General features: G+C 39.8%; 51 protein-coding genes, 3 tRNA genes, 1 other RNA gene, 1 pseudogene and 1 riboswitch (2 of these 57 cut by a window edge). Of the genes and pseudogenes, 11 read left to right on the forward strand and 45 right to left on the reverse strand.

Annotated features, from left to right (window positions below):
• Together CXF95_RS00515 and CXF95_RS00520 are read right to left on the reverse strand one after the other, a co-directional pair.
• Window positions 1–286 carry the 5' portion of a TonB-dependent receptor gene (locus CXF95_RS00515; protein WP_101196889.1) on the reverse strand. It extends 1,826 nt beyond the left edge of the window, so the window shows 286 of its 2,112 coding nt (coding positions 1–286); its start codon is at window positions 284–286; its stop codon lies beyond the left edge, outside the window.
• Window positions 287–343: 57 nt separating this feature from the next.
• A riboswitch (TPP riboswitch) is annotated at window positions 344–447 on the reverse strand.
• Between the two features lie 100 nt (window positions 448–547).
• Window positions 548–1,396, reverse strand: coding sequence for a hypothetical protein (locus CXF95_RS00520; protein WP_101197125.1), 849 nt, complete (start codon window positions 1,394–1,396; stop codon window positions 548–550).
• A gap of 197 nt (window positions 1,397–1,593) precedes the next feature.
• Here CXF95_RS00520 and CXF95_RS00525 point away from each other — a divergent pair, with 197 nt between their 5' ends.
• Window positions 1,594–3,705, forward strand: a complete 2,112-nt coding sequence (locus tag CXF95_RS00525; protein ID WP_101196890.1) for a tRNA(Met) cytidine acetyltransferase TmcA — start codon at window positions 1,594–1,596, stop codon at window positions 3,703–3,705.
• Between the two features lie 6 nt (window positions 3,706–3,711).
• Here CXF95_RS00525 and CXF95_RS00530 read toward each other — a convergent pair whose 3' ends face one another.
• The 10 genes from CXF95_RS00530 to CXF95_RS00575 form a co-directional block, all read right to left on the reverse strand.
• Complete coding sequence (locus tag CXF95_RS00530; RefSeq protein ID WP_101196891.1) at window positions 3,712–5,793, reverse strand: spermidine synthase; 2,082 nt, start codon at window positions 5,791–5,793, stop codon at window positions 3,712–3,714.
• A gap of 115 nt (window positions 5,794–5,908) precedes the next feature.
• Window positions 5,909–7,171, reverse strand: coding sequence for a hypothetical protein (locus tag CXF95_RS00535; RefSeq protein WP_101196892.1), 1,263 nt, complete (start codon window positions 7,169–7,171; stop codon window positions 5,909–5,911).
• Window positions 7,171–7,782 carry an energy transducer TonB gene (locus CXF95_RS00540; protein ID WP_101196893.1) on the reverse strand — a complete coding sequence of 204 codons (612 nt, stop codon included), beginning with the start codon at window positions 7,780–7,782 and terminating at the stop codon, window positions 7,171–7,173. The genes CXF95_RS00535 and CXF95_RS00540 overlap by 1 nt, the downstream gene beginning before the upstream one ends.
• A gap of 1 nt (window position 7,783) precedes the next feature.
• Complete coding sequence (locus CXF95_RS00545) at window positions 7,784–8,182, reverse strand: biopolymer transporter ExbD (RefSeq protein ID WP_101196894.1); 399 nt, start codon at window positions 8,180–8,182, stop codon at window positions 7,784–7,786.
• A gap of 12 nt (window positions 8,183–8,194) precedes the next feature.
• A complete protein-coding gene (locus CXF95_RS00550; RefSeq protein ID WP_101196895.1) occupies window positions 8,195–8,719 on the reverse strand; it encodes a MotA/TolQ/ExbB proton channel family protein in 525 nt (174 codons plus the stop codon).
• 1 nt (window position 8,720) lies between these two features.
• On the reverse strand, window positions 8,721–10,073 hold the full coding sequence (locus tag CXF95_RS00555) for a MotA/TolQ/ExbB proton channel family protein (protein WP_101196896.1): 1,353 nt from the start codon (window positions 10,071–10,073) through the stop codon (window positions 8,721–8,723).
• A 5-nt stretch (window positions 10,074–10,078) separates the two neighbouring features.
• Entirely contained in the window at window positions 10,079–10,843 is a 765-nt protein-coding gene (locus tag CXF95_RS00560; RefSeq protein ID WP_101197126.1) for a DUF3450 domain-containing protein, read from the reverse strand.
• Between the two features lie 871 nt (window positions 10,844–11,714).
• A complete protein-coding gene (locus tag CXF95_RS00565) occupies window positions 11,715–13,388 on the reverse strand; it encodes an IS1634 family transposase (protein WP_157828022.1) in 1,674 nt (557 codons plus the stop codon).
• Between the two features lie 223 nt (window positions 13,389–13,611).
• Window positions 13,612–13,737, reverse strand: a complete 126-nt coding sequence (locus CXF95_RS31050; protein ID WP_255418867.1) for a hypothetical protein — start codon at window positions 13,735–13,737, stop codon at window positions 13,612–13,614.
• A gap of 407 nt (window positions 13,738–14,144) precedes the next feature.
• Window positions 14,145–17,033 carry a TonB-dependent receptor gene (locus tag CXF95_RS00575; protein ID WP_101196898.1) on the reverse strand — a complete coding sequence of 963 codons (2,889 nt, stop codon included), beginning with the start codon at window positions 17,031–17,033 and terminating at the stop codon, window positions 14,145–14,147.
• Between the two features lie 344 nt (window positions 17,034–17,377).
• Between CXF95_RS00575 and CXF95_RS00580 the strand changes: the two genes are divergently transcribed.
• Window positions 17,378–17,665, forward strand: a complete 288-nt coding sequence (locus CXF95_RS00580) for a late competence development ComFB family protein (protein WP_101196899.1) — start codon at window positions 17,378–17,380, stop codon at window positions 17,663–17,665.
• A 17-nt stretch (window positions 17,666–17,682) separates the two neighbouring features.
• On the opposite strand, the gene ffs is transcribed toward CXF95_RS00580, so the two are convergent.
• Both ffs and CXF95_RS00590 read right to left on the reverse strand, forming a co-directional pair.
• An RNA gene (gene ffs / locus CXF95_RS00585) (signal recognition particle sRNA small type) lies at window positions 17,683–17,779 on the reverse strand.
• Window positions 17,780–17,898: 119 nt separating this feature from the next.
• Window positions 17,899–18,945, reverse strand: a complete 1,047-nt coding sequence (locus CXF95_RS00590; RefSeq protein ID WP_101196900.1) for a Glu/Leu/Phe/Val dehydrogenase dimerization domain-containing protein — start codon at window positions 18,943–18,945, stop codon at window positions 17,899–17,901.
• 215 nt (window positions 18,946–19,160) lie between these two features.
• Here CXF95_RS00590 and CXF95_RS00595 point away from each other — a divergent pair, with 215 nt between their 5' ends.
• On the forward strand, window positions 19,161–19,628 hold the full coding sequence (locus tag CXF95_RS00595) for an Lrp/AsnC family transcriptional regulator (RefSeq protein WP_101196901.1): 468 nt from the start codon (window positions 19,161–19,163) through the stop codon (window positions 19,626–19,628).
• 200 nt (window positions 19,629–19,828) lie between these two features.
• Here the strand turns inward: CXF95_RS00595 and tyrR are convergent, their stop codons facing one another.
• From tyrR to pspA, 7 genes are all read right to left on the reverse strand, one after another.
• On the reverse strand, window positions 19,829–21,388 hold the full coding sequence (gene tyrR, locus CXF95_RS00600; protein ID WP_101196902.1) for a transcriptional regulator TyrR: 1,560 nt from the start codon (window positions 21,386–21,388) through the stop codon (window positions 19,829–19,831).
• Window positions 21,389–21,554: 166 nt separating this feature from the next.
• On the reverse strand, window positions 21,555–22,355 hold the full coding sequence (phhA, locus tag CXF95_RS00605; RefSeq protein WP_101196903.1) for a phenylalanine 4-monooxygenase: 801 nt from the start codon (window positions 22,353–22,355) through the stop codon (window positions 21,555–21,557).
• 150 nt (window positions 22,356–22,505) lie between these two features.
• Window positions 22,506–23,570 carry a YcjF family protein gene (locus CXF95_RS00610; protein WP_101196904.1) on the reverse strand — a complete coding sequence of 355 codons (1,065 nt, stop codon included), beginning with the start codon at window positions 23,568–23,570 and terminating at the stop codon, window positions 22,506–22,508.
• Entirely contained in the window at window positions 23,567–24,997 is a 1,431-nt protein-coding gene (locus CXF95_RS00615) for a YcjX family protein (protein ID WP_101196905.1), read from the reverse strand. The genes CXF95_RS00610 and CXF95_RS00615 overlap by 4 nt, the downstream gene beginning before the upstream one ends.
• A 79-nt stretch (window positions 24,998–25,076) precedes the next feature.
• A complete protein-coding gene (pspC, locus tag CXF95_RS00620; protein WP_101196906.1) occupies window positions 25,077–25,541 on the reverse strand; it encodes an envelope stress response membrane protein PspC in 465 nt (154 codons plus the stop codon).
• Window positions 25,538–25,774 (reverse strand): envelope stress response membrane protein PspB, encoded by a 237-nt coding sequence (pspB, locus tag CXF95_RS00625; protein ID WP_101196907.1) that lies wholly within the window; start codon window positions 25,772–25,774, stop codon window positions 25,538–25,540. Before pspB ends, pspC begins: the two co-directional genes overlap by 4 nt.
• 42 nt (window positions 25,775–25,816) lie before the next feature.
• Window positions 25,817–26,494, reverse strand: coding sequence for a phage shock protein PspA (gene pspA / locus CXF95_RS00630; protein ID WP_101196908.1), 678 nt, complete (start codon window positions 26,492–26,494; stop codon window positions 25,817–25,819).
• Between the two features lie 225 nt (window positions 26,495–26,719).
• Between pspA and pspF the strand changes: the two genes are divergently transcribed.
• The 6 genes from pspF to CXF95_RS00660 are packed head-to-tail and all read left to right on the forward strand — an operon-like array spanning window position 26,720 to window position 33,164.
• Window positions 26,720–27,820: a phage shock protein operon transcriptional activator gene (pspF, locus tag CXF95_RS00635; RefSeq protein WP_101196909.1), complete on the forward strand. Its 1,101-nt coding sequence runs from the start codon at window positions 26,720–26,722 to the stop codon at window positions 27,818–27,820.
• 9 nt (window positions 27,821–27,829) lie between these two features.
• Complete coding sequence (locus tag CXF95_RS00640; RefSeq protein WP_101196910.1) at window positions 27,830–29,467, forward strand: ABC transporter substrate-binding protein; 1,638 nt, start codon at window positions 27,830–27,832, stop codon at window positions 29,465–29,467.
• Complete coding sequence (locus CXF95_RS00645; protein WP_101196911.1) at window positions 29,467–30,498, forward strand: ABC transporter permease subunit; 1,032 nt, start codon at window positions 29,467–29,469, stop codon at window positions 30,496–30,498. The genes CXF95_RS00640 and CXF95_RS00645 overlap by 1 nt, the downstream gene beginning before the upstream one ends.
• Window positions 30,485–31,378: an ABC transporter permease subunit gene (locus tag CXF95_RS00650; RefSeq protein WP_101196912.1), complete on the forward strand. Its 894-nt coding sequence runs from the start codon at window positions 30,485–30,487 to the stop codon at window positions 31,376–31,378. Before CXF95_RS00645 ends, CXF95_RS00650 begins: the two co-directional genes overlap by 14 nt.
• Window positions 31,378–32,373 (forward strand): oligopeptide/dipeptide ABC transporter ATP-binding protein, encoded by a 996-nt coding sequence (locus tag CXF95_RS00655; RefSeq protein WP_101196913.1) that lies wholly within the window; start codon window positions 31,378–31,380, stop codon window positions 32,371–32,373. Before CXF95_RS00650 ends, CXF95_RS00655 begins: the two co-directional genes overlap by 1 nt.
• Complete coding sequence (locus CXF95_RS00660) at window positions 32,373–33,164, forward strand: ATP-binding cassette domain-containing protein (protein ID WP_101196914.1); 792 nt, start codon at window positions 32,373–32,375, stop codon at window positions 33,162–33,164. Before CXF95_RS00655 ends, CXF95_RS00660 begins: the two co-directional genes overlap by 1 nt.
• A gap of 56 nt (window positions 33,165–33,220) precedes the next feature.
• Here CXF95_RS00660 and CXF95_RS00665 read toward each other — a convergent pair whose 3' ends face one another.
• From CXF95_RS00665 to alaS, 8 genes are all read right to left on the reverse strand, one after another.
• A complete protein-coding gene (locus tag CXF95_RS00665) occupies window positions 33,221–34,351 on the reverse strand; it encodes a sodium ion-translocating decarboxylase subunit beta (protein ID WP_101196915.1) in 1,131 nt (376 codons plus the stop codon).
• Between the two features lie 9 nt (window positions 34,352–34,360).
• Window positions 34,361–36,151 carry a sodium-extruding oxaloacetate decarboxylase subunit alpha gene (oadA, locus tag CXF95_RS00670; RefSeq protein ID WP_101196916.1) on the reverse strand — a complete coding sequence of 597 codons (1,791 nt, stop codon included), beginning with the start codon at window positions 36,149–36,151 and terminating at the stop codon, window positions 34,361–34,363.
• A gap of 25 nt (window positions 36,152–36,176) precedes the next feature.
• Window positions 36,177–36,443 (reverse strand): OadG family protein, encoded by a 267-nt coding sequence (locus tag CXF95_RS00675; protein ID WP_101197128.1) that lies wholly within the window; start codon window positions 36,441–36,443, stop codon window positions 36,177–36,179.
• Window positions 36,444–36,721: 278 nt separating this feature from the next.
• Window positions 36,722–36,798, reverse strand: a tRNA-Arg gene (locus CXF95_RS00680).
• A gap of 63 nt (window positions 36,799–36,861) precedes the next feature.
• A tRNA-Arg gene (locus CXF95_RS00685) sits at window positions 36,862–36,938 on the reverse strand.
• A gap of 126 nt (window positions 36,939–37,064) precedes the next feature.
• Window positions 37,065–37,154 (reverse strand) — tRNA-Ser (locus CXF95_RS00690).
• Window positions 37,155–37,461: 307 nt separating this feature from the next.
• Window positions 37,462–37,677, reverse strand: a complete 216-nt coding sequence (gene csrA, locus CXF95_RS00695) for a carbon storage regulator CsrA (protein ID WP_101196917.1) — start codon at window positions 37,675–37,677, stop codon at window positions 37,462–37,464.
• Between the two features lie 169 nt (window positions 37,678–37,846).
• A complete protein-coding gene (gene alaS / locus CXF95_RS00700; protein WP_101196918.1) occupies window positions 37,847–40,444 on the reverse strand; it encodes an alanine--tRNA ligase in 2,598 nt (865 codons plus the stop codon).
• Between the two features lie 200 nt (window positions 40,445–40,644).
• Between alaS and CXF95_RS00705 the strand changes: the two genes are divergently transcribed.
• Window positions 40,645–41,898 (forward strand): DDE-type integrase/transposase/recombinase, encoded by a 1,254-nt coding sequence (locus tag CXF95_RS00705; RefSeq protein ID WP_101196919.1) that lies wholly within the window; start codon window positions 40,645–40,647, stop codon window positions 41,896–41,898.
• A gap of 66 nt (window positions 41,899–41,964) precedes the next feature.
• Here the strand turns inward: CXF95_RS00705 and CXF95_RS30220 are convergent.
• Both CXF95_RS30220 and CXF95_RS00715 read right to left on the reverse strand, forming a co-directional pair.
• Window positions 41,965–42,036, reverse strand: a pseudogene (locus tag CXF95_RS30220) (hypothetical protein); the annotation flags it as partial.
• A gap of 16 nt (window positions 42,037–42,052) precedes the next feature.
• On the reverse strand, window positions 42,053–42,325 hold the full coding sequence (locus tag CXF95_RS00715; RefSeq protein ID WP_232787555.1) for a regulatory protein RecX: 273 nt from the start codon (window positions 42,323–42,325) through the stop codon (window positions 42,053–42,055).
• A 130-nt stretch (window positions 42,326–42,455) separates the two neighbouring features.
• On the opposite strand from CXF95_RS00715, the gene CXF95_RS00720 reads away from it, so the two are divergent.
• A complete protein-coding gene (locus tag CXF95_RS00720) occupies window positions 42,456–43,622 on the forward strand; it encodes a GNAT family N-acetyltransferase (protein WP_101196920.1) in 1,167 nt (388 codons plus the stop codon).
• A 20-nt stretch (window positions 43,623–43,642) separates the two neighbouring features.
• Here the strand turns inward: CXF95_RS00720 and CXF95_RS00725 are convergent, their stop codons facing one another.
• The 14 genes from CXF95_RS00725 to CXF95_RS00790 all read right to left on the reverse strand — a co-directional run.
• Window positions 43,643–44,233, reverse strand: a complete 591-nt coding sequence (locus CXF95_RS00725; protein ID WP_101196921.1) for a DUF938 domain-containing protein — start codon at window positions 44,231–44,233, stop codon at window positions 43,643–43,645.
• Window positions 44,234–44,248: 15 nt separating this feature from the next.
• Window positions 44,249–46,912, reverse strand: a complete 2,664-nt coding sequence (gene metH, locus CXF95_RS00730; RefSeq protein ID WP_101196922.1) for a methionine synthase — start codon at window positions 46,910–46,912, stop codon at window positions 44,249–44,251.
• 9 nt (window positions 46,913–46,921) lie between these two features.
• On the reverse strand, window positions 46,922–47,980 hold the full coding sequence (locus tag CXF95_RS00735) for a homocysteine S-methyltransferase family protein (RefSeq protein WP_198556467.1): 1,059 nt from the start codon (window positions 47,978–47,980) through the stop codon (window positions 46,922–46,924).
• A 72-nt stretch (window positions 47,981–48,052) separates the two neighbouring features.
• On the reverse strand, window positions 48,053–48,973 hold the full coding sequence (metA, locus tag CXF95_RS00740; RefSeq protein WP_101196924.1) for a homoserine O-succinyltransferase: 921 nt from the start codon (window positions 48,971–48,973) through the stop codon (window positions 48,053–48,055).
• Window positions 48,974–49,122: 149 nt separating this feature from the next.
• Window positions 49,123–49,545, reverse strand: coding sequence for a DUF2802 domain-containing protein (locus CXF95_RS00745; RefSeq protein WP_101196925.1), 423 nt, complete (start codon window positions 49,543–49,545; stop codon window positions 49,123–49,125).
• 108 nt (window positions 49,546–49,653) lie between these two features.
• Window positions 49,654–50,148 carry a chemotaxis protein CheW gene (locus CXF95_RS00750; RefSeq protein ID WP_101196926.1) on the reverse strand — a complete coding sequence of 165 codons (495 nt, stop codon included), beginning with the start codon at window positions 50,146–50,148 and terminating at the stop codon, window positions 49,654–49,656.
• Between the two features lie 24 nt (window positions 50,149–50,172).
• Window positions 50,173–50,886: a chemotaxis protein CheW gene (locus CXF95_RS00755; protein WP_101196927.1), complete on the reverse strand. Its 714-nt coding sequence runs from the start codon at window positions 50,884–50,886 to the stop codon at window positions 50,173–50,175.
• Complete coding sequence (locus CXF95_RS00760; protein ID WP_101196928.1) at window positions 50,883–51,662, reverse strand: ParA family protein; 780 nt, start codon at window positions 51,660–51,662, stop codon at window positions 50,883–50,885. The genes CXF95_RS00755 and CXF95_RS00760 overlap by 4 nt, the downstream gene beginning before the upstream one ends.
• 98 nt (window positions 51,663–51,760) lie before the next feature.
• Window positions 51,761–52,873 (reverse strand): chemotaxis response regulator protein-glutamate methylesterase, encoded by a 1,113-nt coding sequence (locus tag CXF95_RS00765; protein WP_101196929.1) that lies wholly within the window; start codon window positions 52,871–52,873, stop codon window positions 51,761–51,763.
• Window positions 52,874–52,939: 66 nt separating this feature from the next.
• Window positions 52,940–55,066, reverse strand: a complete 2,127-nt coding sequence (locus CXF95_RS00770) for a chemotaxis protein CheA (protein ID WP_101196930.1) — start codon at window positions 55,064–55,066, stop codon at window positions 52,940–52,942.
• A 12-nt stretch (window positions 55,067–55,078) separates the two neighbouring features.
• On the reverse strand, window positions 55,079–55,843 hold the full coding sequence (locus CXF95_RS00775) for a protein phosphatase CheZ (RefSeq protein ID WP_198556453.1): 765 nt from the start codon (window positions 55,841–55,843) through the stop codon (window positions 55,079–55,081).
• Between the two features lie 29 nt (window positions 55,844–55,872).
• A complete protein-coding gene (gene cheY / locus CXF95_RS00780; RefSeq protein WP_101196931.1) occupies window positions 55,873–56,256 on the reverse strand; it encodes a chemotaxis response regulator CheY in 384 nt (127 codons plus the stop codon).
• Between the two features lie 56 nt (window positions 56,257–56,312).
• Window positions 56,313–57,044 (reverse strand): RNA polymerase sigma factor FliA, encoded by a 732-nt coding sequence (locus CXF95_RS00785; RefSeq protein ID WP_101196932.1) that lies wholly within the window; start codon window positions 57,042–57,044, stop codon window positions 56,313–56,315.
• Window positions 57,041–57,671, reverse strand: the 3' portion of a protein-coding gene (locus CXF95_RS00790) for a MinD/ParA family protein (RefSeq protein ID WP_101196933.1). Its footprint extends 236 nt past the window's final position; the window shows 631 of its 867 coding nt (coding positions 237–867); its start codon lies off the right edge, out of view; the stop codon is at window positions 57,041–57,043. The genes CXF95_RS00785 and CXF95_RS00790 overlap by 4 nt, the downstream gene beginning before the upstream one ends.

The following is a 57,671-nucleotide window of genomic DNA, read 5'->3' on the forward strand; positions in this document are numbered from 1 at the left end:
AGCGTCCACGACTAGCACCGCTGGCAAAATTTACATTGGCCGCTCGATTTAATATATCTTCGAGATGTTGGGCTTGGCGTTGTTGTATTGCTTGTTCGTCTAGTACAGAAATGCTGCTAGCCATTTCAAACAAGGGCGTTGCAGACAAAGCACCTCGTACGATAATGCGTTCTAACTCATTTGGTGTAACCGGTTGATCATCAGTGTTTTGCGCAGATGCATAAGTACTGATTAAACTTAGGTTTAGGCTTATTAAAGTAGCCAGTGGCTTTTTACAAAATTTCATATAAAAGGATCTCTTCATTATAGGTTGAAAAGATCCGGCTGTACGGCAGGTAAATGGGGATAGTTGTCTGACCATTCCTACGCCGGCATTATCCGGATCAGGTATAAGGGTTATGAGTGTTTTCTCAAATCTCAGCCTAAAAGGCTCCCCTTGGTTGCTAAATACAGGTTGATTAGTTACCTATTATTCAGCTTGGGCAGTGTAACAGGCAAATAAAGCTTCGCAATAGATGAATGGAAATTTATAAGAGCAAAATAGTATTTATTTCTTAATGTTTAGTTTTACTATCTTCTGATTGGAGAAGAAAGAACCTTCTTGGGTAAACCATACCTCACCATTTGGAGCCACGCATACTCCCTCAACTTGCCCATAACCTGAAAGACCAAATGACGTCTGCAAGGTCAAATCTCGATTAAGAATAGTAATAAAAGGGGAAAAACTTCCCACCCGGTTTAATTCATAACCAACCAAAATAAATCGATTATTTGTGCTATCAAAATCCCCACCTGTAATGACACCTGATAATCCCTTTATCTCATTTATAGGTTCAACAAACTGGTTAGGCTCGACTTTATTGAGTTGGTAGATAAATAAGTTACCGCTATTCCAACTCTTAGAAAATAAAAACAGACTATCATCCAAATTAATTAAAGTTTCAGCGTCGTAATCGTGATTTAGATACTCGTTATTTTTAACTAAATGATTAATATAAAATAGCTTAGATGTGGTGACATTGGTCTTACTACTACTGACTTGTTTAGGCACTGTATGGATCTGTACAAACTTTCGCTTGCCATTGTTGTTACCCACATCACCAATATAAAAATATTGGCTATCTCCAATCAATGCCTCCCAATCTGTATTTTTTGCAGGGATCAGTTGTTTGTTAATAATCTGCCCAGAAGAGTCAATATTGTAAATAATAGGTTTATTTCCAGAGTCATTGACAGTATAGGCTGACCCCATGTCTGGACAGTATAGACCCGAAGTTTCTTTTAACTCATCAGGTAAATTGGTCTCTTCTAACACCATATAATTTGGAGTATTGGTAGCTAATGAACCACAGGCCACTAAAAGATTGATAGCTATAAGTAAAACGAATTTAAGCACCAAAAGTATCTTCCTTAAAATTAAAAATTTAATTGATATATCTCCTGAAATGCAAATATTCCATATTTGAAAAGGAGATCTTTACTGAATTTGTAGCTGAGTTAGTAACTTGACTATCTAAAAACCACATTCGTATTTTTGAATAAGTTTGCTTACACTAGCAAGCATTAATCAATCGTCATAAATAAGAATTTGTAGTGAATTTACCCAAACAGTTATTCCATTGGTTTCAACAACGCCAGTCAAAGTTAAGTCATAGGCAATTGTTGGTCATAACAGGCCAAGAGGAATGGACAAAAAACGCTGCGGTTACCTTAATAGATAAAAATGATATACAAAGTATTTTATGGATCTCAGATGCTCAAACTGATTATGAAGATATTAGTGTAAAAGACTACCGCTGTAAATTAGGTCACGAATATGACTGGGTGGTACTAAACTGCTTTAGTGGATTTAGAGCCAACGCAGCAATGGCATTGAGTGGCACAATAAAAGCCCATGGATTAATGATTATTCTGTGTCCTGAATTATCTGAATGGCCACACTATGGGGATCCAGAACAATTCAATCGTATTTCATATGGCTACCATCAAAAATTTACAAAAAGTTATTTTATTCAATACTTAATATCTTCCTTTAACGAAGATAGTGCCGTCGCAATGTTATCTGTTGATAAATTTTCTGGTAAGGCACTTTTTGTTGTAGACAACTCAGATAAAGATCGATATTACGAGCAAGACATAGCTGTAACGCACATTTGTAAGGTTGCCCAAGGACATAGAAATAGACCTTTAATATTGACTGCGGATAGAGGCCGCGGTAAGTCTTCAGCTTTAGGGATCGCCGCCTCTAAAATAATGCAAACTTCGGATAAAACGATATATTTAACTGCCCCACATATTCGTAGTGTCGAACAAGTATTTATTCATACCAAACGTTTATTACCTAATGCGGTAATATCTAAAAATAGTGTTATTTATGCATCCAGTTCAATAACCTTTAAGTCCATCGATTTATTATTATCAGACGACATATCGGTAGATTTGTTATTAGTAGACGAAGCCTCTGCAATTCCTGTTCATATCCTGAATAAACTTGCTAAAAAATTTCCACGTATTGTTTTTAGTACAACGGTTCATGGATATGAAGGCAGTGGTCGTGGTTTTGAAATGCGCTTTATAAAGCAACTCTCACAACTGAAGCCCAGCTTCAAAAGATTCCAGATGTTACAACCAATCCGCTGGTATAAACACGACACATTAGAACAATTCTGGTTCAATACAATGTTTCACAATGTACAACAAGATATTGAAACAATTGAGCCAGAGAACCAATCAATTAACTTTCAACACCTCTCAAAAGCACAATTACTCAAAGACAAAACATTACTAGGGGGACTATTTAGGTTATTGATAGACGCCCACTACCAAACCAGCCAAGATGATTTGCAACGTTTATTAGACGCTCCTGAAATAGAATGTTTTATAATGAGCAGAGGTAACACTTTGCTTGGGGTGGCTCAAATAGTCAAAGAAGGGGGAGATTGTCTTGGTGAAATTTCCAATCATATTGCTGATTGCAGCAGGCGTGTAAAAGGGCATTTAGTTGCGCAAAACATTACGTCAACCTATAACACTGCCCCCTTCCTATTAACTCAACAATGGCGAATAAGCAGAATTGCTATCGCCCCTGTTCATCAGCTCAAAGGGTTTGGAAAACAGTTAATTGACTACGTAGAACAGCAGGCGAGACAGCAACACATTGAGTTTCTAACCACGTCTTTTGGTTGCAATACTGACATCTTAAGGTTTTGGTACAGAAGTAGATTTTTGCTTGCTAAACTCAGCGCAAAACCTGAGGTATCGAGTGGCGAGCACAGTGCTATTTGTATTAAACCTTTAACAAATGAGGCACTGAAAATATCTGACTCTATTCATAAAGATTTTTATCAGGAATTGCTTTATCAGATGGACAAAAATTTTCAATGGTTGTCTGAGGCCTTACTTATTCAAATATTACTGTTTGAGCCAAGGGTAAATGTAGGTGCATCTAACAATATGGCAATACTTAGTCAATTTGCTATAGGGAAACGGGCATATTTCACCTGCAAGCGTTTACTAAAAGAGTACCTGATAGCCAATCCTGATTGCTTCTCAAAAATAGAAACACAACAGCAGGCTTTGTTGGTGGCTGCACTATTACAAAACCTAAAAGACAAGAACCTTTGTGCAAAATATAATTTAAGTGGTAAAAAACAAATCGAACAAGCATTAAAGACTAGCTTTGGAAAAATTTTAATAAGTCATTGATGGACTTTAATTAAAGACCTTTAAAATAGCCAGCAAACTTGAATAATCATCCGTCCATAAGACCTTTTGATATTGGTCCTTAGCTATCACGGTTTGCTTAAAGCTTAACTTTAGTGATTGGGTCAATAGAGTATTATTTGTCAATACCACCCACTGAGCATCATGTTCATTTCCATTACCAGGCGTTTCAAACAACATAAGCTGCATATCTAAGGTTCGACTATGGTTTATGATGACAGGTAAAAGTGACAAATGCCGATTAGAAATGTGTAAAGCCACCACACCTTGGGTATTGATATGCTGCTGATACAATAAAAATGCTTCACGTGTCATCAAATGAGTAGGAATTAAATCTCCTGAAAAAGCATCAATGATAAGTAAATCAAACGCATTTTTTTGCCCTAAATCTAATTCGTTTTGCAAAGAGACACGAGCATCACCTAACTTGACTTCAACTTCAGCCTTAGAACTGTCCAAGTAACTAAAATATTTATGAGCATAGTCTGAGACTAATGGGTTGAGCTCATAAAAAGTATAATAATCGCCAAGTTTACCATAGGCTGCTAATGCCCCTACCCCTAAACCAATAATCCCGACTTGTAAGTTACTGTTGCTAGACAACTCCTCAATGACCAGTTGTACACCTGTACCTGGACGATAATAACTAAGAGGCACTGCTAATTTAGACAGTGGCAAAGATTGACTACCGTGTGAGGTAGTGCCATCAATTAACCGCCTCTCATTGACGTTTCCCTCAGTAATATCTTTTACAGACAGTATGCCATAAAAATTTCGCCCCTTAGCAATGTCGTATTGTTGGTATTGGCTATTGAGTTTAGTGAAAGCCAATAACCAAACAAGGGCAACAACTGCACTGCCTGCCGCTAATTTTGAAAGATGACTATTAGCAACAACACCAGCCATAATGGATTTGACATCAGCACGCTCATCTTGTTTGTTCCACCATAATGAAGCTGTAGCCAATACTAGTACACTGAAAATCGCTAATGGAAATTCTAAAAACTCATTAAACAAACTTTTAGCCACAAAAGACACGAGAAAACTACCAAAAACTCCACCGCCAGATAAAGCCAAATAAAACAAGGTTGTATTGCCCTGCTTTGGTTTAAGTGAATTCAATTCACCATGACAAATCATACAACCACACAATAAAATCAACAGATAAATCAATAACTGAGTAAGGATGTCAAATTGCCCACCTATAAAATAAATTAACAAGGCAACAAATGACAGCAGCATAAAGAAAGGTAACCAAAGGTATCGAACATAGATGCCAAGGTTGCTGAATGCCACCACATAGGTCAGCAAGTATATTGCTAACGGTGCGAGCCACAGAAAAGGCACAGGTGGTACATTTTGTGTCAATGCATTGGTGGTTGATACCAACAATACCACCCCTAAGGCGGACAACATAAACCATAAGATAAGTCTAAAAAAACCTACCTGAGGATTAATAATGTGTTCGGGGATAAAAAGTCTATCTTTTTTATTTTGCTTAACAACTATAAAAAAAATCCAAGCAACTAAAAGCACAAATAACCAATAAATACTGGACCATAACTTAACTTGCCAATCGAGTGTCATAAACGGTTCAATGACCGATGGGTAACTCACCAGCGCCAAAAATGCAGCAATATTTGAAATGGCATATAACCTATAGGGATTCGCGCCATGAGTTTCTCTGGTGAACCAATGCTGCAGCAGGGGTGTATTGGCTGATAATATTAAATAAGGAAAACCTAGACCAAAAAACAATACTTTCAACACGCCCCAAGTTGGTGGCTCGCTTATTATTATATTTTGTATATCAGCAATATTGTAAGGCAACAAAAATAAGCTAAATAATAGGCATACCAGATGTGCAACAATCTGATGTTTGACTTTAAAAATCTTAGTCAGGATATAAGCATATAAATAACCTACCAACAAAAAGAATTGAAAAAACAACATACAAGTGGTCCATACACTGGCACCACCGCCGAACCAAGGGAGTATGATTTTTGAAATAATAGGTTGTATTTGAAAAACCAGAAAGGCACTAATAAAAACTGAGATGAAATATTGCATTAATTATACAGGCGTTGACTTAAGATTAAACTTTTGTAGATGTTTTAAATTACTATTTTTACTCATATAATAAAAATTACATCGTAAAAAAAAGCTCCCTAGGGAGCTTTTTGAATTAAAGTTTTATATTACGGTTTTTAGCCTTTTCCTTGATATATGGTTCCCAACTTCTAGCATTACGAGCTGTAGAACTGTCCTTTTTTGCTTCTTGCACATGCTTGTAAGCAGTCCTAAAGTCACCTTTATCGAAACTTGCTTGCATCATAGCTAAATGGATCGCGCCCACTTTATCAGAACCTCCGTCCAAAGCCTTTTGCAGAGAAACAATAGCATCACTATATTGCTCTAAAGCATAATAAACCATGCCTTGCTTTTTAAATAAATCAGGATCAGAAGCCAATAAGGCAGATTGTCCATAATAATCAGCAGCTTCTTTAAACTCTTTAGCTTGTTGATACGATGAGGCAACACTAGTGAGCATTCTTTCATCTTTATCGACTAATCCAGATTTAATATGCTTTTCTAATATTTGAGCCGCTTTTACAGGTATATCATTCATTGAATACAGCTGGCTAAGTGCTTTTATTTCAGCAGGTTTAGTTAAGTAACCTTGATTATAAGCCATCTCAAACGTAGACAATGCTTTCTTATGATCTTCAACAAGCATGTAAAAGAACCCAAGTTGCGTCCACTGTGCCTTTTCATCAGGAAATATCCTGACTGTTTCTTCCTGCACTTCAATGGTTTCTTTATACATTTTGCGGTTGTAATAAGAGGTCATTTTAAGCGCATAGGCATTTTTATTAGGCTTTTCAGCTAAGGCTATAGCCTTATTGATAGGCATAATAATTTCAGCATATTTTTGCGTCTGATAATAAGCGTTAGCCATTCTAAAATAGACATCAAAGTCTTCTTTACAAGTAATATTCATCCATTGTTGATAGTACTTAATCGCAATATCATATTGCTCTTCCTGAAGGCTTAAATCAGCGATCAATTTTATGGTACCAACCTGCTCTGAATCATTTAATTTGCTAGGGGCAACGGCTCTTTGCAAATACTCAATGGATTTTTTTGCTTTACCCGTTTGAGTAGCCAATAAATTACCAATAAAACGATCAGTAAATGCCCTGTCAAATGTGTCAGACGTATCGATTTCATAAAGAATATCTAACGCTTCATCTATTAGGTCATTGTTGTAGGCGTCTAAGGCTTTCCCAACCTTTTTACCTACCTTTTGTCCAGGAATGTTGGTTGGACCTCGCTTATAATCAGCACATGCAATGGGAGCAGATACTTGAGCATAAACACTGGTGGGAATAACAGCGGCAACAGAAATCACTGAAGCCACATATAAATGTTTTAGATGTTTATTCATTATGATTGATCCAACTTAAAGTCTAGTTGCACTGTTAGGCCGAATTGCTTCATCGGTTTACCATCTTCAATTTTGGGCTTGTACTTCCATTTACCTAAAGCACGTCTTGCTTCACGGTCGAAGACACGTTTTGGATCCGCATCTATCACTGTAACGTCTTCGACTCCACCCACTTCATTGATAGTAAAAGACAATTTAACCCATCCTTCTTTACCATCACGTGCGGCTTGAACTGGATATTTAGGTTCAATCCTCACGATAGGAGTCGCATCTCCATCACGCATTGCACCAACACTACCGATATTAACCGAGGCACCTCCAACGTCAACAGTGGGCATTGCGAAGCTAAGTCCATCTGTATCAACTTTAGCAACGTCAGGTTCAACAGGCTCTATTTTAGGAGGCTGCTTAGGTGGTGGTGGTGGTGGTGGTGGTACCCTTTGTCTCAGTTGTGTTGCATCATCTGGTGTTGCCATAACAATATCGATTACAACTGTTTTACCAGGATCTGGAGGTGGTCTTCCAGAATTAGAAATCAACTCTGCCATCACAATAAAAAGAAGAAAGGCAATTACACCACCTAACAATATAGAAACTATTAATCGACCCATATTAGCTACCTGCCGTTGCAATTGAGATACGATCAATACCGGCCATTTTAATTTGGTCCATAACTTCAACAACAAGCCCATGTTCGGCTTCTTTGTCAGCCTGAATAATTATTACATCAGACGGTTGCTCAGCCATTAAACGCTCTAAATTAGCACGTACAAGGTCTACATCAACTTCACTTTTATCTATCCAAACTTTTCCATCTTCTGTAACCGCGATGAAAATATTTGCATTTTTAGGCATAACAGCTAAGTCGCCTTTAGGTTTATTAACGTTAACACCTGCTTCTTTTACAAAAACAGTAGTCACAATGAAGAAGATCAACATTATGAAAACTATGTCTAGCATAGGTGTCATATCAATGGTTGCATCTTCTTCTACTCGAACTTTACGACCCATAAGATCCTCTCTTTAATGATGGGGCAAGGCATCTACTAGCTTTTCTCTGGCTATTTTAACTTTAGCTTCAAGACGAGAGCTAAAGAAAACACCAGATAAAGCAGCAACCATTCCAGCCATTGTAGGAATAGTAGCCATAGATATCCCTGCGGCCATTAGACGAGGGTTACTTGTACCCTGAGTTGCCATGGTCTCGAACACACCGATCATTCCAGTGACTGTTCCCAGCAGACCAATTAGAGGGCACATAGCCACAAGTGTTTTAATTAACAACATTCTTGAACTAAGGCCATCTGAAGCTTGTGAAATCCATGTGTCACGGATTCTATGCGCATACCATGAGGTAGTGTCTTCGCGTGCATCCCAGTTAGAGATAATTTCGTCTCTCAACTTTGGGAAAACTGAAGCTAAATACCAGAAGCGCTCTATCATAAATGCCCACATAAGAAAGAGCGCAGCAGCGACAACGTAAAGCACGTCACCGCCAGCAGCAATAAAATCCCTGACAGACTCCCATTGTTCTATCAGAAATAACATATTAGGCTTTCTCCGTCTCAGCATGCGTAGCTATAATACCCGCAGTCTGCTCATCGAGAATATGCACAATAGATTTACTGCGCCCAGCAACAATACTGTGAGTCAGCAACAGTGGTAGTGCAGCAATAATACCCAAAGCAGTGGTTACCAAGGCCATTGAAATACTGCCCGCCATTAATTTAGGATCGCCGGTTCCGAACAAAGTGATTTGTTGGAAGGTTTCAATCATACCAATAACGGTACCTAACAGACCTAATAAAGGCGCTATCGCAGCAAAGATCTTAATGATATTAATACCACTTTCAATTCTAGGTAGCTCTTTCAAAATAGCCTCGTCTAACTTCAACTCTAAGCTTTCTGCATCTGCGGTTTTGTTTTCACCGTAAACTTGTAGAATACGACCAAGAGGATTGCTGCTAGAAGGGTTAGAAACGTTCTTAAGTTGCGACTTCATTTTCCCACCTACTATGGTGAGAGTAACAACTTTATACAAACCTATTATTAAACCGATAGCCAACATTACAGTAATGGTATAACCCACTGTACCACCCGCATGATAACGTTCCATCATGGTCGCTTTTTCTTTTAATAGGCCAAGAATACCACCTTTTGAAGGGTCAGCATAAAATGGAACAAGACCTGAAGTAGCAGCTTGAAGTTCACGAGTAGAGTCAACTAGGAATCCATCGGGTTGTCGACCTAGAGGCTGAACCATTGCATTTTTGCTATCGTATACTAAATAACCTTGCTCACCAATTAAGTTGAACGTACCAATACGCACCACTTCTTGTTGTTGAGAACCGCCGTCTAAGTTTACGACTTCAGTAGTGAAGCGTGAAACTTGTCCTGACTCAGTCATTTCAGTTTGTAGTGCAAACCAAAGATCCTCTAATTCTTTAATATTAGGAAGGCCTTTAGCTTCTTCAGACATACGTTTTAAAAACGCACCTCGTCCTGGGAATTCAGCACTTACAATTGAAGTAGAAATTTGACCATATGCTTCTGCAGATGCTTGACGAACCACACCAAACATTTCACCTAAGGTACCTGTAGCGGTAGTTAACTCTACTTCTTTTTCAGCTAATCTTACTTCGTTATCGGCAAATGCTTTTTGCAATCTGTCGCCACGAGACGTTTCAGCTTTAAGATCGGCTTGCGCCTTTCTTACTAGAGCTTGTTTATCAGCACGAGCCGACTGAAATTCTGCTTCACGTTCTTTATTAATACGTGCTTCGGATACACGGCTCTTTTTAACTTCATCAAGAAGTTCTTCTAAAGAAGTAGCTGCTTGTAGTGAAGAAGACATTAATGCAATCGTCACAGCAGCTAATATGGATTTAAATACAGTTTTCATCAATATTACTCCGCAGCTTTGATTGGTAATTTAAGAAGATCAGGTGGCAATAATGCGTTCGCCATACGTACTGCTATTACAACTGGATTAATATACTCAGCACCCAGTTCTTCCCAAGCTCTAGCATCATTGTCCCAGACCCAAGCATTCTTTTGATCAAGTGACAAAGCTAAATGCGCAGTTCTACCAAGGTTGAAGAAATCTACTGTAATTTCAGTTCCTTGATAATCCAACTTACCTTGATAGGCCTGAATTTTTCCACCGTATGAGTTTTCGATTTGATATGCTTCGATGACCTGACGGAACTGTTCAGAGGTCGTGACATTTGAATTAGCCATAATGTCGCGTAAACGTTCTACACGCTCTTTACGCTCATTAAGATTAATTGGCACATCAAGATTAATGAATTTCTCAAGACTATCAATCATTCTAAACATTAGCGGAACTACACCACGTTTAACGCCATCAATACCATCAATCTGAGTTTGCAGTGAATCAAGACTACGCTGCTGATCTGCAACCAGTGTAGAAACATAATCGTTATACACTTTCAGATTTTCTGTTTCGTCAACGACTCCACGATATTCAATAAACAATTCCTGTGACTGTTCATACAGGTTATTTATTTTCTTTTGGGATTGCGCTGCAGCCGCGTGAATTTTAGCTTCTTCTTTGTGAAGCTCATTTAACGGGTCTGCAGAGACAACAGCGCTGCTACCGAGTGCTAAAGCACCAACGACGGCAGAAGCAATAAGGTTTCTCTTGCTCATTTTGGACATAATTCCCAACCAATTTTTTTGTTTTAAATCCTCGTCAAACCATATAATTTGTTGACAAGGGGCTATAAAGCTCTGTTGTTTAAGGGGCTTAGAATTTATAAATATAAATACTAAGACCAAAGAATATTCACACGTATGTAAGTAAATTGTCAAGAAACTACACGCCATAAGCAAAGAATTTATTATAATCGGCTCATCAGCGTTCATAAACTAATCATATCAACATACATACTAGCATTAAATAACTGAACTCGATTTATGAAGTTAAACTAAATATCGGTTATAAGGTAAAATCTTACAACTAAAAAATACGCAGATTTCAGTTTCTAGTGCGACACATTGAATTTTGAAGGCCAGAGGGTGAAACTCACGGTCGACTAAAACCCAATGTGAGCTCACTTTGCCAAAAACATATACCGGACTGACCCAAGAAGAACGATCAATGTCATTAACTTAAGCTTATTTTGCGTATTTACAACAAGTTACCTAGTTGATAATCTGTCGATGAATTAAAAATTTAGAGAAATTACCAATGAGCTGTTCAGTATTTAATTCAAATAGTACAAAAACCAACCAATAAAATTCATTCAACTGAGTTTTTAGAAAAGCATCGTAAGAAACCTACCGATTTCACTCGAGATAGAACCTTACTTTCCCTCGTTTAATGAGTTTTATGTTGAATGCTCTCAATAGTTCAATCCAGCCGATATTCCGCATCTTTTTCGGGATCCCAATTATTTTTCCTCAGATCCAGTCTGGCCAATCCACAGACGCATCTGGTCTTGCCGGTAAAATTGTTATCGTCAAATGTCAGGATCGCCAAACCTGCCGGTTCAACAGCACCGCATACTCCTGAATAAGGCTAAGCCAGTTTATACACTCGACAAACTTCCGGGCCAAATAACCGGATGATCTTTTCTTTTTCTTCATTCAACCCGCTAATACAGCTATCTCGGCCCGGTATGTGAACCCGATGGATACCACTCATTTTCTGGAATATCCATCGTAATGTAGGCTGCTTTGTTGGCTTTCCAACTTGACTGAGTATGCTTTCCTCCTGCTCCTCCAGTTCTTTTCTTACCTGATATTGTCCTGCGTTATATACCATCAGACACAATGTCATCACCATCATCAGAGCGTCTATTCTCTCCGGCTTTTTCAAAAAAACACCGCTGAGATGAAACAGCGGATCTTTGATGAAACGAAAGCCACGCTCAACACCTTGTTGCTCTTTATAGGTTGATAGCATATTAGCTTCATTCATATCAGGGTTGTCCAGATCATTGCTTGCTAATATAAAACGACCCAGTTTATTTCGCTGTGGGCGGATTTTATCAATACATGCCTCAAATTCTGCCTCCAGTTTATAGTGAGAAAAAACGGGTTCATCTGTACTTTTTGGCCTTCCGCGCCCTTTATATTTAAGTACCTTTGTGATGTGATAATTCATTCGGTGATACGACAATGTTTTTTCAAATGTTTTGGCTGTTCGTAAGGTATCCTGCTCACAGCCAAATGCTTGCCTGGAGGGTTGGGTGGCTGACTTTTCCGCTTTCTTCAGGCTTTTTTCAATGCGTTTTTCCAGCGTGATGCTTCCCCGTTTTTCAGCTTGCGCTGAATGAACCAGCAGCCAGCGTTGTTTCAATCCCCGATCATTTTGCCCGATTAATAAGCCTTTATAGCCGTCCTGCACGTTTTGCCAGGCATAATCATTTTCATCGGCCTGCACCAGTTGCTTAACCAAGCCAAGATTTTCGGGTACTCGGGTCAGCCATAACAGCGCTGACTGGCGTAGTTTATCTTGAGAATAAAGTGCTGAGTCACAGACCCAGAGGAACTCAGGCGTGTTTTCCAGTTTATCCCTGAAAGCTTTTATGCGCGCCAGTGTTTGGTGGAAATTGGCTTTATCGCTGCTATTGCCATCTAATCCTTCATACCAGATGGGCAGCTGAGCAGGTCCGCTGGTGGTTAAAGAAATGACTAATTGTTTTAAATCAGGCCGGTGATCTTTAGAATGACCATGGCGTGGCAAGGGGGGCCTGTTTGTATCGTCAGGGTAAAGATGCTCAACGGCGTAGTCTCCACACACTTTTAAACTGGATGTGTCCAGGTGCCCGTTTTGTCTGCCTGTCGCCGGAATGAATTCCTGTGAGATCTCATTAGCCATCTCCGCCAACAGTGCTGTAGTCCCGTATTTATAGATGGCGGCCAATGTACGCCCATGTACATCATCATTCAAATGTTGCGCCTCAATACCTTCCCCCATCAGTGCACAAACATCTTTCCCTTCAAAGAAGGTCGGTGACAAATAAATAGGATTTTGAGTAAAGCCGAGTCCATTAATGATCATGGCTTTGATGCTCTGGCCATGGGTGACTATTGCACCGTGCTTTTTAGAAATTGGGACTCTTGCGTCTATTCTCTCTACTAGCTTCAGCTTATCGACCAGTCCGGCTACGATCCCTAAATGATCGAGAGTTTCAACCTGAACAACTTCATTTTTTTCTTTTTGCTTAATGAATTCAGCTTGTAACAAAAGGGAAATCCCTGATTATGAGAAATTATTAGCCGCCATTTTTTCACAATAAAATTAGATAATATGTAAGCTATCGGCTTATTTGCTGTGATCTATTGACCATGGCCACCGTGATCTATTGACCATTAAAGTTTGCTTAGAGGTTTCTGAGATAAATAATTAATTTGTCAGGAATTGGGGCGGAATGACGGATTTATAAATCACTTCCCCCCTTCGCAATCAATTAAAGCTTTTGACTAAAATTGACCCTATCAAACACAATGCTGATAGTCGGCTTGGTTTTATCCTCCACACCATTACTGGCTTTCACAGGCCTAGCCTTACTCACTACTACGGGTTCATCTGCCACCTCACACCGACGTTAAATCTTGAGTTTCCTCTTGAATTCAAGCCACTTACTTACAAGTAAGTTTAGATGCCAGGCTTCCCCAGTTACTGCACTAGCTCCCTGTTAAAAATGCCACCCTCAAGCACAGCATTGGTCTGACTAAGTATTGGGCTTCGCGCTATTATGGACGCTTACCCACCAATGCCGCCGAAACAGGTTACGGTTAGTTGTGTACCTCTAACTTCCTATGGCTTCCTTCAGACCTTACCGTTAGCCAGTAACGCCCTTGCCATTCGGATTGTCTTCCCCTTAGTCAGGGTGACTCCGCTATCTTTCAAGCGGACGGGTTTGCCAGCTTCGCTGGGCAAACAAAAAAAAGCCCTGTAAATATACAGGGCTTTTATTAATTACTCATTAGTTAAACGATTTTAGAAGCGAAACGACGCACTAAACATTACGTAACGAGGTGCTTGATAAGAAATTGGCATTAGGAATTCAGTATTCGTTCCACCTGATTCCGCATCTTCATCAACACGAATTACAGCTTGGCTATCAAATACATTGAATAAGTCAGCTTGTAAAGTTACATCAGCACCACTGAATTCAGTGGTGTATTGTAAACTTAAATCCAACTGAGTTTTCCATGCTGTGCGACCAAAGCTGCCTCGTGGTAAGTATTCATCACCAACAAAATAAGTCTGACCGTATGCGTACTCATCATTTTCGTCACCGTAACCTACTGGTAAACCTTCCCCAAAACCGTTGATTGGACGACCAGATTGAATTAACCAATTAACCCCCAACAACAAGTTTTCAGTAATTGCATAAGAACCATAAGCTTTAATAGTATGACGGCGATCATTTGGCAAATTACCGTTAGCACCGTCCATCAAATATGGAAAATCCCAGTCAGTAGTCAAACCTGCATCATCCTGACCATTGTCTGACTTGACATATCCTTCAGCATTACCGTAATTATGTGCCCATGTGTAGGTAATATTAGCAGACCATACATCATCCCACTGTTTTTCCATTACGAAGTCCCAAGATACCCATTTACGTTTTGGTTCCGGATACCCTAGATCGGCCGCGGAAATTTGAACTTCTTCAAGAGTACCGTCACCATCAGTATCATAAGATACTGTAATGTCAGTGTTCGGGTTTGTTAGTACGTAAACATTACTGCCGGAATCATTCCAACCATTGGCGCGAATAGCCTTATCGATCGTAATATCATCAATAACAGAACCAAGATCACGAAGAGTAAACTTAACACCAAATGACCAATCATCATTTAGCATGGTCTGGTATCCAAGAATTAATTCATCTTGGAACATTGGTTTAACCGAAGTATCCAGTACTTCCGCAGGATCAGGCACAGTACCGTCACTGTTGACGACTCCACCTAAAAACTCTCCGAGTTGGGGTGTATCATCACCATTTAAGCCATCAAGAATGTAATAATCCTGAGTAAATAATTCTGCGCCAGCCATACGAATATTTGTGTTAGCCGCAATTGGCAAATGATAACGTCCATAGTTAGCGTATAACTTGGAATCTCCATCACCATTTACATCCCATGAAATACCTAGACGAGGAGCAATCTGATTATCAACTTTAATAAACGACTCTCCTTCAGCATTTTTATTATTGAACGATTCGCTACGTACACCAATGGTTGCAGTGATTGTATCACTTACTGTCCATGTATCTTCAATATAAAAAGCATTAGATAATGTATCAAACTCACCACCTGTTCGATAATTACGGTCTCGTACTATACGAGTATCATCTTCTGTAGCTGTATAACCAATAGAGTCAATAGAGTCACCAGCTTCATAAATATAATATGCATAATATCTGTTACCAGAATAGAATGTTAGATCTGTGGATGTATTAGATTCGCTATCGTAACCAAAACGAATTTGATGGTCATCAAAGTACGTCATTTCACCATCGATACGGAATGCTTCTCGAGTATCTTTACCTGATGTAGGTGTAGTATTAGCCCAGCAACCTAAATTTTCACGTGATGGATCCCACGAGATGATTAATGGACAATCAGTATCAAAAGCGCTTTGATCGGTTAAGTCAGCCTCGTTTTTACCATATAAAGCTGACAATACGAAATCGTCAGTCATATAACCAGTATATTTAAGCGAGTAGTTTGAACCACCACGGTTAGATAATGCTTCGCTCACCTCACCACTTTCTTCCCCCGTCCTGTAATCATAGTCACGAATGAAAGTAGTCGTCGTGCGCTCATCAGAGAAACCGGTGAACTCTAGTAGATGGTCCGCATTGATTTGCCAATCAATTTTACCACCCCAAAATGCATCATCACTCTTATCTGTATACAATTCCGTACCTGAAGCGACAGCATAGTCTTGTTCGATATCACGAGGGTTGTACATCACATAAAAGAATAATGTGTCTTTAATCAAAGGACCAGACAAATAAATATTCGCATCTAATTTGCTGAATGAATCACCCTCATTGAAGGTTTTCATTGAACCGTCACGATTACGAATATTGGGGTTATTTTCAGAAAAATCTTCAGGCGTGTAATAAACATTTGCGCCATATTCCCATTCATTGCTACCGCTCTTTGTTACAGCATTAATAACACCACCAGTAGAACGACCAAACTCAGCAGAATACCCACCTGTTTTAACCTGAAATTCCTTATAGAACTCAAAAGGAATAGTCGAACCACCCAAACCATTACGGAAATTAGAAACATTTAATCCGTTAACAAAGTAAGCATTTTCAGCAACTGATGCGCCGCCAAAAGATGCCAGATTACCAAAACGATTATCCCCTTGAGTCGTGCCAGGAGCCAACAATGCAACAGCAGTAGAATTGCGAGCAATCGGCAATCGGGCTAATTCAACTGCACCAATGTTGAGAGAAGATTCAGATGACGTTGTGTCAATGGAACGGAATCGACTACCAATAACTTCAATTGTTTCGAAACCATCGCCGGCCATAGGAACAGTGACACGAGTTTCACCTATTCTGATATTAATATTCTCAATCGCTTCTGATGAGAAACCATCTTTGATGGTAGTAAGAACATATTGTCCTACAGGTAATGTAATAAAACTATAGTCCCCATTTTCATCAGCAACAACCGAGCGTTGATAGCCAGTTTTATTATTCCTTATTGTTATTGTTGCACCAGCAACGGCCATATTTTTTGTATCAACAACCGATCCTTTCAAAGAACCGTCATTGTTACCTGCATAGGCTACTGCAGACATTCCCAATGATGCCGAAACGGCCAAAGCCGTTATGCTTTTTTTTAGATTAAACATGTATGTCTCCCTGGACCACAATTTTAGTGTGTTTTGTCGTTTAAACGACTTTTAATTTAAAAGGTAGTGAACCTCGCAGCAAATAGTATACGTAAGTAGGGCGCTTGGTCAATAACATGAGCAGCTTAGATTATAAGATATAAACAAATAACCATTAAACATCCCTAAACTAGTAAGAATTTGTTTACAATTTTATTATGAAATGATTTTTTGTTACGTTAATTATTCCTACCATGAATTTAAAACATTCACTATTGTGAACTAATAAGAAAGTTAAAGTGTTAGACGAAACCACTTAACAATGTATATATTAAGTATGGATTGAATAATTAAAGGTAAATGACATGAAACTAGATGATGATATTCATAATTATTATGAACACTTGGTATTAGAAAGAATTGAAATTTTAGGTTTGAATAAATCTAAAAATGAAGATTACTTGGCTGATCTATGCTGCCTTGCACTAAACCAGATACCACCAAGATATATTAGATTTGAAGTGGATATGTCGTTTTATCTGCCGCAAAGTGAACGTCAACAGATGGAAATGAATGCTGTGAATGCAGTAAGTCAGGCAATGAGCTTCTTGGATCAAACTAGCATGGAAAAGACACTAAATAAGGTAACCTGATATAAAAATTGGTGGTGCCCTTCCAGCCGCACCTCGGCACATGAGTCGTTTGCTGCGGCTGCTCCCTTCCAGGTCTGACCGGGTTCACAAAGTATCATTGCGAGGGGACCAAAAGGTCACCATTGAAAGACCTTAACAAAATTGAAATCTTCTCGTTAAAGCGGGCGCATTATGAACAAAGCTTATGTCAGATGCAACCCACTTTTTACAACAATGTATTCAATGTATAAAAATCAGCCAAAACGTTCTTCCGCAATTTGATTGGCGACAATATTGGTTGCAACTCCTTGTGACTGAGCGCGACGGTATATCTCAACTAGTGTATCGCTGATTTTTTCGATATGGTCTCGTAATCCTTTATCTGAACTAGAGATTGATTGATGATAAATGTCAATTATTCCACCCGCATTGATCACATAATCTGGAGCATACAGGATCCCTTTATCCGCTAACAACTGACCAAACTCTTCTTTTGCTAATTGATTGTTCGCAGCCCCAGCAATAACTTTTACTTTAAGTTTTGCAATATTTTCGGCATCAAGAATGGCTCCCATTGCACAAGGGGCAAATACATCAACATCTAAATCATAGATATTTTGAGGGCTGACGGCGATTGCAGAAAATTCGCTGACTGCTTTTTCAATGTTTTCTGGATGGATGTCGGTTACATATAATATGGCACCCTGTTGATGTAAATGTTTGGCCAAGCGTAGTCCAACATGCCCCAAACCTTGAATGGCGATTTTTACCCCTTTAAGCTCTGAATTCATGGCATGTTCTACCGTTGTCTTAAGACCTACGTAAACGCCATATGCTGTTGAAGGAGCAGGATTTCCGTCAGCAGGTTCCGAATTAATATGATATTTAGCATGAATACCAGACACATGTACGGTTTGTTTTCCCATTAACTTCAAATCATCAACTGTTAAACCTGAGTCTTCAGCGCTGATGTATTTCCCAGATAAACTATCAATGAACTTGCCCATAGCTAACAATTTATCTGAGGTTTTTTCAGTTCGAGGATTACCAATAATAACCGCTTTGCCCCCTCCTTGTTTAAGTCCAGCCATCGCCGCTTTATAAGTCATGCCCTTGGATAATCTCAATACGTCTCGCAATGCTTCTTCACCACTAGCATAGGGCCACATTCTGCAACCACCTAGGGCACTACCAAGGTTTGAATTATGCACAGCAATGATTGCTTTTAACCCGCTTATTTTATCTTGATAAAAAGCCACATGTTCGTGTCCATCAAATTCGCTATGCTCAAAAACCGACATTTTTTTCACCCGTTAAATATTCTAATAGGATAATCATATCCCATAAGAGCTAGGACATTTTTTGCGACTTTATTGTGCAGTTAAAATAGTTAAGCTGATAAATCACAGATGAATTGAGTCACTAGGATAAATATCCTCTTTTTTGTCTTGAAAAAGAATTAAATTTTCATCATGCTAGCAGATAAGTTAATACTCTCAATTAAACACAATATTTTATGAAACTAGATAAATTCGATCGAGAAATTTTGCGTGTCATGCAAAAGGACGCGACTGTTTCGATGGCTGATTTAAGTCAAAAAGTGGGATTGTCACACACACCCTGTTGGCGAAGAGTTAAACGCCTCGAAGCTGAAAAAGTTATTCTGCAGAAAGTGACATTGTTAGATAATAAGAAGTTGAATTTAGGCGTGTCAGTTTTCATTTATGTCACGTTAAAGAATCATGACGGTGAGTCATTAAATGACTTTGAAAAGGCGGTTCAAAACATTGAATCAATAGTTGAGTGTCATACCACAAGCGGAGATAAGGATTATTTGCTAAAAGTCATTGTTGAAAGTATTGAGGAGTATGAACACTTACTTAAGACTAAATTGACTTACCTGCCCTTAGTCGACCATCTCAGTTCTACTTTTGCACTTAAGCAAGTTAAAAATACCACTGAATTGCCAATTAAAAATCTATAAATAACCTGCTAGTCTTGCACTAGCAGGTTCTTGCAAAAAAACTTTTTTAAGCTGTTAGCAAGCTATGGCGAATTTACTCTTGCTCAATGGACTCAATGATTGTTTGTCATCACTTTGCTCAAACATTCATTACTTTTAGATTGGATGATTTCAAAAAAATTGGCTCAATCGCGATAAAACTCAATATTTACAAACAAAAATCAGACTATTTTTACCGTCTTTTTATTGATCCCGTAGTCACGCAATTTATTGGCAATCGCGGTATGACTTAATCCTAGTTTTTTAGCCAACTGCCTTGTACTTGGATAACTGGGGTATAACCGCATCAGAATGTCTTTTTCAAAACGTTTCACTTCATCATCTAAACTACCGGCAAATTCCTCTGATACAAAACTCAATGTTGCAGAGCATGACGGCAGTTGAATATGTTCTTTCTCTAATTCGGTACCTTCTAGTAATGAAACCGCTCGATAAAGTGCATTTTCAAGTTGCCTAACATTGCCAGGCCACGGATAGGTTTGTAAATAATCTAGACAAGCCTTAGTCATCTTAGGTGCTTTTCGGCCCAATTTCACACTGTGTTGTTTGACGAATCGCTCAGCTAATGCAACAACATCTGATTTACGTTCCCGTAATGGGGGTAAAACCAAACTCAACATATTTATACGATAAAATAAGTCTTCTCTAAATTGCCCCTCTTGCATTAACTTACCTAAGTCTTTTTGAGTAGTACAAATTAACCGAACGTCGAACTGCAACTCTTCCCCGCCGCCCATCCTCTGATAGCTGCCTTTTTGTAGTACCCGCAAAAGTTTTACCTGAAGCTGTTCAGACATATCACCGACTTCATCCAAGAGCAAAGTACCACCCTGCGCTTGTTCTAACAAACCCACTTTACTCCCAGCCTGTCCATCAGCCCCAGAGGCATGACCAAATAATTCTGCCTCAGTAAAATCATCCCACAAAGACCCACAGTTTAACGATAAAAATGCCTCCTCATTGCGTCTACTTGCCTCATGGCATGCCTTGGCGAGTATCTTTTTTCCCGTTCCCGTTTCTCCAAAAATAATGATTGGTCCATCCAACTCAGCTATTCGTTTGGCCTCTTTCACTACGTTTTTCATCGCTTTACTATCGGCTTGGATAGAGATAAAACTATCTACGCTAGCCTTATGAAAAACGGTCAATTGTTGACCTAACCTGAGTTCAGATTTCAGCATAAATACTGCCCCCGCCAATATATCAGCGCCATCAGAGTCAGGCACCATAACGGGCAACATATCAAGTAAATAATCTTGTTCTAAAAATCTGATCCTTTGTGCTTGGGCTTGGGGGTTTTTAGCTTCCAACCAACGGATCACATTAAATCCTTTAAGAAGTTCAGCAATATCACTCCCAATAATGTCATTTTTAGGTACTTCTAGACTTGATACAACCGCATCATTAATCAAGATGATTTTGCCTTTGGTATCCACCGAGAAAACCGGATCGGGCAAAGTCTGCAACAAAGCTTTAAGTTGATATTGCTCTCGTTCGATGGGCATAAAAGGTGTAGTTTTCACATCTTCTATACCTTCAATTTTGCGTATTTTAGGCATCAAATGTTGAAAATCTGCAAACTCAATATTGGGGAAGTTTAAAAAGATCTTTCCTAATTCATCAATTTCAATTCCCCGCAGATCAATTTCATGCTCAACTAATATATCTAACACATCTTGAGCAATGCCCAAACGATCCTGGCAGTTTACTTCTAAGCGCATTTACAACCCCGTTTTGAATACAACACTAGACCAGCCCAATTTGGGCTGGCGTAAAGATATTATTACAATTGGCTAAGCTAAGAAAGTGTTATTACTTGGCAGTTTATACTGCTTCATAAACCTACTTTTTGGAGGGGTTGCAAATTCATTCATATATAAAAAAATATCAACTGGCTTGTTTTTCTTTTGGTAAAAACCTAGGTGCAAATAAACCTTGTTGTTTGGCTTGTCTAACCAAAGCCATAATATCCATATCAGCGATATCAAATAAGGAGTCAAATGATTCCAGTACATAATAAATAGGTTGCATAATATCTATACGGTAAGGGGTTCTTAATGCGTCCAATGGCTGCATTGGCATATGAACACAATCATCTGATTGCAACGCATGAATTGTCTCGCCGGGAGAAGATAACACCCCCCCACCGTAAATTCGAGTACCATCAGGCGTATTAACTAAACCAAACTCTACAGTAAACCAATACAACCTAGCTAAAAAAGCTCTATCTTCTTTACTTGCAGCATAGCCAAGTTTTCCATAGGTATGAGTAAAGTGTGCAAAAGCAGGATTAGTTAATAATGGACAATGACCAAATATTTCATGGAAAATATCTGGCTCTTCCAAGTAATCAAACTCTTCATTTGAACGTATAAAGGTCGCTACAGGGAATTGTTTGTTAGCGAGTAAACGGAAGAATTCATCAAAGTTTATCAAAGAGGCGACTTGTTTTACTTGCCATCCCGTTGCTTTAATTAATACCGAGTTAATTTCAGCTAGTTGGGGAATTCGTTCCGAGGGTAAATTAAGCAATTCAAGCCCATGTAAATATTCGTCACAGGCTCTGCCTTTAAGCAAGCGCAATTGTTTTTGTAACAATTCGGTCCAAATTTCATTTTCTTGTGCACTCCAATTTACCAGACCACTCTCATCAGGTTGATGGGATTTATAACGAGTATTTTTTGACATGCAATTAAAATAATTTATTGGCTAACATAGATAAAATTGTACGCGTCCTAAGCTAAATCAAAAGTCTAAGGCATGTATTTGTTTTGTGACTCAATTGTAAATATAAGCTTACAATCATTTTAATCTACACAGCAAAAAAGCGTTTTAAACTTATCTAAACTGCTTGTTTAGATCCGCCAATAATTGTTTACTGATAACGGACAAACCCGGTTTGGTTTGTGATATCCAAGGTAGAGGTCGGCTTTCATCAATTGCCTTTAAACCAATTCTAGCAGTCAACACTCCGGCACCCATTCCTTGTGCAATACGAGTAGATAACTTACCAGCAATCCCTGCACTTAATGCGTAATTACCGGCATCAGACAAAATTTCGGCAGCACCTGCATACAGCATAGTGTGGAATATTTTACGGATTAACTTAATTCTGGCCGAATAACCTAAATGTAAACCATATATTTCACTCACCTGATTCATCATCCGAATATTACGCCACAGCACGATTAACATATCCAACAAAGCAAAAGGGCTAACAGCTATCATGGCACTTGCTGCAGAGGCATTTTTGGTCACTTGTTCCATGGCCAGTTTATCAATAGGAGCTAACACTAAGTGTTCAAACAAACATAACACTTCACTATCACAGTGATGAGGATCGAAACTTTCACGCCAATTTGCTACCAAGTTCTGATAATCATTTGGAAGGCTTTTGGCTATTTTCAAACAATGTTGCTCGGCCAAACCCATAACACTAGTGTTAGCCATTTGCTCAGATTGGGTTCGAATGTCACTCTGACGCTTAAGTTGTTTCAGTCCAGTGTATTCAACAAAAACTTGACGCAAAACTAACATTCCTAGCGCAGCAAAAATAGCGAGCCAAACACCTGCTAACCAATCCATTTGCTCAATCATCGTAATAATAAAAAATATTAACTCGGCGCTACTTGCCAGTAATATCGCAGCAAACAAAAACGGCAACCATTTATTTCCGGTTTTCTTAATCGTTAACGCCTCTGAAAACGTCAGTGGTTGACCTTCATATATAGGATCATCGCTTACCTCAATTAAATCAACATCGGTAACAATAAGCGCTGGTTTGACTCTAGGTTGTGACTGAATGTCACCGTCTTGGTTGTTAAAAACATGCGCACTTTTAAGTGTATTAGATGTATTTTCATCAAACTGATTTTGTTCATTGGATACAGTCGATTGTTTCATATTAATTTATCCGCCAGCAGAAAATCGAGCACTTGATCCATTCTGATATGTGGCAGTACATATTGAGTATTCATCAGAGGTGGAGATAATTTTGGGAACTCAAACTTTTGCTGTTTCCAGAAGTCTGGACTTGGGCAGCTTTGTGGTACCTCCCCAGGAAATAAAGTGATGGATGCGCCCTGTTCATTTCTCCCTTGAAGCACTGGAATACTCTCACCATTGAGTTGACTAAGACCTGACTTCGAAGCGCGAATAGCTGATATAGCAGTCGACTCGGTACTCACACCATCAAATTGTATTTGTTTCCTTGCACTATGCAACATGCTTTCCAACAGCTTGACCAAATTAGTTTGCTGTTCAGGTGTAATGTGATCAGCCTTACTTGCAGCAAACACCAACTTATCAATTTTAGGTTGAAACAAACGATTAAGTATATTGGAAGAGCCATACTGGAAACTCCCCATCAACCAATCTAATGCCTTTTGTAAATCTTGGTAACTATGAAAACCACGATTTAGTGCTGACAAACAATCAACTAAAACAACTTGTCTATCAAAACCTTTAAAGTGATCTTTATAAAAGGGTTGTACCACTTTGGTTTTGTAGTGTTCGAAGCGCTGACTCAATAGCTCTACATTACTACCTTTTACTGGTTTGTTGAGATCACCCCTCTGTTGTTGAAGCTGTACATCCGTAAGAGGAAAAAAATGTAAAACAGGCGCTCCAGACAATTCTCCCGGTAAAATAAAGCGACCAGGTTGCAACAATTGATAACCACGAGTTTGGCAATCAATTAAATACTGGCTGTACAGCTCAGCAATTTTTTGTAGCGCTAATTCATCCCCTTCGGCATTTAAATCTAAACGGTTCACAGCAGTAAAAAAAGGACCCGCTATGTCATGCCTGAGTGGGTCGTTGAGTTCCTCCTGACAATGCCTAGACCACTGAGCATAATCCATATCCAGTAACGGCAAGTCCAGTAACCATTCTCCGGGATAGTCGGTGATGTCCAAGGTTAGCGTGGCGTCTTCAGTCAAATATTGACTCAACCCCCGACTCTTTTTGTATTTTATTTTCAGCCTTACCTGGGAGATACCTTTTGTGGACGAAGGCCATTCAGGTGACGTTTGGGTTAGTTTAACCATAGCGTCTTCGTAAGCAAAACGACTAAAGGTTAAGTTGGGTTGCACATCTCGTTTTACACCAATCAAACGGGACTCTCTTACCACTGAAAAAAAAGGCAGATGCGCCGCTTCATTGGCTTCAATAAGTTGGTTAACCAAAGAAGTAATAAAAGCCGTTTTGCCACTGCCGCTCAACCCTGTTACGGCTAAATTAACATGATTATTGACCAGTCTTGCCGCTGTTAGTTTTAGCTTTTGTTTGGTGTACTGAATATTAGGATGTTGAAGAAAGGAAGTCTGCATAAAAACTGTATCAGCCTTATTGAATTAGAAAAGCAAAACACTTAGGGCTAACATTCTGCCAGCCCCATTAAAAATTACATTATAGTTTACTTAATTCTCGATTGAGTTGAAACTCAGAAGATGTCACATAGGTCTCCATTTTTCTGAGCCTACATTCATTTTTTGCAAAACGTTCTTTGATATCCATAAAAGCCTGTTTAGGTGGTTCACCTGCTTGCCAAACTTTAGACTTCACCACTACTTTTTCTGATTCTGCCTCTGATACATTATGCCATCCCTTGCCCTGAACTTTATTGTGGTGGCTTGTAGTTGCAGATCCGTCATCTCTTGGTCTAGCTGACAAACCTCGAGGCTTTTTTTCCAAAATAAACCAGGCTGCAATATAACCAACAAAGAAAAAAGGTGGTGCTAATAAGAAAAACCCTGTTAGGGTTAGAATTCTTACCAGCCATATTTCCATGCCAAAGTATTCGGCGATACCAGCACACACCCCGGCAATTTTTCCTTTACTCGGGTCGCGGTGTAAACTGCCAAAAGTTTTCATACTTTATTCCTCCACTCTGGTGCCTCTGCATCCAAAATTGACTCTAATGTATGAATGCGATCTGCCATTTTTTCTGCTCTGTCAGCTAATTCCTGTAATGTCCCATATTCGGCTTCAGTCAGTCCCTGATTCATTTGCTTTTTGCTCCGGTAATGCATTATCAGCCATATCGGAGCGACAAAGATCATAAATATAATGATAGGTGCTACTATGATTCCAATCACGTCTTCCACAATTAATCTCCTTTTTGAAAATGTCTACCGACCTTTTCGTTCTTACTTTTTATCAGCCGTTGCTTTACTTTGCATATTTTTCTTTAACGCCGCCAGTTCATCATCGATCTCATCATCTGACTCAAGTTCAGCAAATTCATCAGCTAAGGTCTTTTTACCTAAGTCGTAAGCATCAACTTGTGACTCTAAATCATCAATTTTACGCTCGTATTGCTCAAATCGCCCCATTGCAGCATCGACTTTGCCACTGTCTAACGTTTTCTTTACTTCAAGCCTAGAACTGACTGTTTTCTGGCGTAACATAATGGCTTTTTGACGTGTTTTAGCATCGGCCAATTTGTCTTGTAACTGCCCCACTTCACTTTGTAATTTAGTGATTTGCTCATCGATACCTTTAAGTTCAGACGACAAAGCGCTGCCGTGTTCGTCGCATTTTTTCTTTTCTTGCAGTGCGGCGCGAGCTAAGTCTTCTCTATCTTTACTAATAGCTAACTCTGCTTTCGCTTTCCAATCTTTGGCTTCGTTTTGCATTTTATTAATTTGCGAAGAAATCTCTTTCTTACTAGCCAATGTCTTTGCTGAAGCAGAGCGCACTTCAACCAAAGTGTCTTCCATTTCCTGAATAATTAAACGTACCATTTTTTCTGGATCTTCGGCCTTATCTAAAATGGAATTAATATTTGAGTTCACTATGTCTGTGAAACGCGAGAAGATACCCATAGTCATTACCTCTTTTATCAAATGTTAGTTAAATACTGTTACTTAACTGGTTTATTGGTTTTTCTTATCAATTACTATTTACTATTCAATTTGCAGGCCAACATCATAATTTAACTAAATTACTGATTTTAAAGAAATATTAATTTACACGCCGAAGCTTGAGATCTACAATATTTTGTAAGCAGACTATTAGTTAGTCGTTTAGACCATTTTTTGAGGATATTGATGAGCCGTTTTCGCCAACAAGATAAAATGCTAGGTCAATCTAATAACTTTTTAGAAGTGTTAGAGCAAATCTCACAAATTGCGCCTTTAAATAAACCTGTTTTAATTATTGGTGAAAGAGGCACGGGTAAAGAGCTTGTAGCCGCCCGTATGCACTTTTTGTCAAAACGCTGGGAACAAAGCTATCTGACACTGAATTGCGCAGCTCTAAACGAAAGTTTGTTAGAAAGTGAATTATTTGGATACGAAGCAGGCGCTTTTACTGGCGCAGCTAAACGCCGAGAAGGGCGATTCGAAACAGCCGATAACGGCACCCTCTTTTTAGATGAACTGGCCAATACTTCAGGCATGGTGCAAGAAAAACTGCTGCGAGTGATTGAATATGGTGAATTTGAACGAGTGGGTGGTTCTCGCAGTGTGAAAGTCGATGTTCGATTGGTAGCAGCAACGAATGAAGATTTACCTGCACTGGCTGACTCAGGCGAATTCCGAGCAGATTTGCTAGATAGATTGGCATTTGACGTAATTACCCTGCCCCCTCTGCGCGAACGTAGAGATGACATCATGATGTTAGCGGAAAACTTTGCGATTAATATGGCTAGAGAACTAGAGATGGAGCTTTTCAGTGGTTTTACTGAGAAAGCCAAACGCATTTTATTGGATTATCATTGGCCAGGTAATATTCGTGAATTAAAAAATGTGGTTGAGCGCGCCGTGTATCGCAGTAACAATCCCAATTTGCCTGTGCATAATATTGTTTTAGATCCTTTCGAGTCTATTTATCGCCCGCAAAAAAGAACCAAAACACTGGATAGAATGGCTCAGACAGAGGTTGTGCCTTTTCCTACTGAAGCCACTGAATCATTGCCACAAGTTCCAGTAATCTCTGCTCAACAAAAAACCAATCCTGTCTTCGATTTTCCTGTCAATTTGAAAGAACTTTCCCAAGACTTTGAGATTGATTTAATTAACCAAGCATTAGCCGAAAGTCAATTTAATCAAAAGAAGACAGCAGAAAAACTTGGATTAACTTATCATCAATTACGGGGTTATTTGAAAAAGTATAATTTGTTAGAACAAACCAACGAAGAAATGGATTAAGCTAAACTTGTGATTATTCTCGACAAACACCATAAAAACATTTGGTTCAAAACAACTTTAATTGTCTTGGCGAGTGCTTTATTGTGTTCATGCGATGCGCTTCTGCAATCAAAAACAGATCCCAATGGTATTGTTTATTGCTCAGAAGGAAGTCCGGCCAACTTTAATCCACAATTAGATACCTCAGGCACAACGGTTGATGCTTCGTCCCACCAAATATATGACCGATTAATCGATTTTGACCCTGTAACTGGAGATATAGTACCCGCGCTAGCGACAAGTTGGCTGGTCAGTGATGACGGTAAAACCTATACCTTTCAACTGAGACAAGAGGTCTCTTTTCACAATACTGAAACGTTTAGCCCAACCCGCTACTTTAATGCTGACGACGTTTTATTTAGTATCGATCGTTGGCGCCTGATTGATCATCCATATCACGACGTATCAGGTGGTAGGTATCCTTATACTGACAGCTTGAATCTTGGCGGCTTGATAACCCAAGTGAAACGTTTAAATGGTTATAGAGTAGAAATTACTCTTAATAAACGAGAAAGCTCTTTTTTAGCTAATCTTGCGACAGATTTTTCTGTCATATTATCCGCTGAGTATGCTGATGAGTTAAAATCACGAAATCAAAAAGAACTGATAGATTCTATCCCAGTTGGAACTGGACCTTATCAACTGGCAAGCTTTCGTCAAGACCGATATATACGCTATACAAAACATCCCAAGTATTGGCGTGAAATTGAGTTAACTGACAAACTCATTTTTGATATCACTCCTTCCAGCTCACTTAGATTAGCTAAATTACTCACCGCCGAATGTGATGCGATTGCGTTACCAGCCCACAGTGAACTTGAAGTGATACGTCAACAAGAAAATTTAGTGTTAGCTGAAAAGCCGGGCTTTAATGTAGGATTTTGGGCGTTTAATACATCTAAACCTCCATTTGATAATCCACTGGTGCGCAGAGCGTTAGGTATGGCAATCGATAAAAATGCCCTGATTGAAGCCATTTATTTTAATAGTGCCGTTGCGGCAAAAAATATTGTTCCTCGCACATCTTGGGCGTTTCAAGCTGATGTTAGACCTCTTAATTACAATCCGATCGCGGCAAAGAAGTTATTGCGTGAGCAAGGAGTCCCTGAGGGATTCTCGATGACAGTATGGGCGATGCCTGTGCAACGCGCTTATAATCCAAATGCCATGAAAATGGCTGAATTAATGCAAGCCTATTTGCAAGATGTCGGCATACAAGTCAATATTATCAGTTACGAATGGTCAACGTTTAGGGAACGTTTAACCGAAGGGCTACATGACTCTGTTTTAATTGGTTGGTCAGCAGACAACGGCGATCCAGATAATTTTTACCGCCCACTTTTATCCTGTTCAGCTATAAAATCAGGTACTAACAGAGCAATGTGGTGTTCCAAGGAATATGATTTATTGATTAATAAAGCTTTAGAGTATACTGAAATCAGCGAGCGGACCTATTTTTATGGTAAAGCCAATGAACTTTTGGCTGAAAAACTGCCTTTAATCCCCATAGCTCATGCATCTCGTTATCAAGCTTATAGGAAAAATTTGGACGGGTTAGTGATTAATCCCTATGGCGGTGTGCGGTTTGCTGGAGTGAAAAAGCTCTAATGGCTAATGTATTACTGCGTTATACAAATCTAGTTCTTGTTACCCTTTTTATCTTAAGCTTATTATCTTTCCTTTTGGCTTATTTATTTCCTGGGCAAGCCTTGGAAAACCTGACGGGTCTGAGGCTTAACGAGTTGTCTGAACTACAAAATAGTCAGATAAAATACTCTGTGGACAACAATATATTTGTCCAATACTGGCATTACGTGGGCGAACTATTTTCAGGCAACTGGGGGGTCAGCTTCAATACAGGTTTGCCGCTATATGAAGATGTTGGCCGTTACCTTCCGGCTAGCATAGAGCTGAGTTCGTATGCGCTCTTATTATCTTTTTTCATTGGTCTGCCTTTAGGTTTTATAGCTGCATTGCGACATCATAAACTTACCGATTACAGCTTGCTGTCGGTGAGTTTATTGGGCTACTCCATACCAGTATTCTGGCTAGCTTTGATCATGATCCTAGTCTTTTCTTTGCAACTAGGATGGTTTCCATTATCTGGACGTATTAGCTTATTATTTGAAATCCCCAGCATCACTGGTTTCATCTTAATAGATATTTTATTATCTGATTTAATCGATAAACAATCAGCATTCATTGATGCTTTGAGGCATCTTATTTTACCCACTGTATCTATTGCTGTTGTCACCACAACTATGATATTTCGAATCACAAGACGTTCAGTAATTGAAACCTTAAATAGCGAGTTTATCTTAGCGGCTTATGCCAGAGGTTTAACGCCAACACAAGTATTAATGCGCCACGGTGTGAGAAATGCGCTAATTCCTATTTTGCCATTATTAGCCATGCAATTTCCTACTTTGTTAACCAACGCCATGATAGTAGAAAGTATCTTTTCTTGGCCAGGTATAGGCAATTGGCTTATTCAGGCTATTTATCAACAAGATTACCCCGCGATAAGAGCAGGAATGTTAGCTGTATCTGTTTTGGTTGTTATTTTCACTATGTCTATTGATCTTATTATTCGTCTAACCGATCCAAGACGCAGAAGGGCTGAACGTGCAGCAATCTAGTTTATACCAGGAAGAACATCATCCCTCTCCACTGCAATATACTTGGATGGAATTCAAAAATAATCATATCGCTGTCGCAGGATTATTTTGTTTTGCTTTTTTTCTAATCATTACTGTCTTTTGCCCATTATTAGCGCCCTTTGATCCGAATATGCAACAAACAGGAGATTTGATGATACCTCCAGCTTGGGATCCTAATGGTGGTATCAGTCATGTCTTTGGAACCGATGCCTTAGGCCGTGATTTATTATCACGTATTATCTATGGCTGCAGGATGACCTTTGGTATTAGTTTGTTGTTAGTTATTGTCGCAATGCTTCTTGGTGTTGGTTTAGGAGCACTAGCGGGAATGAGTAGAGGATTCCGCTCAAGTTTTCTTAATCATACTTTAGACTCCATTCAAGCCATTCCAACTCTGCTTATCGCCATCATTATTATCGCTATTTTAGGGCCAGGATTGGTCAATAGCATGTGGGCTATTGCTCTGGCACTGATACCTCAATTTATGCACCAAACTCGGGATTTTGTAAGGCATGAATTGTCTAAAGAATATATTATGGCGGCTAAACTCGACGGTGCCAGTAAAACACATATCTTTGCCCACTCCATTTTGCCGAATATGGGTGAAATGTTAGTGGTGCAAGCCACCTTAGCTTTATCAATTTCTATTCTTGACATTAGCGCTTTGGGATTTCTCAAATTAGGTGCTCAAGCGCCCTCTTCTGAACTAGGTGCAATGCTCTTGGAAGGTATTGATGTGGCTTACATTGCACCTTGGACGATTGCTCTGCCCGGTGGGGCGTTGTTTATGATGATTATTTCTATCAACTTAGTAGGTGATGGTCTGCGCTCAGCACTTAGAAATAGGTTATTACACTAATGGTATTGCTTGATATCAAAAACCTAACCTTAGAAATTGATATATCATCAGAATGGGTAAAGGCACTAGATAAAATCAACATGGTGATCCACGAAGGTCAAATTCATGCCTTGGTCGGTGAGTCAGGCTCAGGGAAAAGCTTGATAGTTAAAGCGATTGTTGGGGCACTACCTAAGCGCTGGCGAATAACTGCCGACCGTATGACATGGAAAGGACAAAATTTATTGACCATGTCTGCGAAAGCTAGGCGCAAACTTATTCGTAAAGATATATCGGTGATCTTTCAAAATCCTATTGAATCACTCGATCCATCATTGACCTTAGGCAAACAACTAAAAGAAATGCTTCCCAGAGACCAATTAACTAAAACCTGGTTTTGGCAGCGCAACGACGAAAAACAAGCATTGGCGATAAAATTGCTGCATAAAGTAGGCATTAAAAATCATCAACTATGTCTAGCTAGCTATCCTCATCAAATTGCCAACGATGTGGTGCAGAAGTTTATGATTGCCATGGCGCTGGCTTCTGAGCCTAAATTAATTATTGCCGATGATCCCACTAGAGGTATGGAAGTTACCTCAAAGACACAAATATTGAAGTTACTCAGTAGAGTCAATCAAGTGAGAGGCATGAGCGTTTTGTTTGTCAGCCACGACTTATTAGCGATATCCAGTATGGCCAGTTATATGACTGTTTTATATTGTGGGCAAACCGTTGAAAGTGGTGACTTAAAACAACTCAGAAAACGCGCCTTTCACCCTTACACTCAGGCCCTATTAGATAGCGCTCCTAGTTTTCGCAAAGACCTGCCACCCAAATCGCCTCTTAGCTCATTAGATGGCACTATCCCGACTTTACATCATTTACCCATAGGCTGCAGATTAGGCCCAAGGTGCCCGAGAGCACGCAGAGAGTGTGTGGAAACACCTCAAATCAGACGGGTTCATACCCATTTCTACAGTTGTCACTTTCCACTTCATTGGGATGCCAAGTAATGGATCTTATCAATGTTGAAGCGTTAACCTTTCAAAATAGAACAAAAAGTATGTGGTCAAAAAGCAAGGTGACTTTTGATTTAGGACCTGTCAGTTTTAATGTTAAATCTGGTGAAACCTTAGCTATTGTTGGCAATAACAGTTCAGGTAAGTCCTTGTTAGCCAAACTACTTGTGGGTTTAGAAACGCCTAAAAGTGGCAAGATTTTTATGAATGGAGTGGAACTCAATAAATCCAATATTAGTGTCAGGTGCCACGATATTAGAATGATTTTTCAAAATAGTAATGATTCCCTCAACCCTGGGCTGACATTGGGTTCCATTCTGGAAGAACCTCTGCGTCTCAACACTAAACTTAATGGTCAACAACGCAGGTCACTTATAGAGCAGACTCTTAGACAAGTGGGATTAATGGCAGAGCATCAGTTTTTTTATCGGCATATGTTGTCTGATGGACAACGGCAACGAATAGCCTTAGCCAGAGCTCTAATACTGAACCCCAAAGTGATTGTTGCAGATGAACCCTTTGCAGCGCTAGATCCATCAGTTCGCTCTCAAGCTGTGAATCTTCTGATGAAATTGCAGCGGGATTTAGGGCTAGGTTTTATCTTTATTTCCCACAATCTAGGCATTGTTAGACATATATCTGACAAAGTGATCATCATGAAAGATGGCAAAGTAGTGGAGTCAGGGAAAACGGATGCCATCTTTAATTGGCCTAAAAACGAATACACAAAAAAATTAGTGGATTCTCATCAAGCATTGATAAATGGACAAAATAATCAACGCTAAAACTTTCAGAACAGGTGCTACTAAATAAAACGACTACTTAATACCATCGATGTTTTTTATCCTACTAAGGCCAACAAGATACCCGCAGCCACAGCCGAGCCCAACACACCGGCCACGTTAGGCCCCATAGCGTGCATCAGCAAGAAGTTATGATGATTGGCTTCTAGTCCAACCTTGTTAACCACTCTGGCCGCCATAGGCACTGCAGATACACCAGCAGCACCAATCAATGGATTGATTTTTTGACTACTCAGCTTACTCATTGCTTTTGCCATTAATATGCCAGCTGCAGTACCAATGGAGAATGCGATAGCACCTAGAGCCAAAATACCTAAGGTTTCAACCGTTAAAAATTTATCAGCCGATAATTTTGAGCCAACGGCTAACCCCAAAAAGATAGTCACAACATTAATCAACTCGTTTTGAGCGCTGTTGCTTAACCTATCGACTACACCAGATTCTTTCATCAAGTTACCTAAACAGAACATTCCAACCAAAGGTGTGGCAGTAGGTAAAAACAAAATACAAAGAAATAGTACCGCTAAGGGAAAAATGATTTTCTCGCGCTTAGATACGGCTCTAAGCTGAGGCATTTCTATTTTACGTTCTTCTTCACTTGTTAATAAGCGCATGATAGGGGGCTGAATAATAGGTACTAAAGCCATATACGAATATGCGGCAACCGCAATAGCACCTAGAAGATCAGGCGCAAGTTTTGAGGCTAAAAATATCGCCGTAGGCCCATCAGCACCGCCAATAATAGCGATGGCTGCTGCATCTTGCAGTGAAAACTCGAAGCCAGGCACCATGTTCAGAGCGATAGCACCAAATAGTGTACCGAAGATGCCAAATTGTGCTGCAGCACCCAGTAACAACATTCTAGGATTGGCAATCAATGCGCTAAAGTCTGTCATTGCTCCCACGCCCATAAAAATAAGCAAAGGAAAGACCCCAGTATCAATACCAACATGATAAACAAGGTAAAGCAAACCTCCTGGATCACTAAAACCAGCCAAGGGTATATTGGTCAATACAGCACCAAATCCAATAGGTAGAAGTAGCAAGGGTTCAAACTTCTTAACAATAGCTAAATACAGTAATAATGCACCAACACTCATCATGATCACCTGACCTAACTCGAAATGAGCCAGTGAGGTGCTTTGCCATAATAATTCGAGCTTTTCCATCTGTCTTCCTTATCCTATGACTAATAAAGGTTGACCCGTTTGCACAGCATCACCCTCTTTAGTTGAGATATTGGATACCACACCTGATACAGATGATCGAATTTCGGTTTCCATTTTCATGGCTTCCATAATGATCACTACGTCACCAGAATTGACGACATCACCGTCTTTAACTAACACTTTAAAAATGTTCCCTGCCAAAGGTGAATTTAATGCTTGCCCTGATTCAGAAGGTACTCTAGTGACTTGTGGCACAGGCGAAGCATGAGACGCCGCTTGCACATTTGTTAACGTACCACTTTGTGCCACTTCTACCTCAAATACTTGACCGTCTACACGAACGGAATATGCCGTCGCGCCGGAGTTTTGTGCTTTAGGTGAAACAATAGTACTTGTGACAATTTGTGATGTTTCACTAGGTGCGGGCTCAAATGCATCTGGGTTATTTCTATTTTTAAGAAACTTCAAGCCAATTTGCGGAAATAACGCATAGGTCAACACATCATCCACCAAATCATCTGCTGTTTGGAAAGATTCTTTTTTGGCAATAGTTTTGAGTTCAGTGGTCAGCGCAGACAGCTCGTCTTTTAATAAATCTGCTGGGCGACATGTAATGGCTTCTTTGCCATCCAATACACGTAATTGCAGTTCCTTATTAACGGGTGCAGAAGTCGCACCATATTCACCTTTGAGAACGCCTGCGGTTTCTTTACTGATGCTTTTGTAACGTTCACCTGTTATTACGTTAATGACAGACTGAGTCCCGACAATCTGTGACGTCGGTGTTACCAAAGGAATAAAACCGAGATCTTCTCTTACTTTCGGAATTTCTAGCAGGACCTCATCCATTTTATCTTCAGCACCCTGCTCTTTTAGCTGGCTTTCCATGTTGGTTAACATGCCGCCAGGCACCTGTGCAATTAAAATACGTGCGTCAATACCTTTAAGGCTGCCTTCGAACTGTGCATATTTTTTACGCACATCACGGAAGTAACTAGCAATCTCAGTAAAAGCAGGTAATGCCAAACCAGTATCACGCTCGGTACCTTCAACAATAGACACGATAGTTTCTGTCGCAGTATGCCCATAAGTCATGCTCATAGATGAAATAGACGTATCTAAAATATCGATGCCCGCATCAATCGCTTTTTGGTAGGTTGCGGCGCTCAAGCCCGTTGTTGCATGACAATGCATGGCAATAGGCACTTCGATGGACTCTTTTAATCTAGTCACCAACTCTTCACATTCGTAAGGCTTTAGCAAGCCCGCCATATCTTTTATACAAATTGAATGCACACCCATATCTTGTAATTCGTTGGCCATATCTAACCAAGTTTGCAAGGAATGAACAGGTGACACTGTGTAAGACATGGTTCCTTGGGCATGTGCACCTTGTTTAATCGCAGCTTTAACCGCAGTTTGTAGATTACGAATATCGTTCATCGCATCAAATATGCGGAACACATCAACGCCATTTGCATGAGCTCGTTCAACAAACTTTTCCACTACATCATCTGCATAGTGGCGATAACCTAGAAGATTCTGGCCACGTAACAACATTTGTTGCTTAGTTTTTGGCATGGCCTTTTTAAGCTGTCGAATCCGATCCCATGGATCTTCTCCCAAATAGCGAATGCAAGCATCAAACGTCGCCCCACCCCATGTTTCTAGTGACCAATAGCCAATGTCGTCTAATTTACTTGCAATAGGTAACATGTCTTCCAGACGCATTCTGGTCGCAAGTAATGATTGGTGAGCGTCACGCAATACAACTTCTGTAATTGCTAATGGTTTACGCATAGGGATTCTTCCTTAAAATATTAAACTAATGTGACTGTCTATGCTCAGAGATAGCTGTACTTATTGCAGCTACGATCTTTGGTGACACGCCTGGGTTATTTGATAAAGAGCTGTGACTAAAGGTTGTTTGGTTTTGTATAGTATTTAGCGACGCATCAGGGATGAGTTTGTTTATCCAAGCAATCAAAGTAATTGCACCAATTAGCAAAGATAAAAACAAAAACACGACTACCATTCCTACTAATAATAAATTAGCGGCTTCAGCAAGAGCATTTGCGACTTCTGGTTGCATACAGAGGAGAACTCGAAATTGATAAATTAATAGGAGATAAGTACCATGCAGCCTAAGAAAACACAACAAAACGACAAGAGGAAAAGTGCATAAAGAATAAGAAAATATTCGGATATTGTGAATATTTACCCAAATTCACTTAATCATTAACAAACGACTTACATAATGATGAATAAGCCACTATAAAATCAGTCTAATCTCATTATCTAAGTGTTAACGTCGAAAGTAATATTCTAGAAATAAAAAAGCCCACAGATAAATCTGTAGGCTTTAGTATGTGGTGCGCGTGGAAGGATTCGAACCTCCGACCACCTGGTTCGTAGCCAGGTACTCTATCCAGCTGAGCTACACGCGCTTAAACTGTTTGCTTTAGAAGTATATCCAAATATCGGTAAACGTCTAAAAAATCTTTAAAATATGGTGCGCGTGGAAGGATTCGAACCTCCGACCACCTGGTTCGTAGCCAGGTACTCTATCCAGCTGAGCTACACGCGCATTAAGATAAATATTGAACCATCAATTTATAAAAAATTCCTAACTTGGTTCGTAGCTAGGTCTCTATTCTGCCCGTCGCGGCGCGATGAGCTACACGCGCAATACACTTTTTACAATAAAACTCAATGGCGGAGAGGGAGGGATTCGAACCCTCGGTACGAATAAACGTACGGTTCCTTAGCAGGGAACTGGTTTCAGCCACTCACCCACCTCTCCGGAACTTGAATCTTACACATCTTCGGATGTTTGTCTGTTCGACTAACCTAGATTAACTGTCTAAACCTCAAGCTTTAACGCCCTTGGCTTTGGATTAACCTCTCCTAAATGAGGAGCAGGATTCTACCGATCCACATGAGTATGTCAAACACTTTTTATGAAGTTAATGACAGCTTGCTGGCATTTTAAACGATTGTTGATTAAGTGCTTATTATTTGTCAGGTATGATGAAAAACATAGATTAATCTAGGCTAAAAATTAGGCATAAAAAAAGCTGGTCACCCAGCTTTTTTTAAGTCCAAACCGACTAGTTTTCGTCAGTACTTTCTGCCTGTTCATGGGCGGCAAGTTGAACATTTTTTTCAGCTTGGATACGCATATAAATTTCTTCACGATGCACAGATATTTCCTTAGGCGCATTCACACCAATTCTTACCTGATTACCTTTTACACCTAATACGGTCACGGTGACGTCATCACCAACCATTAGGGTTTCTCCAACACGACGAGTTAAAATTAGCATTCTATTGCTCCATTATCCGTTAAAATCACTATTCCTTCGTTAAAGTTAGTGTAAATCACCAGCACCGCCAGAAAATTTACCCAATCGGTTTTTCCCTATTTTTGTTGTCACCACAAAAAACAACCGAAAAATTCTTAGCTTTTTACTTTGTACTTTTATTTTGTATTATTTACAACTTTTCTTGTAACCAAGTTTGCACTGAATCAATGGCTGAGTCTAAGTTTTGCGGTTGAGTTCCGCCTGCCTGAGCCATATCAGGACGACCTCCTCCTTTACCACCAACTTGTTGAGCAACAAAGTTGACCAACTCCCCTGCCCTAACCTTAGAGACTAAATCCTTGGTTACCCCAACAATTAAGCTGACTTTATTTTCTTCAGCTACGGCCAGAACAATTATCGCGCTACTTAATTGGTTCTTAAAGTCATCAACCATAGTTCTAAGTGCTTTAGCTTCAACGCCTTGCAACACAGTAGACAGCACTTTGACGCCATTTATTTCATAAACCTCAGACAACACGTCTGTAGTGGCATTACTGGCTATTTGTTGTTTGAGCTTTTCTAATTCTCTCTCTACTATTTTATTTTGGTCTAACACATGTTGGATACGGTCAGGCAAACCTTGTGGATCTGTTTTTAATAAACCAGCAATTTGGCTAATTTGGTGGGCTTGGCTTTGAACTGTATCTAGTGCTTTTCCCCCAGTGACCGCTTCTATTCTTCTGACACCGGCAGCAATACCACCCTCTGAGACAATCTTAAAGAATCCAATATCGCCCGTTCTATTGACATGTGTACCGCCACACAGTTCCATAGAAAATTTTCCCATAGAAACCACACGTACATCTTCTGAATACTTTTCACCGAATAAGGCCATTGCACCTGCAGCCTTAGCCTCGTCCAAATTCATTAATCTGGTCTCTAAACTATGATTGCCACGAATTTGTTCGTTAACTAGCTTTTCAACACTTTTAAGCTCTTCATTGGTAACCGCTTCAAAATGTGAAAAATCAAAACGAAAACGCTCGTCTGATACCAGTGAACCTTTCTGATTTACGTGCTCGCCCAAAATTTGTTTCAACGCAGCATGCATAAGGTGTGTAGCACTGTGATTCAATTTTATGGCTTCACGGCGCCCAACATCAAATTCAGCTTGCACAAGATCACCCAATTTAAAATCTGAGTGAGCCGTTCCCTTATGAGCAATTGCATTGCCCAACTTAACCGTGTCTGTAACTGCAAAACTGCCGTTAGCAATTTTAAGTACACCAGTGTCTCCAGTTTGACCACCTGATTCTGCATAAAAAGGGCTCTTATCAAGTATAACAACACCCTCATCACCCGGACTTAATTGTTGCACTTGCTGACCGTTAGCAAACAATTCAACAATTTTAGCCTGCTGCGTTTGCTGATCATAACCAGTAAATTCAGAAGTACAATTAGACTTTAGTCGCTCATTGTAATCAGTATCAAATTGGCTAGCTTGTTGGGCGCGTTTACGCTGAGCAGCCATAGCAACTTGAAAACCTTCTTCGTCAATACGCAGTTCTTTTTCACGGGCCACGTCATTGGTTAAGTCTGCAGGGAAACCATATGTATCGTAAAGCTTAAAGACTAATTCACCAGGCACCACATCGGATGTTAATTCATTAAGCGCATCGTTAAGGATACTCATGCCACGTTCAAGGGTTCGAGAAAACTGTTCTTCTTCAGTTTTTAATACTTTTTCTATCAGTGCGCGATTGGCCGTTAGCTCAGGGTAAGCGTCAGCCATTTGTGTCTCTAACGCCTCCACAAGACGATAGAAAAACACGTCACTGGCACCGAGTTTATTACCATGTCTTACTGCCCTGCGAATAATACGCCTTAACACATACCCTCGGCCTTCATTGGAGGGAATAATGCCGTCACAAATCAAGAAACTACAAGAACGGATATGATCTGCAATCACACGTAAAGATTTATCTTGCTTGTCGTCTGTCCCAACAATATTCGCAGTGGCTTCAATCAAATTCTCAAAAAGATCAATTTCATAATTGCTATGCACATTTTGTAAAATAGCTGAAATACGCTCTAAGCCCATACCCGTATCAATAGAAGGTTTAGGTAATGGCTGCATAGTTCCATCACTTTGACGATTAAACTGCATAAAGACCAGATTCCAGATTTCAATAAATCTGTCGCCGTCTTCTTCTGGGGTGCCAGGAGGTCCACCCCAGATATGTTCACCGTGATCATAAAATATTTCTGAACAAGGACCACAAGGGCCAGTATCACCCATAGACCAAAAATTGTCTGAAGTACTAATACGGATAATTTTGTCTTCTGAAATACCTATTTTGTTTGCCCAGATGTCAAAGGCTTCGTCGTCATCGTGGTAAATGGTGACCAAAAATTTGTCCTTGGGTAGATTTAATTCTTTGGTCAAAAAATCCCAAGCATATTGAATAGCTTCAGTTTTAAAGTAATCACCAAAGCTGAAGTTACCTAACATTTCGAAAAAAGTATGATGACGAGCGGTATAACCTACATTTTCGAGATCATTATGTTTACCACCCGCTCGGACACAACGTTGCGAAGATGTCGCTTTGTCGTAGCTACGGGAGTCGGTGCCTAAAAACACATCTTTAAACTGGTTCATTCCAGCATTTGTAAACAAAAGCGTCGGATCGTTTGCAGGAACTAAAGATGAACTGGATACTTTTTGATGTCCTCTTGCGGCAAAAAAATCTAAAAATGCGCACCGGATCTCGGCGGTTGTTTTACTCATTTACAATCCTGAAATATTAATAATTAATGGAGTTAAAATATGCCCAAAGCGGCATAATAACTGCGTTCGGCGCCAAAGATATCAGTTTAGTGAACTTTTGTTAAGGCTAAGCCTTGTCCAATATGAAATGAGTCTTAACTAATTGCGTGTTTCCAAAATGAAATGCGTCTAAAGACTTAAATTCTGTTCATGATCATAAGATGCAAGCGATCATGAATATAGAAAACCTCACCACTATTGAAGAGCTTGAACGCTTTATTCAAGGTAACCAAGCCGTCGCCTTTACCGTTTTAGGTGATAAAAATCAGCGATATCAATTCATTCAAAAAACATTGATAAAATTTCGCTATATCACGTTAAAAAAAACCGACAAAGGGATCGTCAATCAATACCTTAAAAAGGTGACAGGCTACTCGCGGCAGCAACTCACTCGATTGATAAAACAATACAAGGACGTCGGCAGAATTAACTGGCAACCTTGCCGAACTAACGGCTTTTCAACCATTTACAGTACAAAGGATATTAAGCTACTGGCTGAAATGGACGCAAGGCATGATGATATCTGTGGTCATGCCACTAAAAAGCTGTTGGAGCGTGCCTACAATACGTTTGAGCAATCAGAATACCAAATGCTTGCCACTATCTCTGTTTCACATTTATATAACTTGAGGCACTCTCAAGGCTACCAAAAACAACGCAGACACTTCACAAAAACACAATCAAGACAAGTGCCTATTGGCGAACGGCGTAAACCTCAACCCAACGGCGAGCCTGGCTATATTCGTATTGATACCGTGCACCAAGGAGACCTAGATAAACAAAAAGGCGTGTATCATATTAATGCAGTTGATGAGGTGACACAGTTTGAGGTTGTTTGCTCAGTTGAACGTATTAGTGAGCGTTACCTCATTCCAGTACTAACGCAAATGATGGCCGCATTTCCTTTTATTATCAAAGGGTTTCATTCAGATAATGGCTCTGAATACATCAACAAACACGTGTGTAAATTACTCACCAAACTTGAAATAGAGCTCACTAAATCACGCTCAAGACACTCAAACGATAATGCCTTAGCAGAAAGTAAAAATGCATCAATTGTAAGAAAACAGTTTGGTTACACACATATTCCACAGAAATGGGCACCGTTAATCAATACGTTTAATTTAAAATATCTTTACCCGTATATCAATTATCATAGACCTTGTTTCTTTCCTGAAGTCACCACTGATGATAAAGGGAAACAACGTAAAACTTACCCTTACAAAAGTATGATGACGCCCTATGAAAAACTAAAATCTTTACCCAATGCCAAAACATATTTGAAAGCAGACTTTCATTTTGAAATACTAGATGAGCAAGCTATGGAAATGACAGATAATGCTTGTGCTGAATTACTTCAAAAAGAACGTAATGAATTATTTAACCAGATCTTTGAACAGAATAAACGAGCCTAAAAATTTACTTACTTAAGACTCATTTGTTAATTGGAATATACTGGCTAGTGTTTGCACTTAAGAGCGTTAATATTTTGACGATGTAATCCCATAGCGAATTTGTTCATGGGTAAAACCTCGATAATATAAAAATCGTTGTTGTTTCTGCTGCTCTTTAAAATCTGTAGCAGGGGTACCCGCATATTTTTTTAAACACTTTGACTGCTAACTCAAACCAATCGATACTCAGTTCACTCATTGCTGCAGCCACAATTTCTTCAGAAATTTGATGTTCTTTTAATTCATTACGTATTCTTAACTCGCCTATACCTTTATTCGAACGACCTCGGATCAAAGATTCTGCAAACCTCTCATTACTTTGTAGATTACTCTGATTAAATTTTTCTATCCATTCGACGCAAAGATGACGCTCAAAGTCACGTAGCAAAACTTCTTGAGTAATTCATGTTTACTATGCTCGCGCCCCGCAAGCAACCTAGTGATGGTATATTTAATGATCTTAACTTCATTCTCTGCCATATTAGTCAAGCAAATTTAGCAAAAGGTTAGGCCCAATATTGTCAATATCAAGCTCAAAATATACATTCAAATTTAATACCTCAATTGAAGAAATTGGTCAAACAGTTTGGGATGACTTAGCTAATGGCAGCAGCCCCTTTTGTCAATACCCTTTTTTGCATGCCTTAGAAACCTCAGGGTCGGTTGGCGGAAAATCTGGGTGGCAGCCTTTTCATTTAGTAATTTATCAAAATTCCGAGCCTGTTGGCATCTTACCCTTATACAAAAAAACTCATAGTTACGGAGAATATGTATTTGATTTCGCTTGGGCAAACACTTATCGACAATATGGCGTTAACTATTATCCTAAATTAGTGGCCGCCATACCTTTTACTCCAGTGACTGGCGCAAGGTTAATGCTCAACGCTAAAGTAGATAAACAGCAACTGTTACCCATTCTGTGCCAAGAGCTCGCTAATCAATTAGCATTGTCCGGCATGTCTTCCATGCATTGGTTATTTGTGGAACAAGATATTAGCCAGTTACTCCACGAGCATGGCCAAGTTCAACGCCAAGGGGTGCAATTTCAATGGTTCAATCGTCAATATTCATCTTTTGAAGACTACCTAACACATTTTAATTCACGTAAAAGAAAGAATGTAAAAAAAGAACGTCTTAAAGTCACAAGTGAAGGAATAAAAGTAGTTCGTTTGCATGGAGACAATTTAACCGAAGAAAACATGGAATTTTTTTACCATTGCTATAAACAAACCTATTTAAAACGCAGCGGTCATGATGGTTATTTAACCGAGGTTTTTTTCCAGCAAATTTTTAAGGATTTACATCACAATTTAATGTTAGTTATCGCATTAAAAGGTGAGCAACCTATTGCCAGCGCACTATTTTTATTTGATCAAAATCAACTGTGTGGTCGATACTGGGGTGCTTTAGAGGAAATTCACAGCTTACATTTTGAGTGTTGTTACTACCAAGGCATCGAATTTTGCATTGAACAAAATATTGCTCAGTTTAACCCCGGCACTCAAGGAGAGCATAAGATACTTAGGGGCTTTGAACCTATTTACTGTTACTCAAACCATTCACTTAAAGAATTGCCATTTCACGAGGCAGTTGAGCGATTTATTCAACAAGAAAACATACAAATCACACAATACAAAAATAATGCTGAAAAGCTTTTACCTTTTAAACAAACAGAAGTTAGCTAAACGTAGTCTGGTAAAAATCTTTATTGTTTTTGCCAGACTAACATAAAGTTATTCGCTGGCATTGGGACGGTCTCAATGAGAACCAAAGGTTTGGCCCAAAGGGTCAATTCGTCAATATCACGGATACCACCACAACCTTGTTCCCTTAGATGTTGGTCAAAGGCTTTGTTAGACTCACTGCTATATTGTCCTTGAAAATTATACGGGCCGTATTGGCAGAATACGCCACCACTGGGCAAGTTATCAGCCACTAACTGCATCATCAGTTGTGTTTCTGATGGTTGCATAATATGCGTGGTATTCGCTGTATACACAGCATCAATATTGGTTAGTGGCCAAACACTAGAAGCGCCGATAGTAAATGACACAGGTTGATGCAGATTGTCCACGTCTACCTCTTCTAGCCACGCTACTATACCAAGATGTTTATCAGGCATATCGCTAGTGTGCCACTCCAGATACGTGAGCCTAGGAGCAAAATGCGCGGCATGTTGCCCTGTCCCAGAACCAATTTCTAACAGGTTTTTTGTATCGACTAAAACCCTACTCAATATCTCAAAAATAGGTTGTTTGTTATTTTCGCACGCTTGGCTGAAAGGTTTATCGAACATGGTATTTTCCATTATCTATTGAAGGTTAGGCCCTAACCACTTTTCAGCTTCTAATCTATCCCAGCCTTTACGAGCAGCATAATCGAGCAATTGATCTTCTTGTATTTGTGCCACTGCAAAATAACGACACTTTGGATGAGAGAAATAAAAGCCAGATACAGCAGCACCAGGCCACATGGCATAACTCTCAGTTAATTTCATACCCGTATTTTTTTCAGTATCCAGCAGATCCCAAATCAATTGTTTCTCGGTGTGTTCAGGGCAAGCTGCATAACCTGGGGCAGGTCGAATACCTTGATATTTTTCACGAATAAGCTCTTCATTTGATAACGTCTCATCAGGTACATACCCCCAGATTTCTTTGCGCACTTTTTTGTGCAAATATTCGGCAAAGGCTTCTGCAAATCTATCGGCAAGAGATTTAACCATTATAGAATTGTAATCATCACCGTCATTTTCGTATTCTTTGGCCAAACCATCTTCCCAAGTACCTGCTGTCACCGCAAATGCGCCAAGATAATCGGCTTTTCCTGAAGACTTAGGCGCAATAAAATCGCTTAAACAGTTATTGGCGCCTTTAGGCTTTTCAGTTTGTTGGCGAAGGTGGTGTGCAACGTGAGTTACTTCACTGCGACTTTCATCAGCATAAACTTGAATATCGTCTTGCACTCGATTAGCTGGGAATATACCTATGACACCGCTGGCTTTAAGCTTAGGGTTATTACATAAGGTTTTTAACATGGCCTGTGCATCAGCAAATAGAATTTGTGCTTCTTTGCCAACTACTTCGTCTTGCAAAATGCGCGGATATTTACCCGCCAAAGACCAAGTTAAGAAAAACGGCGTCCAATCGATGTAATCAACCAGCTCAGCCAATCCAATACTCACAGCGGTCACTCCCAACTGATTGGGTACAGGTGGCTGATAGCTATCCCAGTCAAACTTAAAACCATTCTCACGGGCTTGCTCTAATGTTACGGGGCGGGTGCGAGGCTTTTTCTTGGCGTGTTGCTCGCGCACTTTTTCATAATCTAGTTTTAGTTCTTCTGCGTATATAGCACGATTTTCCGCAGTGATCAGTTTCTGACATACGCCCACTGCGCGGCTGGCATTGGGTACGTAAACCACTGGGTGATGATAATGTTGCTCAATTTTCACTGCGGTATGGGCTTTGGACGTGGTCGCCCCCCCAATTAATAATGGTAAGTCAAAGTCTAGACGTTGCATTTCTTTGGCCACGTAGACCATTTCATCAAGAGAAGGGGTAATCAGTCCAGACAGGCCAATCATATCGACATTTTCGTCCTTGGCCACTTGTAATAATTTTGCGCAAGGCACCATCACCCCAAGGTCGATGATCTCAAAGTTATTACATTGCAGCACTACGCCCACAATGTTTTTCCCTATATCGTGAACGTCCCCTTTTACTGTGGCCAATAAAATTTTGCCGTTACTGCTACCTTTGTCTTTTTCAAGTTCGATATACGGATTAAGATAAGATACCGCCTTTTTCATCACACGAGCAGATTTGACCACTTGGGGCAGAAACATTTTGCCCTCACCAAACAAATCACCGACTACATTCATACCATCCATCAATGGTCCTTCGATAACATGTAATGGTTTTTCTGCTGCAAGACGTGCTTCTTCAGTATCTTCCTCTATAAAGTCCATAATGCCGCGAACCAATGCGTGTTCAAGACGTTTATTGACGGGCAAATCGCGCCATTCAAGGTTGTCTTTAACCAGTACTTTACCATCGCCTTGATATTTGGGAGCAAGTTCTAAAAGCCGATCCGTAGCTTGGTCATGACGATTTAAGATCACGTCCTCCACCGCTTCTTTTAGCTCTGGAGGGATTTGGTCGTACACTTCCAATTGTCCGGCATTCACAATACCCATATCCATTCCCGCTTGAATAGCATGATATAAAAACACCGAATGCATCGCTTCACGAACTGGATTATTGCCACGAAAAGAAAAAGACACGTTGGATAAGCCACCTGATATATGAGCATGGGGCAAATTTTGACGGATACGCCGAGTCGCATTGATAAAATCTACGGCATAATTGTTATGTTCTTCAATGCCTGTTGCTACTGCAAAAATATTTGGGTCAAAGATGATGTCTTGTGGGGGGAAGCCAATTTTTTCAGTGAGTAATTTATAACTACGTTCACATATCTCGAATTTGCGGTCTTCAGTATCGGCCTGACCTTTCTCGTCAAATGCCATAACTACCGTGGCAGCACCATATCGCTTTAACAACTTAGCTTGATTCAGAAAGTTTTCTTCACCTTCTTTCAAGCTAATAGAATTAACTATGGCTTTGCCTTGCACACACTTTAAACCTGCCTCGATAACCGTCCATTTGGATGAATCAATCATGATAGGCACTCGAGAAATATCAGGTTCAGAAGCAATCAGGTTCAAAAATCGCGTCATCGCGGCTTCAGAGTCCAACATGGCTTCATCCATATTGATATCTATTATCTGCGCACCATTTTCAACTTGCTGGCGTGCAACATCTAAGGCTTTTTCATAATCATCGTCAAGGATCAAACGTTTAAACATGGCAGAACCGGTAACGTTGGTTCGTTCACCCACATTGATAAAATTTGCTGAAGACTTCCCTTTGCCGAGAATGGGTTGCTCAATATCTATTTCATTTTTATTCATCACAACCGCCTAATGGACAAAAGGTTCTAAACCAGACAGGCGCATTTTCACCTCTCTTTTTACTATTTTACGAGGCGCGTAACCTTTTACAGCATCAGCCATGGCCGCAATGTGTTTTGGTGTGCTACCACAACATCCACCCACAATATTTAATAATCCTGACTCTGCCCACTCCTTAATGTGCAAAGCCATTTCGTCACTTTCCATATCATATTCACCAAACTCATTGGGTAAACCTGCATTAGGATGAGCGGAAACAAAACATTCGGATATTTGGGATATTTCATCCACATATTGGCGCAATAAGTCAGGACCCAATGCGCAATTTAAGCCAAAAGAAAACGGATCTACATGATTCATCGAATAATAAAAAGCTTCAGCCGTTTGACCAGACAATGTTCGACCAGAGGCATCGGTAATAGTGCCTGAAATCATAACGGGTAACTTTACACTCAGTTGTTCGAAAACCGTTTGTATCGCAAATACTGCAGCCTTAGCATTTAGGGTGTCAAAAATGGTTTCCACCATAATCAAATCCGCACCACCTTCAATCAGTCCATGGGTGGACTCTATATAAGCTTCAACCAACTCATCAAAAGTGACGTTACGTTTAGCAGGGTCGTTGACGTCGGGAGAAATAGAGGCTGTTCGACTAGTAGGTCCTAATACACCTGCAACAAATCTAGGTTTATCTGGTGTTTGGGCAGTAAATTTATCTGCTGCTTTTCTAGCTAATTTTGCCGCTGCAATATTTATCTCTTTTGCCAACGCCTGCATATTATAATCAGCCATGGAAATAGTAGTGGCATTGAATGTATTAGTTTCAATAATATCAACACCGGCCTCAAGATATGCGCAGTGAATGTCAAAGATAATATTAGGCTGAGTCAATACTAATAAATCATTATTACCTTTAACATCAAAATGCCAATCAGCAAAACGTTCACCCCGGTAATCCTGTTCTTCGAATTTATATTCTTGGATCATGGTGCCCATGGCACCATCAAGTAACAAAATACGTTTGTTTGCAGCTTCAATCAGTTGTTCTTCTCGTTGTTTTGGGGCCATTCGCTGACTCAATGTCATTCCTCTTTATTATTTCACTATAAAAAATAACTACGCTGTATAAATTAACTTTTTTTACTCAGAAAGCTGAGCCAAGTCATAAGGGGTATTTTGGTAAACGTAATAATTCAGCCAATTAGTAAACAATAAGCTACCATGAGCTCGCCAACTGACCATAAGCTCTTTATTTGGATCATTATCAACGAAATAGTTTACTGGGATTTGTGGTTGAGCATTAGTCGATAAATCTCTTTGGTATTCTTGTTTTAAACTCTCAGGGTCGTATTCAGGATGCCCCGTCACAAACACCAAACGTTTATCTTCAGACGCCACTATATAAGCTCCGCCCTCCTCTGACTTAGCCAATACATTCAGTCCAGGTATAGAGGCGTAGTCTGCCATACTTATTTCGCCATAACGTGATTGCGGCGCGTAAAAGGCTGGATCAAAACCTCTGAGTAATTCATCGTGCTCATTTTGCACAAAGTGGCGATAAACACCGCTTAACTTGTGATCACGAAGTGCCCTGTTTTTACCAAAGAAATGATAAATGGCTGCATGTGCCGCCCAACATGAAAATAAAGTAGACTGCACATTGCGACGTGCCCAATCCATGATGACGGTCATTTTTTCCCAATACTTCACATCCTGATAGGCAAGATGTGCCAGTGGCGCTCCAGTCACAATTAAACCGTCATATTTTTTATTGGCAACATCATCAAACGCCACATAAAAATTATCCATGTGTGCTGCTGGGGTATTTTTGGGCGCTTGGTTATCAATACGAATTAAATCGATATTAACCTGCAAAGGTGTATTTGATAACAAACGTAAAAACTGCTCTTCAGTTTCCATTTTGTTCGGCATCAAATTCAAGATACCCACTTCCATTGGCCTGATATCTTGTGTCGCGGCACGCTGGGTATCCATAATAAAGATATTTTCTTTGTTTAAGACATTTTGTGCAGGCAAATTACTTGGAATTCTAATCGGCATAACGGATCTAAGGCTGAAAATGATACCAACAAATCTGGCTCAATACGCTAAAAAAGTCAACATCTTTACGTCTAGACGTCTAAATGAAAAAATATAGATATGTGCAAATCAGTCTTAGACAGGGCAAATAACTCACAAAGTTTGGAGGATTATTTTTGTTTATTGTGCAGATTGAAGAGTAACTCCGCCTCAGCTGCTGGCATATCACATTCTCGCATCACGTCTTCGAGACTAGCACCTTGGCTAATGAGCTTAGCACCTTTGCTGTAAAAACGGCTTTGAGGGTCTTGTTCTACTAGATTTTCGGCTAATTTTTGTTGGGCGCTCTGTAAATTATCTACTTGCTGAACAAGCTCTTTGACACGACTAATAACCCCGTAATTTCCGCTTCGAATTTCATGTGTTTCTTCACTCAGGTTATTCACTTTTTGGCTTAGCTCTGACAGTGAATGGCTTTGAGATTCAATAGTTTCGAGTTGCGATTTAAAACGTTTAAATCGCACGATCAACCAAGTTAAACCAACAATGGAGACAACTAGTGCGGTTAAGCTTAGTAATAATGGAAAACTCATAATCCTCTCTAAAAGGGCAACAAAACACTTATCACTTATCACTTATAACGAAAGCATGAATACTACGCCGTAATGAAACGTGCGGCCTAAGTTTTGCACTTTTTGCACTTAGATATTAGTAATTTCGGTCCACTCTTCATCATTCAGTAATTTATTTAAGTCAACTAGGATAAGCAATTGCCCATCTCTGTTGCTAACACCTTGAATAAACTTGGCACTGTCTTCGGTACCCACATTCGGTGCACTGTCTATTTCCGAAGATCGCAAATACACCACTTCAGCGACACTGTCGACCAGAATACCAACTACTTGTTCATCAGACTCAATAATCACTATACGGCTATTATCTGAAATATCAGAGGAAGGTAACCCAAAGCGTGAACGTGTATCGATGACGGTGACAACGTTGCCCCTTAAATTAATAATCCCCAAAACATAGTCTGGAGCGCCTGGTACTGGAGCGATTTCGGTATGACGCAGGACTTCTTGTACTTGCATCACATTAATACCGTATGTCTCGTCACCTAATTTATAGGTAACCCATTGCAGCACTTCATCACCGTTTGCGGCTGCTGCATTACTTGAATTTCTGTCGTCACTCATTCACATTGCTCCGGCCCAAATAGGCTAATCGTTACTGCTTAAACCTTGGTTCAACATGTTAATCAACTGCTGCACATTCATCAAGGCACACATTTTCTTTTTAACCATGCCAGATAACCATGAACGACTACCTTCGACATTTCGCCATTTCACTTCATCTGGTAACAATATTTCAGTGGCAATTAAGCTTTCACAGCCTAACCCCCAACCACTTTCACCTAACACTATAAGATATTTATATTCTGTTGCTTCTGCCAGCTTTTCAGCAGATTTTTTAGGCATTATCCATTTGGCGGTATCGACCACGTTATATTTTTCATCACGATGTAACAAAACGCCTTTAAACCAAGCAGGTTTACCAAATAGTGGATTGACACTTTCAATCTGGTGTATTCCACCTAACTCTGTCAATGCTACAGCCAAAGTCATACCGGCAACCTCAAACAGTAACACTTGAAATTCCCCTGCAGGAATAATAGGTTTAACCACTTTTGCTGGCGTTTTTACTTCTACTAGCTTTTTTTCGACCTGCAGCTCTAGAACTTTAGAAATCACTGGCACAGTTTCAACAGGTTCTTCTGCTGGTTGAATAAAAGGCTCGGTTCTTGGTTTAGGCGCGGTTTTTAACAACTGCTCAACAGACTGGCGTTGAGCATCTTCAATAATAGGTTCTTCTGTCAACAAGGCTGACATGTAATCTTCCATCACATCTTCGTTAGCGAAGGGATTACTACTCATGTTTGTGTTTCCAATTTTTGTAAGTAACTCAGTAATTTAGCATAAGCGAAAACCCCTCGAGATTTCGGACAATATACAGAAGGCGGACTTTGCGCCTGACTGGCATCTCTAAATCTTGTGTCAATTGGAATTAACCCAACCCAAACACCCTCTTTGTAAGTGCGAGTCAAGGTGCTATAGGCTTTAGTTGCTGCGTTGACACGTTTATCGTACATTGTCGGCACTATAGTATAAGCAAAAGTTTTGGCTAATGATTTTTGCATTATCTCCATGGAGTGCATCATTCTATCCAAACCTTTTAAAGCTAAAAATTCGGTCTGCACTGGGATAACAACCCTGTCACAAGCTGCTAAAGCATTAATCATCAACACTCCTAAAACAGGTGGACAATCAATAATAGCGTAGTCGAACTCATCACTAATGAGCTCCAAGGCTTGGCGCAAAATGAGTCCCATCCCACTTTTTGTACCTAACTTCCTGTCAAGAGTCGCTAAAGCCATTGTCGCTGGCAAAATAAATAAAGAGTCTAATTTTGTTGGGCATAAACAGTTTAAGACATCATCTTTAGTAACAGACTTTCCAGCCATAAATATGTTGTATAAACTGGTAGATAATTCTTCTGAATCAACACCAAAATAATAACTTAATGAGGCTTGTGGATCGGTATCAACTAATATCACTCGTTTTTCACATTGCGCCAACAAACCGCCAAGTGTAACAGTTGTGGTAGTTTTACCTACTCCACCTTTATGATTTGCGACCGTCCAAACTACCACACCAATGACCACACTTTATATATGATGGTCATTGCTAATCTAATGACATTTAGGTCAATATTCATATTTTGAAAAACACCCAAAGTGCTCCTTTGACCCTAGTCTAGTATTTCGTTTTTTATATGACTTGCCATATGGGCAATATCATAATTCGCTTGGGATATATTGGCTACAGTTACGGCCTGTGGCATCCCATAAACAACGCAACTCTTCTCATCTTGCGCCCATATTTTAGCACCTTTGGCTTTTAATATTTTGCAACCTTCACGGCCATCAGCCCCCATGCCCGTTAATATAATCGCAAGTACATTACCTGTATAAACCTGAGCCAAAGATTCAAAAGTCACGTCAACACTTGGCTTATAAGCAGCAGAGGTAAAACGCTCCGGGTCAGAGATAATCACTCTTGCATTACCTGCCCTGCCCTCTACGATCATTTGTTTCCCACCTGGCGCCAGATAACACACGCCGGGAGTCAAAATGTCACCATGAGCAGCTTCTTTTACGGTCACATCACATAAATCATTTAAGCGTTTAGCAAATGCTTGAGTAAAAGAACCCGGCATATGTTGCACCATTAACACCGGAACAGGGAAATTAACAGGTAACTCTGTCAAAATTTTCTGTAAAGCCACAGGTCCGCCTGTAGAGGCACCAATAGCTAAACAAGTATAGTGACTTGAAGTAGTCGCTTTAAAATTGGTCTTTGTATCTAATTTGCTTGCAATTCCACTTACATTCTTGGTCTGCAGCAGTGTTGGAGAACGAGATGAAGATAAGCGTGTTCTTGACAAAGAACTGGTCCCAAACAACTTTCTACCACACAGGGCTTTAACACGGTTTTGTAGCAACAGAATAGCTTCTTTTCTGTTTAGAGCAATGTCTTCGAATTTCTTTGGGAGAAAATCTAACGCTCCGGCATCCAATGCATCCAATGTTGATTGTGCACCTTCTTGCGTCAGTGATGAGAACATAATAATAGGAACAGGATTGCTGGCCATTATTCTCTTCACAGCTGTAATGCCATCCATGACCGGCATTTCTATATCCATTGTCACAACATCAGGCTTTAAAGAAACAACAAGTGCTAACGCTTCCTCACCATTTTTAGCTTCACCTACCACCTCTAATTCAGAGTCTTTTTCAAGTATCTGTTTTATTCTACGGCGAAAAAAAGTTGAATCATCAACTATTAAAATCTTATAAACCATTTTCGCCTATATTACCTATTTGTATCACTATCAAATTCACGTTAGGTGTATCAAAAACACAAGCATCTATGATTTTTTTGCGGCATATCTTTTTAGTAAACCCGGCACATCTAATATCAGTGCAATCCCACCATCACTGGTTATAGTCGCTCCCGCCATACCCGGGGTACCTTGGAGAAGCTCATCTAGAGGTTTAATGACAACTTCTTCTTGGCCAATAAGTGCGTCAACCACAAAACCAAGTTGTTTTGTACCAATTTGCACTACAACAACATGTCCTGTAGTTTTATCAATATTAACCTCTCCTCTTGCTAACCACTCTCCCAAATAAAATAATGGAATAGCTTTGGAGCGGACAATCATAGTTAACTGGCTATCAACGGTATTGGTTTTTTGCATATCTAGGTTGATTATTTCATTCACAGACCCTAGTGGCAGAGCGAAAGTTTGTTCACCAATCACTATCATCAATGTCGGCAATATTGCCAAGGTCAATGGCACTTTAATCTCAAGTGTTGTACCAACACCCATCTTAGAATCAATATTGACGGATCCGTTCAACTGATTGATTTTGGTTTTTACCACATCCATACCGACACCACGGCCTGATACTTCAGATATTTCGGTTTTAGTTGAAAAACCGGGTGCAAAAATCAAATTAAATGCTTCAACATCAGTCATTCTTGCGGCTGCATCAGCATCCATAACACCACGAGAAACAGCAATTTCCTTGAGTTTATCAGGGTCCATGCCTTTACCATCGTCGATAATACTCAATAGAATATGGTCACCTTCTTGAGAAGCTGACAACTTAACTGTGCCCATAGTCGGTTTACCTGCAGCCTTCCTCTCTTCAGGCATTTCAATACCATGGTCAACGGAATTTCGTACTAAATGCACTAAGGGATCGGCTAAAGCTTCAACCAAATTTTTATCTAAATCCGTTTCTTCACCTTCAAGTACAAGAGTAATTTCTTTTTTTAATGTTCTAGCAAGGTCTCGTACAACCCGAGGAAAACGACCAAAGACTTTCTTAATGGGCTGCATACGCGTCTTCATCACCGCGCCTTGCAAGTCACCTGTTACCACGTCTAAATTAGCAATGGTCTTAGCCATGCTTTCATCGTTTACATTATTACTAAGACTCAATAGCCGGTTTCTGACCAATACCAATTCGCCAACCATATTCATAATCTGGTCTAGGCGTTTTGTGTCAACTCTTACCGTTGTTTCTGCTTGAGGAGCCGCCGCTTTTTTTTCTTCTTTTGGGGTCACTACAGATGAAGCTACTGCTACTTTATTAGGAGGAGTAACCACCTTAGGAGGAGTGTCAACGTTTTCAACTTCAGCTGGCTTAACGGCTAGTTTTGTTTCTTTAACAGTGGCTGGCTTTTCAGGCACGTCTTCAACAGGGCCTTTACCTTTGCCATGAAGTTGATCTAATAAGGCTTCAAATTCATCATCAGAAATATCGTCACCAGAGGCGCTTTGTTGAGGAACAACGGGATCCGCGGTTACCTTTTCAGTTTCAGCTTTCTCTTCGCCTTTAAACTGACCTTTACCATGTAACTGGTCAAGGAGCGCCTCGAATTCATCATCACTAATATCTTGATTATTTGAAGAGGTTTCATCTACCGCTGTTGTTTCCTTCGCAGCCGGTGCATTATTGCCATGCAACTCATCTAACAACGCTTCAAATTCATCTTCACTAAAATCACCAGAATCGCTTGCTACTTCATCATTAGTTGCGGTTTCATCAACTGCAGCTTTAGATTTATTTGCAGGGGCGGCTTCGTCGGCTGATTCTGGTTTACTGAGTCTGGTCAGTGTTTCAATAAGGCCCTTTTCAGCAGCGACCAGTGGGTCACCGGCTTTGACGAGATCGAACATTTGTACTACTTCATCAGTGGCTTGTAATATTACATCCATTAGTTCAGGCGTTAGGGTACGTTGACCATTACGCATTACATCAAAAACGTTTTCTGCGCCATGACAGATATCAACTAACTCGGTCAGTGATAAAAATCCAGCCCCCCCCTTAACGGTATGATAACCCCTAAAGATAGCATTAAGCAGATTCGAATCTTCTGGATTATTTTCTAATTCGACGAGCTGTTCTTGTAATAACTCTAAGATCTCCCCGGCTTCAACCAGAAAGTCAGCTAGTATTTCCTCGTCAACATCAAAAGCCATATTATAGCCTCCCTAAAATCCCAGACTCGAAAGCAAATCATCTACGTCGTCTTGATCCGACGCTACATCTTCTCTGCTGTCGGCATCCAATATTGGACCTTCAGCCTTAATTATATCGGCTTCATTCTCAGATTTGTTAAGCTTTTCAGCAACCTCGGCAGCATTTTCAGGTTCAACGCCGCCAAACATAGTGAGCATGTAGACTAAATTATCTTCAACTTCTTTAACTAACTCGATAACGCGCCTGATAACTTGGCCAGTTAAATCTTGATAACCTTGGGCCATTAATACTTCAGTTAACAGGCCTGTCAATTTAGCAGAGTCATTACTACCATTGTTAAGAAAACTATCCACTTCTTTTACAAGTAGATTAAACTCTCCCAATTGCAATTCTCGTGCAATCATTTTATTCCATTCAGGCATAATCTTAACGATCCCATCATGCAGTGTATCTGCGATGGGCATACAAGAATCGACCAAATCCATGGTTTTATTTGCCGCCTCTTCAGTTGCTTCTATGACATAATTAAGTCGTGTTTGAGCATCTGGAATATCCTCGTTAGCCATATTAACTATACGGGGGTCAAGTTGGAAATTATTCAATGAATCATGGAGTTGACGCGTCAATTTTCCCACTTCAGCGAATAACTCAACTGAAGTTTGAGCGCCTGAATATTCAAGTAATTCTTGAGCGCCTTGGTTATCCCCACTTTCTATTAATGTCACTAATTTTTTTGCGTCGACAAGAGAAATTGGCGCAGTATTCAAGGTTTTCATACAGTCATTCCTATCAGGTTAGCCTGAATTTAACCAAGTCGTTCGAAGATTTTTGTTAATTTCTCTTTTAATGTTGCTGCAGTAAAAGGTTTAATAACATACCCATTTACGCCAGCTTGCGCGGCAGCAATAATTTGTTCCTTTTTCGCTTCGGCAGTCACCATCAACACAGGAATATGTTTTAAATTAGCATCTGCGCGAATAGCTCTAAGTAAATCTATACCTTGCATGCCGGGCATGTTCCAGTCGGTTACCACAAAATCAAAATCACCTTGCTGCAACATAGGTAATGCAGTACTGCCATCGTCTGCTTCTTGTATATTTGCAAAGCCAAGATCTTTAAGTAAGTTCTTGATAATCCTTCGCATTGTTGAAAAGTCATCAACAACAAGGATCTTCATCTTTTTATCCAAAACCACCTCCGTTAGAGTTTAAACCCTTAGGTTAAAACCCAACTTTATTGCCATAATTATTTGTCGTTAGAACGCCAATATTGCATGCGAGACTTAAGTTTCAGCATGGCTTGGCTATGTATTTGACTCACTCTAGACTCACTCACATCTAGTACTTCACCAATTTCTCGTAAGTTCAGCTCTTCATCATAGTATAGAGACAACACAATTGCCTCACGCTCTGGTAATGTTGTAATAGCATGGGCCAGTGCCTTTTGAAAAGAACCTTGAAGAAAATCTTCAAAGGGCGTGTCTGAACCTTTTGTTTGTTCTGTCGTGATAACATCTTCAGTTACACCTAAGTCTTCCATGCCAATGATTTTACCAGCATTCACTTCATTTAACATTTGATGATAACTTTCAATACTGACTTGTAATTTTTCAGCAATATCTAAATCGCGGGCATCACGACCTGTTTCTCTTTCGACTTTATTAATAGCTTCGGTTATAGCGCGACCATTCTTGTGAACAGAACGTGGTGTCCAATCCCCTTTACGTATTTCATCTAACATGGATCCCCTAATTCGGATCCCTGCAAACGTTTCGAAACTTGCCCCTTTACTTCCATCAAAATTTCGTGACGCTTCTAATAAACCTATCATACCAGCTTGAATCAGATCGTCTACCAAGACACTGGCTGGTAAACGCGCAATCAAATGATGTGCAATTCGTTTAACCAATGATGCATGTCTTTCAACCAACCCATTCTTATCGGCAAGTTGTTGATAAGCAGCAGCTTTACTATTCACTGGTTCTCACCCACGTCTTTTTTAGTGACCAATTGTTCAAGGAAAAATTCCAAATGGCCACCTGGTTGATTAGGGATGGGCCACTCAATCGCTTTTTTAGCGAGTTTTCGAATAGCCATAGCTGCAGGTGATGTCGGAAAGGCTTCAACTATCGCTTTTTGTTTTCTGACAGACTTACGAACATTCTCATCAAATGGGATAACGGCCACAAGTTCTAGTGCCACATCTAAAAATCGATTAGTCACTTTAGTCAATTTAGAAAACAATTCATCACCTTCACGCATACTGCGAACCATATTGGCAACAATTTTAAAACGAAATACGCCATGTTCTTTATTCAGGATTTTAATCAGTGCATACGCATCGGTAAGAGAGGTTGGTTCGTCACAGACCACCATCATAATGTCCTGAGAAGCCTTAGAAAAACTCAATACCATGTCTGAAATACCGGCCGCAGTGTCAACAATTAACACATCAATTTGCGATTGTAATTCACTAAAAGCCCGAATAAGACCCGCGTGTTCTGTCGGAGTAAGCTCTGTCATCGATTGACTACCAGACGTTGCCGGTGCAATCTTGATCCCGTAGGGGCCTTCTACTAACACCTCATCTAAGGTGCACTCACCC

Source organism: Paraglaciecola sp. MB-3u-78, from assembly GCF_002835935.1.
Taxonomy (GTDB): domain Bacteria; phylum Pseudomonadota; class Gammaproteobacteria; order Enterobacterales; family Alteromonadaceae; genus Paraglaciecola.

Bases quoted from the DNA above. Each gene is read 5' to 3' on its own strand.
- CXF95_RS00775 (WP_198556453.1), bottom strand. From the start codon at position 55,843: ATGAAAACCTTGAATACTGCGCCAATTTCTCTTGTCGACGCAAAAAAA.
- CXF95_RS00530 (WP_101196891.1), bottom strand. From the start codon at position 5,793: ATGCAATATTTCATCTCAGTTTTTATTAGTGCCTTTCTGGTTTTTCAA.
- CXF95_RS00660 (WP_101196914.1), top strand. From the start codon at position 32,373: ATGGATCTTATCAATGTTGAAGCGTTAACCTTTCAAAATAGAACAAAA.
- CXF95_RS00655 (WP_101196913.1), top strand. From the start codon at position 31,378: ATGGTATTGCTTGATATCAAAAACCTAACCTTAGAAATTGATATATCA.
- CXF95_RS00770 (WP_101196930.1), bottom strand. From the start codon at position 55,066: ATGGCTTTTGATGTTGACGAGGAAATACTAGCTGACTTTCTGGTTGAA.
- CXF95_RS00735 (WP_198556467.1), bottom strand. From the start codon at position 47,980: ATGGCCCCAAAACAACGAGAAGAACAACTGATTGAAGCTGCAAACAAA.
- CXF95_RS00535 (WP_101196892.1), bottom strand. From the start codon at position 7,171: ATGAATAAACATCTAAAACATTTATATGTGGCTTCAGTGATTTCTGTT.
- CXF95_RS00750 (WP_101196926.1), bottom strand. From the start codon at position 50,148: ATGAGTGACGACAGAAATTCAAGTAATGCAGCAGCCGCAAACGGTGAT.
- CXF95_RS00705 (WP_101196919.1), top strand. From the start codon at position 40,645: ATGCAAGCGATCATGAATATAGAAAACCTCACCACTATTGAAGAGCTT.
- alaS (WP_101196918.1), bottom strand. From the start codon at position 40,444: ATGAGTAAAACAACCGCCGAGATCCGGTGCGCATTTTTAGATTTTTTT.
- CXF95_RS00765 (WP_101196929.1), bottom strand. From the start codon at position 52,873: ATGGTTTATAAGATTTTAATAGTTGATGATTCAACTTTTTTTCGCCGT.
- CXF95_RS00675 (WP_101197128.1), bottom strand. From the start codon at position 36,443: ATGCAACCAGAAGTCGCAAATGCTCTTGCTGAAGCCGCTAATTTATTA.
- csrA (WP_101196917.1), bottom strand. From the start codon at position 37,677: ATGCTAATTTTAACTCGTCGTGTTGGAGAAACCCTAATGGTTGGTGAT.
- CXF95_RS00590 (WP_101196900.1), bottom strand. From the start codon at position 18,945: ATGTCGGTTTTTGAGCATAGCGAATTTGATGGACACGAACATGTGGCT.
- CXF95_RS00725 (WP_101196921.1), bottom strand. From the start codon at position 44,233: ATGTTCGATAAACCTTTCAGCCAAGCGTGCGAAAATAACAAACAACCT.
- tyrR (WP_101196902.1), bottom strand. From the start codon at position 21,388: ATGCGCTTAGAAGTAAACTGCCAGGATCGTTTGGGCATTGCTCAAGAT.
- CXF95_RS00615 (WP_101196905.1), bottom strand. From the start codon at position 24,997: ATGCAGACTTCCTTTCTTCAACATCCTAATATTCAGTACACCAAACAA.
- CXF95_RS00645 (WP_101196911.1), top strand. From the start codon at position 29,467: ATGGCTAATGTATTACTGCGTTATACAAATCTAGTTCTTGTTACCCTT.
- metH (WP_101196922.1), bottom strand. From the start codon at position 46,912: ATGAATAAAAATGAAATAGATATTGAGCAACCCATTCTCGGCAAAGGG.
- CXF95_RS00580 (WP_101196899.1), top strand. From the start codon at position 17,378: ATGAAACTAGATGATGATATTCATAATTATTATGAACACTTGGTATTA.
- CXF95_RS00665 (WP_101196915.1), bottom strand. From the start codon at position 34,351: ATGGAAAAGCTCGAATTATTATGGCAAAGCACCTCACTGGCTCATTTC.
- CXF95_RS00560 (WP_101197126.1), bottom strand. From the start codon at position 10,843: ATGAGCAAGAGAAACCTTATTGCTTCTGCCGTCGTTGGTGCTTTAGCA.
- CXF95_RS00610 (WP_101196904.1), bottom strand. From the start codon at position 23,570: ATGAAACAATCGACTGTATCCAATGAACAAAATCAGTTTGATGAAAAT.
- pspF (WP_101196909.1), top strand. From the start codon at position 26,720: ATGAGCCGTTTTCGCCAACAAGATAAAATGCTAGGTCAATCTAATAAC.
- metA (WP_101196924.1), bottom strand. From the start codon at position 48,973: ATGCCGATTAGAATTCCAAGTAATTTGCCTGCACAAAATGTCTTAAAC.
- pspA (WP_101196908.1), bottom strand. From the start codon at position 26,494: ATGGGTATCTTCTCGCGTTTCACAGACATAGTGAACTCAAATATTAAT.
- CXF95_RS00755 (WP_101196927.1), bottom strand. From the start codon at position 50,886: ATGAGTAGTAATCCCTTCGCTAACGAAGATGTGATGGAAGATTACATG.
- phhA (WP_101196903.1), bottom strand. From the start codon at position 22,355: ATGTCAAAAAATACTCGTTATAAATCCCATCAACCTGATGAGAGTGGT.
- CXF95_RS00555 (WP_101196896.1), bottom strand. From the start codon at position 10,073: ATGAAAACTGTATTTAAATCCATATTAGCTGCTGTGACGATTGCATTA.
- CXF95_RS00540 (WP_101196893.1), bottom strand. From the start codon at position 7,782: ATGGGTCGATTAATAGTTTCTATATTGTTAGGTGGTGTAATTGCCTTT.
- CXF95_RS00545 (WP_101196894.1), bottom strand. From the start codon at position 8,182: ATGGGTCGTAAAGTTCGAGTAGAAGAAGATGCAACCATTGATATGACA.
- oadA (WP_101196916.1), bottom strand. From the start codon at position 36,151: ATGCGTAAACCATTAGCAATTACAGAAGTTGTATTGCGTGACGCTCAC.
- CXF95_RS00745 (WP_101196925.1), bottom strand. From the start codon at position 49,545: ATGAGTTTTCCATTATTACTAAGCTTAACCGCACTAGTTGTCTCCATT.
- CXF95_RS00595 (WP_101196901.1), top strand. From the start codon at position 19,161: ATGAAACTAGATAAATTCGATCGAGAAATTTTGCGTGTCATGCAAAAG.
- pspC (WP_101196906.1), bottom strand. From the start codon at position 25,541: ATGAAAACTTTTGGCAGTTTACACCGCGACCCGAGTAAAGGAAAAATT.
- CXF95_RS00575 (WP_101196898.1), bottom strand. From the start codon at position 17,033: ATGTTTAATCTAAAAAAAAGCATAACGGCTTTGGCCGTTTCGGCATCA.
- CXF95_RS00550 (WP_101196895.1), bottom strand. From the start codon at position 8,719: ATGTTATTTCTGATAGAACAATGGGAGTCTGTCAGGGATTTTATTGCT.